The sequence below is a fragment of the Stenotrophomonas sp. SPM genome, assembly GCF_003105135.1.
GTDB lineage: Bacteria > Pseudomonadota > Gammaproteobacteria > Xanthomonadales > Xanthomonadaceae > Stenotrophomonas.
Map to the genome: position 1 here is coordinate 1 of NZ_QETL01000009.1, position 53,356 is coordinate 53,356.

The following is a 53,356-nucleotide window of genomic DNA, read 5'->3' on the forward strand; positions in this document are numbered from 1 at the left end:
GACACAATAGCGCTCCTTCGACGCAGGTCGAACGGAATCTGCGGGAATAGCTCAGTTGGTAGAGCGCAACCTTGCCAAGGTTGAGGTCGCGAGTTCGAGTCTCGTTTCCCGCTCCAGATTGCAGAAAAACGCTCCCGGAAGGGGGCGTTTTTCGTTTGCGTCAGTCCTTTTCGCCGATGGTCGTGCGAGGGGCGCCCCTTTGCACGTTGCACCACGTCCGTATGTCCGCCCGGTCGAAATTCCGGCAGGCATTCTTCTGCGCGGTGTACAGGTACTGAGCATCGGCCTGGTAGGTGAAGTGGTAGTAGTACCTCAGGTCCTTGCCGTACTGCCAGTCGTTCGAGGAACCATCGCTGATCACGTAGGGTTCGAAGAAGAGGATCGACGACTGCTCGGGAATGAAGTTGCTCCTGTCCACCAGCAGCATCATCGCGTTCGATACCAGGTGGGTCGACAGGCAGAGTGCGAGCGTGCACGCTGCGAGCATCAGGCCCGTGGCGGTGGCGGCATAGCGTAGTGCTGCGCTCACGATGAAGGGTATCTGCGTGCGGCGGAAGCGCGGCGGCGAAACGCCTTCCACGCACTGATGACGGACACCGCGCACAGGGCCAGGAACAGGCTCAGATCCAGCAACAGCAACCACAGCAGGTGTGTACCGTAGACCGGCGATTGGTGCATCGCGCCCATCGCGAACGGTACCGACCACGTCAGCAGCAGCGCGAAGGCGATCAGCAGGCGCAGCCAGAGCCGACGCCATCGCCATGGGCGCACGATCAGCACGGCAACCGCGATTTCGACCGTGCTCATCAAAGCGAACGTAACAACCTTGCCGGTGGCATAGGGCTGGGGCGTGTCTGGATCGAGACTGCGCTGCAGCCAGTAGTCATGCTGCGCGCCGGCATGAATCAGCGCGGCCATCACCGCCAGCCAGACAATGGTGGCGGCCAGGCAGTACCAGCGAATGGTGCGATCACTCATGCGCGGGCTCCTTGCGCGTGCTGCAGGTGGTGGTGAGCGCAGCTAAGTGCATGCTTGCGGCGATTGCGGCCAGCGCAAGCACGCCCGGGCCGGCGGTGAAGTACAACATGCGCAACGGGTTGTTGTGCATCAGCGTCCAGGTCGCGAACGCGAGCGGGATGGCCAGCAGCAGCAATTTCGCTGCCAACGGCCGCAGTACGGCGATCAACGGCTGTGCGCCGAGGAACAGCACGAACGCGTAGTACTGAGCGAGGCCAAGGCCGATGTTGCCGTGCGAGCTGAAACCGACATGGTCGCGATACCAGTTCATGCCCAGCGGCATCAGCGTCCAATAGAGTGCGCCCACCAGCAGGTGCAGCAGCAGGGAGATCAGCAGGGATTTGCCGTGCAGGAACATGGGCCGAGGCGTCCGGGCGGGGCAGGGTACCCCACCGCGCAGGGCCCGGATCGCCGTGCGTGAAGACTGTTGACGGCGTGAAGGAATTTGGACACAATAGCGCTCCTTCGACGCAGGTCGAACGGAATCTGCGGGAATAGCTCAGTTGGTAGAGCGCAACCTTGCCAAGGTTGAGGTCGCGAGTTCGAGTCTCGTTTCCCGCTCCAGATTCTACAGGGCCCCGGTAGGGGCCTTGTTTTTCTCCCGCCTCGGCAAGGCGGGGCACGTTGAGCCACAAGGCTTTGCGCGCAGTCAGAAAGGTGAAATCGCTGGTGTGTGTCCCGGATTTCCGGTACCATGGCGGCTTACGCGGGAATAGCTCAGTTGGTAGAGCGCAACCTTGCCAAGGTTGAGGTCGCGAGTTCGAGTCTCGTTTCCCGCTCCAGTTTCGACAGGCCCCATCGCGGGGTTTTGTCATGTCAGGGGCATCGTTCCTGGCCGCAGTACGTTTGGCCTCATGGCAGAGTGGCTATGCACCGGATTGCAAATCCGTTTACAGCGGTTCGATTCCGCTTGAGGCCTCCAAATAAGCCCCTGATTTATCAGGGGTTTTTCTTTGTCCGCGGTTTGGCGATGGTCTGCAAAATCCCCTGATTCGGCCATGAAATCATCGCTCTGACACCCGTTTCCGGGTGGCAAACTCGCGTTAACATGTGTCGAGTGCGTTTACGTGAGTAAGCGAGGGGGGGGGTAGGAGATGAGTCGCCTCTAGATGGACGACGCGGTTCCTCGGACACGTCAATTCAGTCAGCTGGGCTCCCCTCGTTGATCTATCGGCAGTTGCTTGGTGAGCAACCCGCCCACTCGCGGGTATCCGTACACCTGGTTGTTTAATTTTTGTACAGGGAGGTCCTGTGGCGCTTAGTTCAAACAGCCTCATACATTTCACGTCATCGATCGACAGTCTTCTCGGCATCCTTGAGGGCGGCTTCAAGCTCAAGTACTGCAGGGAAGAGTTCTCCCTAATCGGCAGCGATGAAGTCCTGCATGTGCCGATGGTCTCATTCTGTGACATTCCATTCTCACAAGTGGTAAACCACATCGAGAGGTATGGCTGTTATGGCATCGGATTGAGCAAGGAATGGGCGGTGAGGAACCGTCTCAACCCGGTTCTATACGTACAAGATAACTCTCTTCTTGCAAACAGCTATTACTCTTTGATGACGTTTCTGCACGATAAGGAAACGAAGGGTGAGATTGATGAGGAGCCGCGCCGTCTCGGTGTTGACATCGTGCGTTATATCAAGAATTACGAGGGTATGCTTAAAAGGCGCGACTTAGAGCCGGAGCTTTACCGTTTTTCCGATGAGAGAGAGTGGCGATATGTTCCTCCATACTCAGATAGCTACAATTCCGTCTATTTAACTGAGGCCTTCGAGAAGGAGACTGCGGCTCGAGCAAACAGAAGACTCAACGGTTTGCGGCTCAAGTTTGATGCTAATGATATTAATTACATCGTGATCGATAACGACACGGAGATTGCGATGGTGGCTGATCACATGAACAAGACAAAGTCGGATAAGTACACCCTGTCTCAGGCGCAAAGGATCATGACGCGAATCATTACATACGATCAAATTTGCGGAGATTTTTAGTTCCGTAAAAGACGTGCAGTGCTGGCGAGAGATTCAGATTGCTGGGGCTGGTTCCTCTCAATGGTGGCGGACTACTATGGCGACTAAGCGACGCCGGGGCGACTCCTGGCAATACACGATCAAGCGCGCGGGGCTGCTGCCTCAGCCCGTGTACCTGAGTTTCACCTCGGAGGCAGAGGGCGACGAATACGTCAGGCGTCTGGAGGCGATTCTTGACCGCGGCATCGTGCCAGAGGAGTTGGCCAACACCAAGGCGGCGGCAAAGGATCTGCGTAGCCAGGTGAGCGAGTATCGCGGCGCGCAGCACATCTCTGTGGATGATGAGCAGCTGCTGCCGGTCCTGCTGTCGCGGTTGCCCATCGGCATCACGCTTCCGCAGCTCACCTTTACCTGGGCGACCGAATGGGTCACCACGATGAAGCGCGAGCAGAACCTCGCGCCTTCCACCATCCGGCACTACGTCGGGGCATTGTCGCGGGCGCTCGACTGGCTCGCCGCTCACGGCGCGCTGCCCATGAATCCGCTGCGTCTTCTGCCCCGCGGCTATTCGACGTACACGCCCGACGACAAGGTGGCTGTGGCGAAAATAGAAGGGCACGCGAAGACCGACCAGGAGCGCGATCGCCGGCTGGAAGATGGCGAGGAAGCTCGCATACGCGAGATCCTGGCTGGGGCGAAGCCCGCAGGCCGCCAACGGCCGCTGGACCTTCCGCAGCGGGAAGCGCTCGTGCTGATGTTCGAGATGGCGCTGGAGACGGCCATGCGTATGCGGGAGATCTACACGCTGGAGCACAGCCAGATAGATGTTGCGCGCCGTACGATCTTCCTGGACAAGACAAAGAACGGGAGCAAGCGCCAGGTGCCGATGACGTCGGTGCTGCTAGCCAAGCTCGCGGCTTACCAGGGTGACTTCGGCGGGCGCTTGTTCCCCTTTTGGGAGGGCGAGCGGAGCCCGCTGGCCCTGCGCCGTGTGTCGAGCAAGCTCTCGCGCCAGTTCGAGCGCATCTTCGTTGCGGCGGGCTGCGCGGATCTCGGCTTCCACGATCTGCGCCACGAAGCGACCAGCCGCCTGTATGAGAAGACCACGCTGACGGACATTAAGATCGCGAGTATCACTGGACATCGCGATCCGCGGCAGTTGAAGCGGTACGCCAACCTGCGGGCCTCGGACCTCGCCGATCAGCTCTGGTGATCGGCCTGCTCGTAGGCACGTAGGTCAGGCGGCGTGATGCGGCGCGCCTTGCCTTTGCGCGCGGGGGTAGCGCCCACGGGGGCGTTGGAGGCGGGCCGGGTGCCGATCGCTGATTTCTTCCGCTCTGCTGCCTGCCGGCGCCCTTCCGAACGCAGGAAGTCGATGAGATCCTCGCGCAGCATGACGGTGTGTTTCTGATTCAGGCGCACGGCGGGTACCTTGCCCTTGTCCACAAGCTCCTTCATGGCCTCGAGGCCCAGGCGCAGCATCCGAGCGGCTCCCTCAAGGCCTAGCGTCTCGTCCAGGACCTCGGCGTGACCCTCAGTGCCTTGTTTCAGTCGGCGAGGCTCGCGATACAGATGGTGATGATTCATCGGCGCTCCTTATGCCGCACGGCAGGGTCGATGCCGTAGGTGTCGGCAAGTGCGCTGGTAAGCCGGTATGCAGTCGCGCGGCTTACGTGGAAACGGGCGATGACCTCATCCGCAGTCGGGAATTCGTCCTGCTCATACGCCCATTTCATGAAAATCATGATGGAGCGCATGTAGCCGTAGCCAGAGAGATCGTTCCTGGCCCGGCGTAGCTTGACCACGGGCGGCATTGAGGGGTCGGCAGAGAAGTCACGTGCGCCTAAACCGATAGTCGGTGAGAGGTTCATGCGGCGCTCCTTTCGCACAGGCCAAGATCGGACGTGCAGCCGCCGCCGGCCTGCCGCTGGAAGAACAGATCGAACTGCCGGCCGCCCCGGCTGGTTCGACTCCACTCCACCAGGGTGTCGATCCTGGAATAGGTGCCAGGCCGGTCAACGTCGGTCGGATCGGTCACCGCGGGGAAGAACGTGGCGCTTCGGCGCTTGTTGGCCGAGGCGACCATTTCCTCCCATTCGCGGATCCGCTGGATGTGGTCGGGGAACAGGTCTGCGATGTTCCGTAGCTCGCTCTTGCGGCAGTTGATGCAGGGCATGCAGCCAACGCGGCCCATGCCCAGGGCATAGAGCGGGTTGGGCTTGATCCCGTGCTTACGGTGCTGCTCCCAAACCTGCTGGACAGTCCAGTCGAAGATCGGACGCCAGACGTGGCAGCCAGATTCATGCCGGTTGAAACGGGGCTGCTTGGAGCGGTTGGCGGATTCCTCCGCCCGGATTCCGAGCCACTGCAGCACCGCCCCGGCCCTGAGCATGGGTGCAACAATCTGGGTAGTTATGGGGATTGTCTTCAATTCCTCGGTACAGAACTGCGCCATGCGTGAGGGGAAGCGACCCTTGCTGATGCATAGATCCAAGAAGGGATTTCCCGTTGGCTCATGCAGCGCTGCGGCCTGGCGCACGATTTCCTCGGGAATGCCCTGACCCGGCCACTTCTGCAGGATGTACTCGCGATGCTGGGCAAGCTGCCGGGTGAAGTCTGCGCGTACAGTCTCGACCTCGGGGCCGCCAGTCTTGTTTGCCAGCTCCGCCACGTAGTCGTAGACGCGCTGATCCTCGTTGCCTGTATCCGCGAACACTGCACGGAACGGCCGTCCCAGCTCGATGGCACGCAGGTACACCGCCGTGCTGTCCTTACCGCCGGAGACGTTCACCAAGTGCTGGATGGTAGTCATGGGAACTGGTCCGGTTGGCGCGTCAGGGCAGGCAGGGCCGGCAGCGATGCAGGTGCGGAGAAGCGCATGCAAGCGTGCTGTGCAGCTTTGGAGGCGAACCAAAGACTGTCGTTACGCCGGCGTGTGCGGCATTCCAGTAGCGCGTCTCCATCGGGCAAAGGAATTCGGCCATTAACTTTCCCTGCGGCTCGACCGAGGTCGTGGCAGAATGCCGAAACTCTAGGGGGGGTAGGCGCTTGAGCTGGATTGACGGAGTTTTTCGCTGCGGTTCTCTTGGTGAAGACGACTGTGTTGTGTGGTGGGACGCTTTGGCGGCGGGTGGAACTTGGGCCGCAGTTGCAGTGGCTCTGGTTGCTCTGTGGATAGCGTGGATCGGCATCGGGGCTGCTGTAGGATCTGCTTACGCTGTCTGGCGCTTGGGGCGGGAGGCAAATCGACTCGCTGCAGCTCCCTTTGAAGTTGCAAAACGGCAGGAGATTCAGGAGCGGGTTGTGCTTCTTTCCGCGCTGTATGGTGAGATGCTGTCGATTTCTGGAAGCGCAGGCGCCTTGCACAATTTGATGGGCCACAAGTACGGCGTAGAGCACATGTTGGACAACGAGGTGAGCAGGCAGAATGGTGCCAAGATGCTGCGGGAGCTGACCATGCCGCTCACCATGCAGATTATGGGAAGGTTGCATGTACTGCCCGCTGCAGAGTCCAGTGCTATTGCCCAATGCCTGGGAATCGTCTCCATTCTGCAAACCTCTGCGAACTCCTTTGAGTCCTCTAGTCGGGGCATTGACCAGGCTGAGGGAGTAGTACGCCGTGTTATCAGCGACCTGGGGCGACTGGAGCGACTGGCTGATAAGCTTTCTGATCTGTGCGAAGAGCAGATTTACAAGAGTCAGCATTGAGATGGGAGCCAAGTAGTTAAACATCGCGCGCTCTCTGGATATCGATCAATGCATCGATAGCTTCGTTCACGTTGGCGTATGGCTCACGCGCGCGGGTGGGAACGATCAGGGTAACGTCCTTGAGGTCAATCCATGTCCAGCACTTGAGGAATTCGTCCTCGTCCCATGCGACCTGCAGGTGGGGAGCAATAACGCGCCAGCGAGCGGCGGCCTTTTGTATGTCCGCGTCAACGGCTCGATCGATCAGCTGAATAGTCCCGTTATTCGACTCACCTTCGCCGGAACGCATGCCTTGCACCCTCTCTGCTAACTCCATCAGATTTAGCCCCGGCTGCCCGAACAGGGCCTCGCCGATCTGCGCGACGAGGCGCTGGGCCGCGCCATCGGCCATCGTGGTGTTCATGCGCGGGCCCCTATCGTTTCGAGAGCAGCGATAGCCAAGGGCCGCACGAACCACGCGGCGAGGCCATCCTCCGTTTCGCCCAGCCAAACCAAACGCCAGTCAGCGCTAGGGGCTTCCGGGTTCCAGTCGATCATCTGCTGGATGTTGGCGTACACACCGGTCCCGACCGATTCCTCCTCGAATTCGGCCTCGACCACGACCAGGTCGAAACCCTGGGCGTAGAACAGCGGCAGGAGGGTCGATTCGCGGCCGTCAGGCCACGCAGGCACGTCCGGGTGGCACAGCACTTCGCCGTAGCTGTCGCGTGACGGCAGTCGGGCGGGGTCATACAGCCCGCGCCAGGGATCTGCCGGATCAATGCCGGTGCCATCCTGGCCGCGCACCAGTTGCAGCAGCTGCGCGGCGTGCGCCAGCCGGGCCTTGGTGGTATCGCAGAGGGGAGTGTCGCCTTCCTGGAAGCTGCTGCGGAGCGAGGCGTACCACGCGGAAACAGGTGCCTCGAACACGCGCAGATCCTGCGTGCGGGGCAGGCGGGCATACAGGTCGAGAAGCGCGGTCGAGGCTTGAGCCAGAGGAACCGCCTTTGCGGCATTGGGAATCCACACCGCCTCAACGGCGATTGCCTCCAGCGTGCGGACGGCCTCGCGCAGCACAGGGCACGCGTAGGCGATGGGGAGCTGTTTGGTCTGTTGGGTCGCGGTCATGGGTTTACCTGCTAGAAGTCGACGTCGGTGTTGACGAACGCGCCGCCCAGCGGCGCGGGGGTGGTGTCTGCTGCAGCGCCAGCCGGGCGAGGGGGATCGGCCCCGCACGGCGGTACCGGCGGTGCGGATCGGCGGCGTACCTGCCATCGTTCAAGCGGATCACCTGGTACTGCGGAAACGCGTCCGCCGGCAGGTAGGTCCTGGCTTCCGCAATGAGGCTGACGTAGCGCTCCTGCCACTCCGCTGGCATCGACTGCAGGGTGCGCCGGGGCACTACGAAGTACGCCGCGCGGGACTGCCCGAACGCCTGGTGTGCCGGGCCGGTGGCGTACAGCACTTTCCTGGCCGTTGCAGCGTCGGTGGAGTGATCTGTGGAAGGGGCGCTCATCGAAGTCATTCCGGGCTTTGGACGGGCAGGCGATCCATGTAGCCGCCATGGTTGGCCGCATGGCGGCTCAGCGTGGGACGCAGCGGCGTGGTACCCAGCTGCTCGATAACGCCGCCCTTTGCGCAGAAAGCGGCGAGATCCTCGGCCAGCTGGTCGCGCTCGTAATCCTTGTGCCGAACGGTGGTTGATGCGTCACTCGCGCGGCCGTTCTCGGGGAGTGCTGTGACCAAGGCGCGGAATGTCCGGCGTTCGCGGGGCTCGGCCGCGCGCAGCGGTGCAATCGCGTGCTGGACGTGGCCCGCGAGGCGCCAGATGCCGATGCGGCCGGAGCGCGCGCACGTGGCCTGGCCGCTGCGTGCCAGCCCGGTCAGCGTGTGGCTGATGACGTGGCTCGACTCGTTGATGCGCCCGATGGTCCTCAGCTGCTCAATCGTTGCGCCCTGCGGGAACTGCGCGAGGGCTTTGCGCACCAGGTCGGCGCGGCCGGTGTGCTGCGCGGAAGTACTCATGCGCGCGCCCCGGCAACCATCTGGCGCATCGCGCTGCCCAGGTGCAGCACGCGCGACGATTGATGCGCGACTGCGTCGGCGTTGTTGGTCAGCACCAGCGTGTCGTCCAGCGGGTAGGCGGTGTGCCCATCCCAGTCGTCCAGCACGTCCTTCATGCCAAAGTGCTCGCGCAGCTCCTGCGCGTTGGCGGTTTTGCCGCAGCGTTGCGGCCCATAGATCACGACAGAGCGGCTCATGCGTGGACTCCTTTCGTGGCGCGCGTAGCGCGGTTGTTAGGGGAGATCGGCCGGACGCGCACGCCCTGCCGGTCGAGCCAGCGGTGTGCGGCCTGAGCGGCCAGGCGGTTGAGGGGGAAGGTCGTGCCGCCCAGGCGCAGCGAGTTGCGCGATACCCCCGCGCTTCGGCTGGCGCTGGCGGCGAGCTGCATGAGCGATTCGCGGGGCGCGGCGGTGTACAGCCCGGCCCAAATCCAGCCCTGGCACACCATCAGCACCAGCGACTCGCCCTGGTGACCGGTGGCGAACTGCTGCTCAACCGGAAGAGTTGCTGCAGCGCTCATGCGGACAGCGCCAGGTCGGGGGCCTTGGCAATTTCGGCCTCGGCAGCAGCGAGGCCGGCGGCGGTCAAGGTCGCGGTGCGCGGCAGCTCCGGGTCGTCGAAGCGCACCAGGACTCGCTCATCCAGCCAGTTCATGACTCGGCGGGTGAACACCTTCTCCGGTCGGTTGTTGGGCGCGAAGCCCGCACGGGTGCGGTGCAGTGCGTGGTCCGAAGCGGCATGCGCTGCCAGCAGAGCGGCGCGTTCTTTCGGCTTGAGTGCGGCGGCCATGGCTTGTCTCCTGGTCAGGCTGCGATGGAGGTGGAAGGGGCGGTTGAAGCGAGTTCGGCCAGCACTTCGCCGCGGTGGCGGGCGAGGTGGGAGATCGGAATGCGGTAGTGCGCCAAGGTGCTGTCGGTCCAGCGCAGCTCGGCCAACGCGGCGCGGTCGTAGGGAACCGGCCGGGTGGCGATGCCGCAGCGGTGGCACTCGATGTGCACCAGGTCGGGGCAGGCCGTGCATAGGCGATGCCCGGTCGGCGCACCGCTGGTGGTGACGATCTGCGGCCGGTGGCCATGGCCACAGGAGGGAACCGATGCAGGCAGTGGGCGGGAGGTCTGTCGCACGGTCAGCCCCTCACCGAACTGCTGGCTGCCCAGCGGGCTTTCGCGGCCTCGTGGTGCGCATGGGCGCTGAGGAGCTCGACGATGCGCAGTGGCACGACGACGGCGGCCAGAAGCGCAATTGCCAGCCAGCTGATGCGAAGGTGGCGGTTCACGCTGCACCTCCTGCCACGTGCTTATCGAGGAAGGCCTGGAGCCTCGGCACCAGAGTGCTGGGCACCTGGATTGCGCCATTGCCGAGCCAGAGCCGCGTAACGGCGGTTTTGCCGTCTGTTTTAATTTCTGGGCGCTGGGCGTGCTCGCCAACGATCACCGCGATCGAGCGGTACTCCCTCTGCTTGCCCTCGAGGGTGAAAACGTTGGCTACCCAGCGCCCTTGGCTGTTGCGATTAACGGCCAGCTTTTCCGTGAAGCACTTGGCTTCGAATTCAACGAATCCGCTCATGCCTGTACCTCAGCCGGCGCTTCGCCGCTCGGGACAACGACGAGGGCTCCATCGACGGTCAGTCCAGGGTGCCCGCCCGTTGCTTGGCAGAGAACCTGCTGCAGGTTCATCGCGTCCTCTTGCCAGGCGCATGCGGCATCCTCCGCCAGCCACAGCTGCTGCCGGAGCTCCTCATTTTCGACAGCCAGGCGAGCAACTTCAGCGCAGAGCTGACTCAACGCCTCGCGGTCAAGGCGGCGAAAAACCGCGTTTCCGATGAGCGCGCTCATGCCCGCACCTCAGCTGACATATCCCGCGAGCAGGCTTCCAGGCGAAGGCTTGCCACGCCCATGCGGCGCGAGCGGCGCAGCTGGTTGCGGCTGTGCTCGCCCTTGCTGCGGGTCCACAGGGTCCGGGCGGTGCTGTGATCGCGGGCCGCCAGCGCCAGCAGGGCCTTGACGGCCAGCAGCGGCAGTAGGGTTGGGCTCGGATCGGCGTGGAGATGAGACATGGCGCGCTCCTGGTAAGAGAGGGCGCCGGCGGGTCATCTGCCGCGGGGAGCGGCTGCGGCAGGGAGGGGAGGCCCGGTCCGCTTGGCGACCCGCCGGTCGCCCGCCGGTGGGATGCCGGCGGAGCAATTTATCCCACAGCTAAATTTCTATTGCAATAGCTGCCAGCTAAATTTGTTGGCGGGGGATGGAAATGGGCGGGACACAACGGATAATTCCCAGGCGTATCAGGGCCAGGGAGGCTGCAATGTTCAGCAGGGTGTTGGTGTTAGGGGTTGCGCTGGTGGTTTCGCCGTGGTCTTCAGCTGAGGTGTTCAAGTGCAAGGGAGCGAGCGGGGAGACGGTCTACTCGCAAGACCCGTGTTCCGCAGGTGCTGCACCAATGAGGCTCCGTTCTAACCGGGCTTCAACAGAGAGTGCGGGCGAGGCTGCCAATCGCGCTGCGGTTTACCAGACGACAGAGCTGGCGGATGCAGGCATCGCTGAGCGGAACTGCCTGTCTTCGGAACAAAGCAGGATCTACAGTCCGGTCAACGCGCGCGGGCAGGACGTGTCACGCCAGATCGCCGCGCTTAACCGTGACCTGGCTAGGGCGAGCAACAATCTCGCTGGTGCTACCTATGAGGCTGGAATCCGTTCTCAGATAGCAAGCCTGCAGCAATCACACACGGCGGATAGAGCGTCCGCCGACACCCAGATGATGGAGGCCAGAAGACGTTGTGGCGATGCTCGCAGTGAGCGTGAGCGCGCCACGCGGGACAAGTACTCCGCTGGCGGCAACTGATAGAAGTGGGCGCCAGGCGCGCCCACTGACCACGGCTATAGGTCAGACGTCTTGGATGGAGACGTCTCTGATGAAACCAGCTTCATCCAACGGGACGCCTTCCATGCAGCATTCTCTGGCAGCCTCCATTTCCCGATGCAGCTGGACCAGCGCATCGTTTTCCAGGCAGTCGATGCCTGGCGTGTTGAAAGTTGCCTGGTCGATCAAGCATCCCAGGTTGTAGTGATCGCGCAGCCAGCGGATGCGGCGGAGGATGCTGTCCCGCGTCACGTTGTCGATGGTTGATGGCTTCGGCGCTGCGACCACGCGCAGCTTGGGCTTCTGCCCATCACGCCTTGCGACGCGCTGGGCGATCACCTGCGCCAATGCCTCGAGTGTCCCCGCGGCTGGGGGCTCCTTCTTCTGGTTCTCCATCCTTCTCCCTGAGCCTTTGCGCAAGCGCCTTGCTGAAATCAATCAGGTTGTCAGGGGTAACCGTCGCCTCGCCTCGGTGATAGAGGTACTCGTAGGCATAAGCCAGTGGCGTACCGTCGTCCTCATTGCTGAAGTCATCGATTCCAAGGTTGGCGAAGGTGAGCCTGACGAGCCTGATCGCGGAGGCGATAATCTCAGGGTCGATTCGCAAATCCTGAGAACCAGCAGCAGCGGCATCGACAGCAGCATCTTCAGACCTAGGTTGATCCAACCAACCATGTGACAGCCCCGCTGCCCGTTCGATCTTGCGCGCGGCATCATCGCCCAGCTTCTTCCCGCTCAACAGCTGGTTGAGGTAGGAGGGGGCCATGTCCAGGTGGATGGCGATAGCCTTCTGAGTTCCCAGCTGGGGTTTCAGCGTGGCAACCAGCGCTTGGAGGTTGAGGTGTCTGGCGGTGATGGCATCCATGCGGGAAGCGTAGCTAGTAGCTAAACAGCGTTGTTTCGCCATCAGCTTGACAATGGGATTTAGCTGATGGCTAAATACTAGCCCTATGGACCTACTCACCTTCATTTCGGACCCCGAACGTAAGCGGCGCCTCGCTGCCCTCACCGGCAGTTCTGAGGGATACCTGTGGCAGTGCGCGACCGGATGGAGGAACAAGAAGCCCAGCCCGATCCTGGCACGAAGGATTCAGGAGGCATCAGTAGAGATCGGTGGCGAGCTCGGGTGCGAGCCGTTGGCCCTGGCTGCAATCCGCCCTGACATCTGGCCGGCTGAGACGGCATGAAGTGCTCTGCCTACATAGGCCTGACGCGCCGGGGCGAACAGGACCCCGACCACGCCACCGATGCCGGATGCGGCGTCGTAGGTGCGAAGTGCGATGAAGTGCATGCGCTGCGGGAAGCTGATGATCTCTGCCATGGCGCCAATGTTGCGCCGGTCGCTGGCAGCCTTCCCACGATGATCGATCACGCGTTTCAGGGGGAAGCATGACCTGCCAGCGCTCTGACCTGTACTGGCGGGATGCGCTGCATAACGCAGTGGCCCGCGCCCCGGGTGGCCTGCAGGATGCCGCCGCACACATCAGCAAGCGACGGGGCAAGTCGATCTCGGCCGAGACACTGCGCAAGAAACTGCGGGGCGTTGATGGTGAGTCTATCTCCATGGAGATGGCCGAGATCCTGACCGACTACCTGCAGCAGTTTGTGGTCACGCAGGAGAGTGCCACCGACTGGGTGTGTTCTCTCGCGGGCCAGTACGACCTGATGGTGGACTACGTCCCGCCGCCGCCCGAGGGTGGCTGGCCCAATGAGCTGGCCGCGATCCAGGGGAAGTTGCTGGAGCTGCACAAGCTGACAGGCGCGCTGGCCGGTGCAGGCATCGACGCGCTGGCTGACCAGCGCCTCACTGTTCCCGAGGCGGATCGAATCCAGGACCTGTCGCGCGATGTGCGCAGGCTCTGCTACCGCCTTGAGCGAAACGCCTGCCGTGCTGCTGGGCAGCAGGGGATGGAGGACTGACGTGGCAATCCACCACGCCCATCGATCTCGGTATCGACGGCGTGGCATAGCCAGTGCGTCTGCACGACAGGCGATGGAACTGGCGGCCTTGGCGCTGACTGATGCGGTGCCTGGGTTGATTGGAGAAGAAGCATTGGCAGAGCGTGAGCGCATCCGCCAGCGACAAGATCAGCTAGACAACCGGCAGCACAGCCTGCCTTTGGGGAACCCTGATGTACCACGCAAGCATTGATTCTGCCCCATCCCCCCGGGTGGCTTGTGAAAGGCCGCGTGCTGCCCGCGCTACTGAATCCGCCTTGGCATTGCGAGCCATTCGCGATACCAGCGATGGGTCCTCCCTGGCTTTGGCGGACGCGGGTAATCAGACGCGCATTTCCTGGGTAGATAGCGGCTCGGGAAACTACTGAATGTCTGAGAACTATGGGGATGTGCTGCAGCAGCTGCAGTCCGCCGGCCTTCTGGTCACCGAACTGGACACCACCGGGCGCATGGTCCGCTGCCGGGTCGAGGGCTCACGCGAGCGACGCGGCTGGTACGCGCTCCACGAACTAAACACCTCGGCCGGCGAAGTGCTGGTCGTCGGCACATACGGCGTATGGCACGGCAACGAGAACGGCGCGACGAAGGTTGATCTGCGCAAGCGGGACAAGACGTTCTCCGATGAACAGCGCGAAGCGCTGCGCAATCGGCTGGCCGAGGATCGGCGCAGGGCGGAGGCCGCCCGGCAGACCCAAGCGAAGCGTGCGGCAGAGCGGGCATCGTCAGCCTGGGCCAAGGCCAACGCCGTTGGCGAGGCCGATTACCTGGTCAGCAAGGGCGTGCAGGGTTTCGGACTGCGCTATGGCACCACGGGTGCCGCACTTGTTCCGCTGCTGGACGTCAACGGCCAGGTGCATGGCCTGCAGGTGCTGCGCAGCGCAAAGCTGGCGGCCGCAGGGCGCAAGCCTGCGAAGGAATATTGGCCGGCCGGGATGGTCAAGAAGGGCCACTTCCATCTGATCGGCGGAAGCCCGCAGTGGATCCTGCTGGTGGCCGAGGGCTATGCCACCGCGGCGACGCTGCACATGGCGACGGGCTACCCGGTGGCCGTGGCGTTCGATGCTGGCAACATGCTGGCCGTCGCCTCGGCCCTGGCGAAGCGCTATCGCGGCATCAGGATGCTGCTCTGCGCCGATGACGACGTGTTGCAGAAGTGCCGACACTGCAAGAGCCGCCTGGTGCTGGCCGACCATCCGCAGTTCTGCCCATCGTGCGCGCAGCCGCATGGCGCGTCGAATGCCGGCCTGCTCGGTGCCGAGGCCGCAGCGCTGGACGTGGGCGGCGCGGTGCTGCACCCGGTATTCGCCGATGAGCCTGCCAGGCGCGAGCGCTTCATCGAAACCGGCCGCAAGATCAGCGACTTCAACGATCTGCACGCCCAGGAGGGCCTGCACGTCGTGCGCGCGCAGGTCGAGGCCCGTCTCACGGAGCTCTCCTGGCGGGTGTCTGCAGAAAAGCGCGCGCCTTCCATCACCAACGACGGGGGCGAGGGGACTGATCGCCTTACCCCTATCCACTCGCTGACCGAGCTGCTCGAGCGCTTCGCGCTGGTCTATGGGCAGGGCGGCACGGTGTTCGACCACAAAGAGCACATGCTCGTGGCGCTGGGCGACATGCGCGATGCCTGCGTGCGCAAGGAACTGCACCGCGCGTGGATGGAGCATTCGGATCGGTCCATCGTGCGTGTCCGCGAGGTCGATTTCGACCCCTCGGGCGAGAAGCCGGGCGTGACCTGCAATCTCTTCGCAGGCTGGCCGACGGTGCCGCAGGAGGGTAACTGCGACCGGCTGCTGCAGCTGCTCTGGCACATGTGCGGGAACGAGGCCAACCAGAAAGCCCTGTACGACTGGGTGGTCAAGTGGCTTGCTTACCCGCTGCAGAATCCGGGCGCCAAGATGAAATCGACCATCGTCATCCATGGTCCGCAGGGCACCGGCAAGAACATGTTCTTCGATGAGTACATGAAGCTCTATGGCGAGTACGGCCGGGTGCTTGACCAGGCCGCCCTGGAGGACAAGTTCAACGACTGGGCAAGCCGCAAACTGTTCCTGCTGGCCGACGAAGTGGTTGCACGCACCGAGGTCTACCACCTCAAGAACAAGCTCAAGGCGTTGATCACGGGTGACCGCATCCGCATCAACCCGAAGAACATCCAGGCCTACGAGGAAGACAACCACGCCAACCTGGTGTTCCTCTCAAACGAGGCGATGCCGGTCGTGCTGGAAGAGGATGACCGCCGCCATGCGGTGATCTGGACCCCGGACAAGCTGAGCCTGGAGTTCTACACCGAGGTGCTGGCCGATATCCGCAACGGCGCGACGGCGGCGCTGCATCACTACCTGCTGCAGGTTGACCTGACCGGCTTCACCAACGGCACCAACCCGCCGATGACGCAGGCGAAGGAAGAGCTGATCGGCCTGAGCCAGGACAGCCCGCAGCGGTTCCTGGACGAGCTCTACGGCGATGACATTCCCGGGCTGAAACCAATGCCGGCGCTGTCGAAGGAGTGGTACGAGGTCTACAAGGCCTGGTGCGCACGCGAAGGCATGCCACGCCCAGCGCCGTCACCAAAGTTCATCAACGCGCTGGTGCGCAAGCGCCAGATCCTCCACCCCGACCGGGCGCGGAAGCGCTACCAGATCGAGCAGACCGTGAACGGGCCGCATGGCTTCCTGATGCTGGGCGATTGCACGGTGCCTGACGGCAAGACAGAGGCGGCATGGCTGGGCGACCAGGTCGTGTCATTCCGCCGCATGTACTCCGACTACAAGGGGCGTGCGTGATCACTATGCCCATCAATGTGCGGCGTGTGCGGGATGTGCGGGCAGATGTGCGGGCATTGAATTGCCGCGCATCGCTTGCGGTAGTAGGCGTGTGCGGGACGTGCGGGCATCGGCCTACATGGGCGGGCGCGGGCGAGAACGGGTATCGCGCTGCCACGCCGCAATGCACCTCGCGTGCGTATGTGGGTGACCGCACATCCCGCACACGCCGCACACGCGTTGTGCCGCGTGGATTCAGCGGCTATCGCATTCCGCACACACCGCCGCACAGCCCGCACATGCTCACGCGCGCGCGTTTTTCCGCTTTAACGATCTTCGAAGGAAATGGAGAAGGGGGTAGCAATGGCTGAGGAAGACGTGACCATCACTGGCAAGGAGCTGGCCTCGCTGATCGGCTGCAAGCCGTCCTACGTGGTCGAGCTGAGGAAGAAGGGCAGGGTGGTGGTGGGCGAGGGCGGCAAGGGATTCCTGAAGGCCGCCTCCCTGGAGCTCTACGCTCGCACCGCAGACCCGGTCTATGCCGGTGTGGCCCAGCGCCACGCAGATGAGCGCGGCAGCGCGCTGGTGGGGAGCGGGGAGGCGGCCAGCGCTGGCGACGTCGACATCGATGACGATGAAGACGACGGTGACGACGACGATGCCAGGCCCTCACGCGCCGGCCGCCCGCAGACCCCGGATTCCGCGCGCAAGGCCAAGGCGCTGGCCGACAAGGCCGAGACCGACGCGCACATGGCGCACATCGCGCTGCAGAAGGAGCTGGGGCTGCTGCTCCCGCGCGCTGACGTGGAGGCATTCCTCGCTGAGCATGCAACGACGTTCCGGGGCGCGATGGAACGCCTGGCCGACACGCTGGCGCCGCAGCTCGCGGCAACGTTGGATGAGGCCGGGTGCCGGCGGCTGGTCTGGGATGAGGTGAGCCACGCCCTGGAAGAACTGAGCCAAGGCTTCCGCACGCTGGCGGCCAAGGCAGCGGAGGCTGCGGAATGATGGAGGCACAAAGCTGCCTGGCGTCGGTGCTGGCGCGCTCGCTGCAGCCGCGGCGGCCCATGAGCGTTTCGCAGTGGTGCGATGAACACATGCGTCTGTCCACCAAGAGCGGCAACAAGCCTGGGCGCTGGGTGACAGACCGCAACCCTCCACTGCGTGAGCCGATGGACAACATGTCCGCCCGCAGCCCGGTGCATGACCAGGTCTGCATGTTCCCGATCCAGTTCGGCAAGAGCCAGCTGGCGACCAATGCCATGGCGTACTGGATGGACTATGCGCCGGGCCCGATGATGTACGCGCTGCCGGGTGAGGTGTCCATGAACAAGTGGATCGCCCAGAAGCTCAACCCGATGATCGAGGTGTGCGCAGCAGTCAAGAAGGCGCTGACCAGCACGGCCAGCCGGGATAGCGCGAACCAGCGCACGTTCAAGGACTTCGCTGGCGGGCAGCTGTTCGTGGAGCACATGGGCAGCCCGCAGCGCCTCAAGTCCTCGACGGTGAAGTACCTGCAGGTGGATGAGATCGATGAGGCGCCGCAGCAGCTCTCCACCGGCGACGACCCGGTGAAGATGCTGGACGGACGCACGTCGTCCTTCCCGACGACCTACAAGCGCCAGTACATCAGCACCCCTGGCATCGCCGGACTCAGCAGGATTGCGAAGCTGTACGACAAGAGCGACCAGCGCCGCTATCACGTCCCGTGCCCCCACTGCGGCCATTACCAGGCGCTGCAGTGGAGTGGCTTGGTGTGGTCGCCCGACAAGAGCCACGCGTGGTACGCCTGTTGCGAATGTGGGGTCGCCATCGAGGAACACTTCAAGACCGACATGATTGCCAACGGGCGCTGGGTGGCGGCCAACCCCGACTCGCCGATTCGCGGCTACACCATCAACTGCCTCTACTACCAGTTCGGGCTGGGGCCGCGCTGGTTGGACCTGGTGAAGGAGTGGCTGGAAGCGCAGGGTGATCCTGCCTCCCTCAAGACCTTCGTGAATGACCGGCTGGCCGAGACGTGGGAAGACCCGTCGATGCGGGCGGTCAAGCACAACGTGATCAAGGATCGCGCCGAGCCCTACGCCCTGCGCTTGGCTCCTCTCGGGGTGCTGGCGGTGACAGTGGGTGTCGATACCCAGGATGGGCGCTTGGCGGTGCACACCATTGGCTGGGGGCGTGGTATGACCGCCTGGACCCTCGACTATGTGGAACTGCAAGGCGATCCCGCAGAGGATGCAGTGTGGGTTGCGCTGACGGATCTGCTGAACCGCGCCATCGAGCGAGCGGACGGCGCTCTTCTGCGGCCGATGGCAGTCGCTATCGATGCCGGTGGCCACCGCACGGAGGCGGTAAAGAACTTCGTGCGCCAGCGTCGTGTCACCCGACCAATGTGCATTTTCGGCGCCGTTCCGAACAACGCGCCGGTGCTGTCGAAGGGAAAGCTGGCTGACGTGACCTGGAACGGCAAAACGGACAAGCGTGGCATCACCATCCACCACGTCGGCACCGTGGCCGCGAAGCACTATCTGTATAGCCGCCTCTCCGCCGATGCAGAGCGCGCTGTCGAGTCGCGCCTGGTGCATTTCAGCGATGAGCTGCCGGATGAGTACTTCCCCGGTTTGGTGTCGGAGGTCTACAACCCGGTGAAGAACCGATTCGAGAAGAGGGTTACGCGTAACGAGCCGCTGGACACTTGGGTCTACGCCTATGCTGCCGCGCACCACCCGGAGGTCCGCCTGCATCGCTACACGCGTGCAGACTGGGACGTGTTGGAAGCCCGCTTGCTGCTGACCGTGAACAGTACGGATTCCCGTGAAACAGAGGCGACGCCTGTGGAAGTCGATGCGAAGACTGTTTCGCGTGGAACCCAACAGGTCCGGCCGCGTAGCAGCGGACTGGCGCGTGATGGGTGGGCGCTGTAATGGCAAAACGTACCGAGTCGGCCGAAGAGCTGAGGGAGCGGATCTTGGCGGCCATGCGAGCAGACATTGGCATCAGTGAGCGCATGGCGCTGCCGTTCGTTGAATCGGTGATGCAGTGCTTTGCCGGCGAGCAGCCCTATTTCCCTGCAGCAGTTCGAACCTACCCGCTGACGGAGATTCGTCGTTCTCTGGAGGCTGGGATTCCCGTGAAACAGGTCATGCGGGACTTTGACGTGTCCAGATCAAAGCTGCACGAGCTGTTCCCTGGTGGGCTTCCGAGGAAGGGAAAACGGGGGTCGTCCACGATTTCAATGAAAGTGGAGACAAATTAGTTTTCTGCTTCTTTTGAATCAGTTAGTTAGGCGGGCCACTGTCCACGATTTTGTTGAGTTCGTGGACAGCGCTATCCGTAGCCTATGTAGTCATGAAGACTGCTCAGGAAATGCTGGATTTCTACATCGATGCGGAGGTCGCAGTCCTTTCGGGCCAGACCGTTCGCATCGGTGATCGCCAGTTGACCCGAGCGGACCTGGCTGAGATTCGTTCCGGTCGGAAAGAGTGGCAGGCGGCGGTCCTGCGTGCAGGTTCTGTTGCCGGTCGGCGTGCGCGCTGGGCCAATGCCGATTTCGGCGGGGTGACCTGATGTCATCCGCGCAGATCGCCAAGGCACGATTGGACGCCGCACTCGGCGCGGATCGCGCCATTCAATCGGCGCGGGCTCAGATGGCTCCAGTCATCGCGCGTGCGCACGAAGTCACGCGGCCGTCGCGAAACCGGAAGCTGGCGAGGGACTGGGGCAGTGGCAATGCCATCGCAGGCATGGATGCGCGTCAGCTCCGCGACCAGGCCCGCCATCTGGAGCGTGACCTCGATCTGGCAGACAACGCGTTGAACGTTCTGGTTCAGAACACGGTCGGCGCAGGCATCGATGTGCTTTCTGCTCCTCGGCTTCCAGGGCAGCCGATCAACCGCGAGCTGGCACTGCAGCTGGACGACCTCTGGGACGCCTGGTGGGACGCGCCCGAGGCCACTCGCACGCACGATTACGGTATGTGCCAGCAGCTGCTGGCACGTAGCTGGTTCCGCGATGGTGATGCGTTCTACCAGGATCTGATCGGCACCGTGCCGTACTTTGAGCACGGAACCACTGTGCCGTACAGCTTTGAGATGTTGGAGGCCGACCTGGTGCCGTTGGACTTCAACGATCCGGCTCGCAACATCCTGCAAGGTGTCGAGCGTAACGCCTGGGGCCGGCCTATCGCGTTCCACGTCTACAAGAGTCATCCGGGCGATCCGATGTGCACGCGGCTGGAAACCAAGCGGGTCTCGGCTGAGTTCATGCACTGCATCGCGCTGATGAAGCGCCTGCACCAGGTGCGGGGGCTCAGCGTGTTCGCGAGCGCCATGTCCCGCTTTGAGGACGTGAAGGACTACGAAGAATCCGAGCGCATTGCTGCCAAGGTGGCGGCGTCGATGACGTTTCAGATCAAGAAGGGCAGCGGCGAACAATACGGCGCGGATTTTGGCGGCCAGGCCATCCTGCAGGACGGTGTTCCGATTCGTGAGCTGCGACTCGCACCCGGTGCGATCTTCGATGATCTGTTGCCTGGCGAGTCGATTGAGAGCCTGGGCACCGACCGGCCGAATCCCAATGCCGCCACCTGGCGCAAGGAACAGTTGCGCGCAGCTGCCGGTGGCATCGGCGTGAGCTATTCGAGTCTGTCGCTGGACTACAACGGCACCTATTCGGCGCAGCGTCAGGAGCTGGTCGAGAAGTGGGGCAGTTACCTGATGCTGGCCGAACGCTTCATTGCGTTGTGCGTGCGACCGCAGCGTATGCGTTTCGTAGAGGCATGCGTGCTTTCTGGCCGCGTGCGCCTGCCCCGTGGCTGGATGCTGCGGGACTTGGCCGCCTCAACGTACGTCCGCCCGGTGATGCCGTGGATTGATCCGTTGAAGGAGGCCTACGCGCGCGGAGAGGCGGAGGACCGCGGCTGGGTGTCGCCGCAGCAGAACACGCTTCAGTACGGCAACAACCCCGCTGAGGTCCTGCGTCAGCGCCAGGACTGGCAGGAGCAGACCCAGACCCTTGCGCCGCTGGCGCCCAACACCAGTGCAGAAGCGCGTGCCCAAGTCTTGGGCCAGCTGACGCGCGATCTCTCCAGGAGCGAATGACATGCGTGCATGCCTGTTGGCCAGCGCGATCCAGAACACCATCCGTGCGGAAGCAGCAACCGAAGCCGAGCTTGGCCCGGCCTTGTACCAGGTCCGGGCAGAGGCCGATGTCGCCGACGTGATGATCTATGGCGCCATCGGTGGCTATCTGTTCGAAGAGTCAGTGTCCGCTGCCGACTTGGTCGAGCGGATCGGCCAGATCACAGTGGGCACTATTCACGTGCGGCTGAACAGTGTCGGTGGTGTCGTCGCCGATGGCATGGCAATCCACAATGCGCTGCAGGCCCATCCGGCGCACAAGATCATTACCGTGGAAGGGCAGGCCGCTTCCATCGCCTCGCTGATCCTGCAGGCCGGCGATGAGCGCCGGGTCTATGCCAGCTCCTTGGTCATGGTTCATGCGCCGCGCACTGTTGCTGCCGGCAGCGCTACGGCATTCCGTCAGAACGCGGAGGCGCTGGACGCGCACGCGTCGGCCATGTTGGAGGCCTATGCGGCCCGCTCTGGTCAGCGTGAAGAGATGGAGCGACTGCTTACCGACGATGCCGACCACTGGTTCTCCGGTCCGCAGGCCGTCGATGCCGGTCTGGCCGACCTGGTGGTGGACGCCGACCCCGGGGCCACGGCCATGTGGTCGTCGGCATCTACCGTCGCGATCCGCGGCTATCTGCAGTCCATTGAGGGTGCTGGCGCGCCCGTGTTGTCCCAGCTGCGTCGAAGCATCGTCGCCAGCCTCTCTCCGCAAGTATTCGCCTCGCTTCCCGAGGTCAGCCAGTCGGCCGTGATCGGCCATATCGAGGATCCAACCATGAAGAAGCAGTACAGCGCCATCCTCGCGAACGCCGGTCGACAGAGCCCGGCAGTCGCAACCACCGCTACCGCGCCGGTCACCCCGGTCGTCGCCGCGGCTCCCGTTCCCGCCCCGACGCCGGCCGATCCGGTCCAGGCCGCTCTGGGTGCGTTGCGTGAGCGCAACACCCAGATCCAGGCCATTGCGCTCCCACACATGGGCAACGCACAGGTCCGTGAGTACGTGGATGGCGTGATGGCGCAGGCAGACTCCAACATCACCGCCGACGCGGTGGGTCGCCACATCCTGGCACTGCTGGGCAGCAACGCTGCACCGCTCAATGGCGGTGCGGCCGTCACCGCTGGTACTGACCAGCGCGATCTGACCCGCTCGGCCATGTCCAATGCGATCCAGGCCCGTGCCGGTCTGGTCCAGGCGACGGACGGCAATGCCTTCCGTGGCATGTCGCTCACCGAGATCGCTCGCGCGTGCGTGCAGCAGGCCGGTGTTGACACCCGTGGGATGGAGCGCCTGGAAGTGGTGGGCATGGCGTTCACCCACAGCAGTTCGGATTTCCCGCAGCTGCTGGGTGACGCCTCGCGCCGGGCCCTGCAGCAGGGCTACCAGGAAGTGGAGGAAACCTTCGACCAGTACACCCGCCCGGTGAATGTGAGCGACTTCAAGCCAACCAACCTGGTGGGTCTGGGCGCCTTCTCGGATCTGGATGTCGTCCCGGAAGGCGGCGAATACAAGCAGGGCTCGTTCTCCGAGCAGTCGCAGGCCATGAAGATCGTGACCTACGGCAAGCTGTTCACCATTACCCGCCAGGCCATCATCAACGACGAACTGGGCGTGTTTGGCGACGTGCCGCGCAAGATGGGCCAGGCGGCACGCCGTACGCTCGCCAAGGCCGTGTTCGACCTGATCAACAGCAACCCGATCCTGGCTGACGGCAAGCGCCTGTTCCACGCTGACCACAAGAACCTGCTGCCGGCTGCACTGATCAGCACCGCCAGCGTAGGCGCGATGCAGGCTGCCATGCGCCTGCAGAAGGATGCGGACGGCAATCTCATCCAGGTGCCGATGCGCGGTCTGCTGACGCCGGTGGCGCTGAGCGGCCTGGCAAAGACCGTGCGCACCGCCCAGTTCGCCGTGGGCGCGGGCGTTGGCAGCAACGACCCCAACATCGTGCGCGAGACCTTCGAAGTCTGGGATGACGGTCGTCTGGACGCCAAGGATGCACAGGCCTGGTACGGCATTTCCAACCCCGCCTACGTGGACGGGATCGTGGTGGGCTACCTCGACGGCAACCAGACGCCCTACCTGGAGCAGCACCAGGGCTTCACCGTCGACGGCGTGGCGTGGAAGGTTCGCCTGGATGCGGCACCGGCCATTGCCGACTACCGCGGCATCTACAAGAACCCCGGCAACCCGGCACCTGCCCAGGGCTGATCGCCCGCCATGGAGATCGCCACGAAAGCGGCGGTCTCCTGAACCCTTTCACGCATCCGGAGAGAATTTATGAAGAACGCACATCAGGACGGTCGCGTGCTCGACGTGACCCTGACCGCTGACACCAAGAGTGGCGAGCTGGTGGTACAGGGCAAGCTGGTTGCCGTCGCCGTTACCGATGGTAAGGCCGGCGAGACCATCGCTACGCATGTCGAAGGCGTGTTCGAGCTGCCCAAGCTGCCGGCCGCCGTGTTTGCTGTCGGTACCACCGTCAACTGGGACACCGATGCTGGGCACGCGATCGCCGGTGCAGCCGGTGCCGACCAGGTGGCCGACATCGGCTTCGCTGTCTACGCGGCTGAGGTTGGCGCGCTGACCGTGTTCGTCCGGCTGACCCCGGGCTCCGCCGCAGCGGGCGCATAACCGAACAGGCCGGTACCGCTCACAGACGCCCGGGTGGCGTGAGCGGTGCCGGTTCTTCCACAGCGACAACGGGGGATCGCATGAGCACCACCAGCGCGCCGCGCGGCGTACGCAATAACAATCCTGGCAACATCGACCGCACCAGCACGCCGTGGCGGGGTGAGGATCGATCCGCCGCGGCCATCGCTCGCGAGCAGCGCTTCTGCGTGTTCCTGACCCCGCAGGCCGGGTTCCGCGCTCTGGCAAAGACCCTGCTCACCTACCAGCGCAAGCACGGCCTGCGCACGGTGAAGGAGATCATCGGGCGCTGGGCGCCGCCGGTGGAGAACAACACGGGTGCTTACGTGCAGCAGGTTGCTGCGGCGGTGGGCGTTGCGCCTTCTGAAATCATCCGCCTGGACAACGCGGTCACCCTGAGCCGGCTGGCCACGGCCATCGCCAAGCACGAGAACGGTGGCATGTACTGGCGGCCCGATGTGATCGAAGCGGGTGTTGCAGAGGCGCTGCGCTGATGGTCGGCGGCGGCGTCACTGCCTCGGCACCCTGGTGGGCTGCGGGCAGCGTGGTAGCGCTGTGGGTGCTACGCGAGACGTGGACGGCTTTCCTCGCGCACAGGAAGGAGCGCACGGAAACCGACGCCAACGTGGATCTCATCAAGGGCCTTTCCGAGCGCATCGGGTTCCTGGAGCAGCGTGTCACTGCTCAGGACGAGCGGCTGCAGGCCGAGATGCAGATGCGCCTCAAGGCGCAGGAAGACGCGAGCGCGCTGCGTATTCGCGTCCGCCAGCTTGAATCCACGCTGCGCGGCCTTGGTGCAGTCATCCCGCCCGAAGATCCGGTGGTGTCCGCATGATCCGCGCCCTCATCGCCGCCATCCTGGTGCTGCTGGGCGTCATCGTCTGGCAGCGCGGCTCGGTCTCCATCGCGCACCGTGCGGCCGACCAGGCCGCGTCGAGCCGTGACGCCATGGAAGGTGAGCGGGACGCAGCCCGAGCTGAGGCCAACGCCGCGACCGAAACCCTGAAGGCAGAGCGCAGCAGTGCCGCCGCCGCGAACGCCCTGGCCTCCCAGTACGAAAAGGAAAAGAACGATGCACAGAAAGCATCTGATCGCCTCGTCGCTGATCTTCGCGCTGGCAACCAGCGCCTGCACCAGCGTTGGCAAGCGTCCATCGCCACCGCAGAGCTGTCCGCGGCCGCCACTGCCGGCAGCCAGCCTGATGGTCGAGCCGACGACCGAATTGAAAGTGCGGGCCGAGCTGTTGGCGCCGCCGCCCAGTGCGACGCCCAGGTGAGGGCGCTGCAGGCGTATGCGCTCCTGTGCTCGGGAGGTGCCCGGTGAGCGAGCGCGACTTCCTGCGTCAGATGGACGCAACCATTCATCGTGCACTGGCAATCGCCGGCACGGTCTCTACCGCCAAGGTCACGTCGGAGAAGACCGGCGTCGTGACTGAGGACGTACGTGTCTACGTCGACCGCGATGTGGAGACCATCGGGGAGCTGCAGCAATTCGTTGCTGGACGGATCGAAATCGCCTACCTGCGAGCCGATGTTGACCCGGAGCAGGGTGACCGCGTCGAGGTCGATGGCGAGGCCTTCGTGAACGTGAAGAAGCTCAGTGACGACGGCTCACGCAGCCGCTGGCTGGTGCGCCGTGGCTGAGCTGGCTGAACCCCTCTCCTGGCAGCTGGTCGAGTTCCTGCGTGATCGCGTGAAGCTGATCCGCACGTCGGCCGGATTCCGCACCGATATCGGGAGCGGGCTGATCGTGGTGGACGATGATGAGGTGAGTGAGGACCAATCCGAGCCCGCCACCGTCATCTCGGTCCAGCAGCTCTCGCGGAGTGGCGGCGGTAGCGCCCAGGCCAGTTCCGACGCCGCTATCACCATCGAGTTTGAAGTTCCTCGCGGGAGCGGTCGGGAGAACCCACGGTTGCTGGTTCACCGTGCCAGGCACGACCTGATCCGCGCCCTGACGCTGAACGCCAAGATGCTGCCGATAGGCGTCACCGCCTTCGAGCTGCTGACAACCCAGATGGCAACCCTGGAAGACGACGCAGGGAGTTCCGCCGTCGTCGCTCAGATCACCGCGCGGGCTGGTCTGACCGAGACCTTCGAGCCCGTCCCCAACCCGAACCCGTAGGAGCAACACCATGGCACAGCCCAAAGTCCGCAAGTTCGCAGGCGATCTGCGTTTCTGGGAGCACGGCGCGAACGGCGCCCGCATTCCCGTCATTCCCGAGCCGGCCGACAAGTTCGGCAACCAGCCGCTGGAACAGTCGTCGCTGACGTTCAGCTATGAGGCTGGCGACTCAGTGGAGGTCAAGAGCAAGCGTCGTGATGCGCGTTACGGCCAGATCGTCCACAAGGACACGAACCCTGGCGTCACCAGCGTCTCCATCACCGCGCTGGAAGTGCCGACTGCCATCCTGGCCCGCATGCTGTACGGCACTCTGGTGGCCACCCAGGTCGCCGCCGGTACCGCCACCGACGTGTCTGTGACCGTGGGTAGCGTGGACACGCCGGTCAAGCTGCCGCACAACTTCCTGCTGGCCGACACCGCGCCGGTCTTCAAGAAGGGTGCCGTCGACCTGGTTGAAGGGACCGACTATACCCTCGATCCGGTGCACGGCCTTCTGATTCCGAAGGCCGGCGGCGCTCTGCAGGCCGGCAACACCGTGGTGGCCACCTACACCTACGACGCCTACCTCGAAACCGCCATCAGCGGCGGCACCACGCCCAGCAAGTCCTTCCAGATCCTGGGCGACATGCAGGACCGCATCAGCGGCGACGAAGGCCTGCTGACGATCCCGAACGTCGACCTGACCGTGGATGGTGACGTGGACTGGTTCAGCGATGAGCCGATCCAGGTGACCCTGACCGGCCCGGTGATCTTCCAGTCCGGCGAGGCCGATCTCTACACGTTCAAGATCGCGGCGCAGTCGGCGGACTGAGCGGGCTTGTGACCTCGGCGAGGGGAGGGCGCCCGAGCGGCGCCCTCCCGGCATGAATCAGGAAGGGCTTCGTGGCATCCAATCGCGCCAACAACCTGCTCAAGTACTACGTCAGTGGCCGTCGCGCGAAGGGCTTCCATGGCCTGACCGACCTGGCCGGCGAGGTGCTGAATCGCTATGACCTGTCGGTGCAGCGGGCGTTCATTGGGCTGCAGCGGCGCGCTGGGCCGGCCACCACGCAGGAAGTCCGGGCGTCCTACAACATCCGCGCCTCGGCGCTTCGCGGGAGGTACCGCGTGGAGACCGGCGAACGCGGCTACAGCACCGGCAAGCGCGGCAGGGATGACTTCCTGGCGATCTGGGCCAGCACCCGGCAGATCTCGCTGATCGAGTTCGGTGGTCGCTGGGCGGGCCGGAAGTCCAAAGGCGCGACGGCCAGCATCGATCTGGGCGAATCGAAGACATACGAGGGCGCCTTCATCGCCACGATCAAGGGCCGCAAGGCCATCCGGGTGCGCAGCTGGGATCGGGCGCAGCAGAAGCGGCATGGCCGTGGGCCGGTTCGTATCCTGCGCGGGCCCAGCCCGTTCGAGATGCTCTCCGGTGCTGACGGTAACAGCCGTGCGCTCACTGCGCGGCGCCGGCTCATGGATCGCTTGCATACCACCTACGTGACTGAACTGCGCCGCCAGTGGCGCATCAACGGAAGCTCCAATGGCTGATCGGCTGGAAGAAGCAATTCGGGTTGTCATCGAGACCCAAGGTCGCGAGGGCGTGGATGAACTGCGCGCGGCGTTCGGCGACCTGGGCGATGTATCGGTCGAGACCGCCAGCAAGGCCACCAAGCTGCTGGACTCGCTGACCGGGCTGAATGAGGCCGCATCCAAGGCGGACGCCTACGACGGCATGCTGACCGACCTTGCCGAGCTGGAAAAGCAGTTCGGAGCCAACCAGCAGGCTGCGCTGTCCCTCAGCCTCAGCATCGGCGAGATGGAGAAGCCGTCGCGCGAGGTGCTGGCTGCCCAGCGCGAGCTGCGCAAAGAGGGGGAGCGCCTGCAGAAGGCGCTCACCGAGCAGTGGGACGCGGTTGCCAAGGCAGATACCGAACTGTCCTCGCTCGGCGTCAACACGGCCAACCTGGCCGACCACCAGCAGCGGCTGCGTATCGAAGCCACTCGCAGTGCGGCCGCGCTGACCGAGCAGGCCCGTGCCGCAGCCGCCGAGGCCGAGGCCGGCCGCCGCCGCAAGCAGCAGATCGAGGAAGGCGAGGCCGCCTTCCGCAAGCAGGCCACCACCAGCAAGGCCGCCGCGAAGTCGCTGGCCGAGTACCGCGAGCGCGCCGCTGATGCTGCCGCCGGCAGCGGCGATCTGGCCTCGGCCACCGAGAGCACTGTCAGCTGGTTCGACAAGCTGAAAGCGGTCGCGGCGGGTGCGATCGCGTTTGTCGGCCTGAACCGGGTTGTCGATGGCATCAAGGCCATCGTGAAGGAAGGCAGCGACGCCGAGCAGGAGCTGGCGCAGCTGGAAGCCGCTCTGCATGCCACGGGCCGCACCAGCGAGTTCACCGCCCAGAGCTTGGCTGCGATGCGCCAGCAGCTGCAGAGCGGCCTCTTTGATGATGGGCAGATCAGCGCGGCGCAGGTGCGCCTGCTGTCCTACACCAACATCGTGGGCGAACAGTTTCCGGCTGCGATGCAGATCACCATCGACCAGGCCCAGCGGCTGGGCATGTCGCTGGAGCAGTCGGCCGAGACTGTGGGCAAGGCGCTGCAGACGCCTTCCAAGGCGATGGAGAGCCTGAGCAAGCAGGGCTTCACGCTGGATGACAGCCAGAAGGCGTTGATCAAGAGCCTGGAGGCGACCGGGCAGGTTGCGCAGGCGCAGTCCATCATTCTGGACATGCTCACCGAGTCCTACGGTGGTGCTGCTGCCGCCGCCAAGGTGGGCACCATCGCGGGCCTGTGGAAGACCGCCACCGACCGCTTCAAGGACTGGAAACAGGAAGTCGCCGACCAAGGCGTGCTGACCTACTTCAAGGAACAGCTGACCACCCTGCTGACCACGCTGGATCGACTGGCCGCCGATGGCAGCCTATCGCGATGGGCCAAGCAGACGGCCCAGGCCATCATCACCATGGCCGAGGCGGTGAAGGGCACCACGCAGTGGGTGGTCGACCACGCTCGCGTGATCGGGCTGATGGCTGCCGCATATGCCCAGTTCAAGATCGTGGGTGCCCTGATTCAGCTGAACGCGTGGCGTGCTGGACTGATCGCGGCCACGAATGCCCAGATCGCCAACAACGCCGCCGTCGCAAGTGGCGGGCGGGGGATTACCCGCTTCGGTGCCTTGTTGCGAGGCCTGCCGAAGGCCGTGCCCATCACCGTCGCCGTGCTGGGGCTGGAAGCGGCCATGGGTGGCCTGGATGCGCTCAAGACCGTCGCCCAGGACATCTGGAAGCACCACGACCCGGCTCTGAAGCGCGCTGGCGAGGCGCAGCGGGCCTACATCAATCAGGTGCGGGACTCGGCGACCGAGCTGCGGCGGCAGTCGCTGGAGTTCATTGCCTATCGTGACGTGGTCATCAAGTCGGCCGAGGAAGTTTCCAGGCTGGGAGAGGCCGAGCGGCTTGCCTACGAAAAGCGCATATCTGGGCTTGAGCAGTACCTGACCGCGCAGGAAGGCTACCTGCTGATGCAGCAGAAGTCCGGCATGGCGACGGCTGAGCAGCTGCAGCAGCTGGGCCAGGTGACGCAGCAGCTGCTGGACGTGTCGACCGGATTCGCGGCGCTGCGCACCGGCGTCCAGACTGCGGCCGATGCGATGAAGAACGGCATCGGCGGCGCGGCGCAGCAGGTTGTGACGCAGCTCGAAGGCATCGACAGCAATGCCAAGCTGGCGAACGAGTCCATCCGCAAGATGTTCTCCGGTCTCAACTTCGCCGATACCGCCACGCTTGCCTCCGTAGGCGAGGCATTGGGCTTCATCGCCACCCAAGGTGGCGCTGCCGAGCGCAACGTGCGTGACGGGCTGCTGGCGACGCTGCAACAACTGTCGGGTGAAGAGCTGGCCCGCTTCCAGGGCGCTGCCCAGGCAGCGTTCGACTCATTGCCGCAGGCCGCGGTGAATGCCGCGGCGGTGCTGGAGACGACGCTGCTGGCCGCGATGACCAAGCTCGGCGTGGCCTCGGGCCAGCTGGGGGTCAGCTTCACCCAGGCGGGGCGGGATGCCATTGCAGCCTTCGGCGCCGTCACTGAGAACGCGGTGGCCACAGGTACCCAGATCGAGGCGGCCTTCAAGGCCGCGCTGGGCAACGTCGCCACGCTGGATGAGGCGCGCACGCTGGGCAACCTGCTGCAGGCCGCCGGCGAGCAGGGGCGGGTGGGCTTCGATTCCGCAGCCCGCGCGGCCTCGGCGCTGCGTGCCAGGCTGCGCGAGATCGAGGCGGGCCTGAATCCGCTGACCGATGAGTTCCAGCGCCTGGGCATCCAGTCGCAGCAGTCGCTCAACGCTGCACGCGATTCTGCCTGGGAAGCTTTCGAGACTATCCGCAAAGGTGCAGCCAACGGCAAGGCATCGGTCGAGGATGTGCGCCGTGCATTTCGCGCCTATGCCGACACCGCCAAGGCCGCGGTGGCGGACAGCGATGCCTGGCGGCGTGCCCAGGTGCAATCCCAGCTGGATGTGCAGGGCGCCGTCTATGACACTGCAGGCTCGCTGGAAGACCTTGGTGCCAAGGGCGAAACGGCCATGGGCCGCGTCGAGCAGGGTGCGCAGAAGGTCTCTGGCGCCCTGCGGGAGGTCAAGCAGGCATCGGATGAGGCGGGTAGCGGGGTCGAGCGGGTGGCCGAGGGCGCAGCGGCAGCCGGAAACAGCTTCTCCAGCGCATCGTCAGCTGCTGGCGGCTTCTCTCTCAACATGGGTGAAGTCTCCGAACGAACCCGTGAGCTGCTTTCCCAGATGAGCGGACCAAACGGCCTGCAGCAGTTCGCCAACGTCTGGAACGCGTTGTTCGAGCAGCGGCAGGACCTGGCGAAGTACACCGAGAAACAGAAGAAGCTGCTGGACGGCATGGAAGAGATCTCCGGCAAGCGAAAGGAACTGGCCGAGCGCTTCGACCTGGTCGGCTCCAGCGAGCTCGACGCCATCGTCCAGCTGGAAAGCCAGATCGAGTCCAAGCGCCTGGAGAAAGAGCGGGCTGCAAAGCAGGCAGCGGAAGAGCGCCGCCGCGCCGCCCTGGCTGAGGCTGAGGCCCAAGCCAAGGCGGACGCCGCCCGCATCCAGGCCGGCGATAACAAGGAACAGGTCCTGACTATTGACTGGAAGGCTCCAAGCAAGGAAGTGGTGGCCGGCGCCACGGCGGCCGAGATGCAGCAGGCCGAGCGCATTGCGGGCCTCGTCGCTCCCATCGTGCTGCGCAGGATCGAGCGCAGCCGCGCGGTCTCGGTAAGGGGCGCGCGATGAGCCGGGTTGTGCTTGCCGGGATCGAACTGCCGGCGGATCTGCAGTGGGCCGATGAGTTCACCGCGTGGCGCATTGGGCAGCAGGTCCGCACCAGCCTGAGCGGGGCGCTGATCGTGCAGGAGTCGGCGCGGCAGTCCGGTCGGCCGATCACCCTGCAGACCACCCGCGACGGCCAGGCGTACGTCGGCCCGGTGCAGCTGGATGTGCTGCGCCAGCTGCAGGAGCTGAGCGGCCAGCTGCAGGTTGCCCCTTTGACGCTCACCCTGCCGGCGCACAACGGCGGCGACCGCACATTCCAGGTCCGGTGGCGCCGGACTGAAGGGGCTGCCGTCGAGGCTGATCCCTGCCGGTTCGCGGTGCCGGCGCTCGACGCCGACTACTTCTCCATCACTCTTCGCCTCATGACGGTCTGACCAATGACGATCCTTGCAACCGATATCAAGATGCGCCAGTCGCAGCGCCTCACCGACAACCCTGATGGCGGCGGCCGTATGGTCCAGACCGAGATCGTCGATGGCGCCATGAACAACCTGTTCCCCGACATCGGTGATGAAGAGCGGACCACTGGCCGTTCCACGCTGCGCAAGATGTTCGTGCACGTGGACACCCCGGGCCCGGACGTGCTGAAGGATGCGATCGCGGTGCTGATCGATCCGCCCTCCGACCCGCGTGTCACCGTGACCATGTTCGCCACCGGTTCCTACAGCGACGTGCGTCTGGACGCCAAGAACCGTGTGGAGAGCTACATCACCCGCGGCACCGAATCGCGGTTCATCCTGCTGGGCGACCACTTCATCGGCCAGATGACGATCCAGGTCTACACCACGAAGGATGCGCCGAGCCCTGACATCAACGACAACCTGAGCCTGCTGACGGCGGCTGCCTCGGGCCGCGACCCGGGCGAGCAGTACGTGCGGGTGAAGAACGTGCTGTCCCGGACCACGCGCACGTTCACGGATGACCAGGGCGCCTTCGAGCGCGACGTGCTGGTGATCGAGCTGGTCAACGCACTGCTGCTCAACTTCTACGGCCAGGAAGTCATCCGCTACTCGGCCACGAAGCCCGGCACCCGTGTCTATGAGACCAACGTGGTCGACGCCACCAGCTACCACAGCGTGAAGCGGCTCACTGCCGCAGGGAAGCCCGGCGACCTGTCGGTTCAGATCGACTCGCCCTATGTGCCGATTGTCCCCACCTCTACGGCAGAGACGGCGGTGAGCGACGTGCTGGCCGGCATGGGCACGCTGAGTCACGTTCCTTCGGGGCCGGCCAACAGCCTAGCGCTAAACTTCAGCAGCGACTTCGTGGCGGGTGTGGCGGTGACCCGCTTCCTGGGCACGGGCATGGCCGTAGGAAGCGTTAAGGTGCTGGTTGGCAGCATCGAACTGACGGACGATGGCACAGGTGGTCTGGCCTCTTCCGCTGTCACGCCTTGGGCAGGCTCCGTCGACTATCAGTCCGGAGCTGTCTCGTTGGTTCACTCAACCGGTGTGGGCAGCACCAGCGTCAGCATCACCGCGACCCCGGCCGGCACCATACCCATGCAGGGCTTCACCGATGAGATCGCGGTGACGCAGAACAACCAAGGCATGGTGTGGCTCGCCCAGCTGGAGCCGCTGCCGGCACCGGGTACTGTCGTGGTGGACTACCGTGCGCTCGGCCGCTGGTACCGCCTGACCGACAACGGCCGCGGGCAGCTTGTTGGCAAGCCGGGCCAGGGCAGCGGCACCATCAACTATATGACCGGCTCCCTGGTGCTGACCACCGGAGCGCTGCCCGACCTGGACAGCAGCATCATCAGCGCTTGGGGCACCTCGATCATTGCCGAGGCCCGCACTGGCGACGCCAACATCAAGGCGCCATCGCTGCGGTTCCTGCTGGGGCACGAGGGTGCAATTCCCGGCACTGTGCGGCTTACCGTGCGGGTGGGCGGCGCGGATGTGAGCGTGACCGACAACGGTGTCGGTGGCCTGCTGATCGCCGGGCAGGTTCGCGGGTCAATCGCCTATGCAACGGGTGAGTGCCTGCTGCAACTGGATACGCTGCCTGACGCCAACACCCAGCTGGCGGTCAACTACGATTGGGCGGAGTCGCTCCACGCCGCGCCGCAGCCGGTGCCAGACGGTAACGGTCTGGTGTCCTTCGCGCTGCCGCAGGGGCCGGTCAAGCCGGGCTCCGTGATGCTGGACTGGGTCATTACCGTGATGCGGGACGCCTACGATCTGGCCTCCGCGCCGCAGCCCATGCGCGTCATCGCCAAGGACGATGGCAACGGCAACCTGGTGGCGGTCTCGGTAGGCGACACCGCCGCGACCACCGCGCTGGGAGCCATCAATTACAGCACCGGTGCGGTGACTCTGCAGGCCGGCAAGTTCATGGTCCGCCAAGTGTCCTACCCGCAGTATGAGCTGCGCTCGGGGCGGCTGAAGCTCGTCGGCTACGGCCGCACGGACGTACTGGCACAGTTCTCGGCCGGCACGCTGGTCTCAGCCGGCTGGACGCTCGCGGGTGCTGGGGCTGAATCGGCTGAAGAATCGCTGCCGCTTCCGCCGGTGTCCCTGCAGCTGACGCCGACCATCAGCGACAGCATCGTGCCCGGCAGCGTGAGGTTCACGTTCCGTGGCCGCACCTACGTGGACCGCAGTGGCGGCCTCTACCACACCGTCGATCCGCTGACCGGGGCGGGCGTCTACGCCGGCACCATCGACTACACCGCCGGCGTGGTCAGCCTGACCCAGTGGCTGGCCGGCGGCGCCAACGCCGTGCAGATCCAGTCCCTTCTGACGCGCATCGGCGACCCGGGCGTTGCCAACAGCTTCTTCCGCGCGCCGGGTTCGCCGCTGCGGCCGGGCATGTTCACGCTGCGGTCCAACCGGCTGGACGGTGAGCTGCTCACAGCGACGGCCGACATCAACGGGGTGATCTCCGGTGCCCAGATCCGCGGCTCGGTGGATTGGGAGAGCGGTGTCGCCAAGGTGCAGTTCGGTCAGTTGGTGCCAGTGGCTGGCAACGAGGGCCAGCCCTGGTTCGATCCCGACCTGGTGGAGGGTGACCAGATCTGGCGGCCGGCGTTGGTCCAGGCAGGTTCCATCTACATGGGCGCGGTGGTCTATCGCTCGATCCCGCTGTCGGAGGTCGTCATCGGCCTGTCGTCTGTTCGCTTGCCAAGCGACGGCCGCGCCCCGGCCTTCAAGCCTGGGCAGACGGTGCTGATTCACCACACGGCCAAGCACGTGGTGGCCTTGCCGCAGGCGAACCAGACGGTGTCCTTCGGTCGCGGCCGGGTGGCGGCCATCGAGGTGCGTGACGCCCTCGGCGCTCCCGTGGATGCGGCATGGTTCGTGGCTGACCTGGACGTGGGCACGCTCAAGTTCAGCGATCCGTTGAACCTCTCTGCCTACACGCTGCCAATTACGATCAGCGAGCGCGTGGAGGATCGGCGGCTGGTGGTTCAGCCGCAGATCACGGGTGAGATCGAGATCAACACCGGCCTGACCCACGACTACCCGGTGGGCGAGGCGATGATCAGCACCGCGCTGCGCTTGGGCGAGGCGAATGGCTCGCTGGATCTGCAGGCGCGGGTGGTGAGCCTGTTCGATCAGGCGACCTGGTCGAATGTGTGGGCGGATCTGCCGTCTGGCAGCGTGGCCCCGGGCACTTACAACGACACCGACTATCCGCTGGTGGTGACCAATGCGGATGCAATTACCGAGCGCTGGGCGTTGAGATTCACGTCATCCACGCAATACGAAGTCATTGGCGAAACGGTCGGTACGATCGCGGCAGGTGATACCAGCTCCGATCTAGCTCCGATCAATCCACGAACAAGCGAACCTTACTTCCTGATGCGGCGAGAGGGGTGGGGCGCTGGCTGGTCGGTAAACAACGTGGTGCGATTCAACACGATTGGCGGCCTTGCTCCCGTTTGGATGATACGAACCACGCTTCCCGGTACCCCGGAGGGTGCTAAGGATGCAACCCGAATTTTGGTTGTTGGCAACACGACTGGAGAAGGACGATGAGCGCTACTGCTTTGGTATACCGGAGCACAGATCCAGGCGCACCCCAGCTCGCCGGCCTGCCTGGAAGTCTTACGTCTTTGCTCGATGCTGTGCTGGTGAATGGCTACGGAGTGGGGGCGACAGCAAAGGCTGGGGCTGGCTGGAAGATTGCCTTCAGTGGATCTGGGCGGCGCGTGTATAGAAACGACACATCGTCCGGCTCTGGGACCTATCTTCAGGTGGATGACTCTGGCAGTGATTCGAGAATCGCTCGGGTGCGGGCCTACGAGACTATGTCTGCGATGGATGTTGGTACTGGGCCGTGCCCAACGTTGGCTCAATCGAGCGAGGGCCGCATATGGGTGAAGTCAGGTTCTACTGATTCTGAGGTGAGAAACTGGCTGGCGATCGCGACTCGCACATCCATCTACTTCTTCACCTCAGCCAATGGAGTCAGCGAGGAGGGCTATGAGCGCGTAGCCTTGATGCCGCATTTCGCCGGCGACATTAGTTCGCACAAGGAAGGCGACCCTAGCAGATTCATGTTGATGGATAATGCCTACGCTTTCTATGAGACTGGGTTTGTCAATGGATTCACGGTTCCCGCAGGACATTGGGGCAATCCCGACGTCATGCCTGGAGTCGGTGTCGGAAACCTCATTCGGTCGTTCACCTTGAAGGACGGCGCCGTACCGGCGGCGATTGCGAAGTCTGGAATAGGGACATACTCGTCAGACAGGTTGGCGCTCGGGGGCGTGGGGGCTCCCTTCCCGGATCCCGTCACCGATGGCTTGCTGCTTGAACGCGCACTTGTGTGTGAAGGTCCGGGCGTCGTTCGCGGGTACCTTCCTGGTGTTTATGTGCCTTTGCATGTCCGGCCATTCGCTGATTGTGAGATCGTCAATGACGTTGCAGGTGTTGATGGCGCGGTACTGATGGCGAAAGCAACATACGGTGCATCGGGCTCCAGGCCGGTGGGAAATCAGGGCTACTTCGGACAGTTCCTCTTCGATCTGTCCACGCCATGGTGAGCCGATGAGAACTCTTCATTTCGGGATGAGCGTAAGTCCGCGATTCAGTGATCGCGGGTCGTACTATCTTGGGGGTGATCCTCCAAAGACTAATGACGAGCTTGGCGATGTTGATGGGCGGACTAAAGTTCTCAATCAGCCGAGAAGCGTTCGGGTTCGAGTCCTGGATAGGAGGCTGATGCGTGTCGTTGCTGACATCGAGTCGGCTATGGACGGGACTTGGCGAGTCGAGTTCATTGCGGATAAGGAATATCTGGTGATCGGCCTCGATGAAGACGGAAAAGTAAACGCTGCTATCCAAGATAGAGTGAGGCCAAGTCCGATGGTGCATGACTAATGTCTGGAGTCGACGCGGGGCTGAACTTGGGCCCTATCTCTCCTTCACCAGGCTCACATATCAGTTTGAATTTGGGCTGGGAGTGGACTGATGAACCTGTTGAACCCGTGCGTCGAGATCTCACGCGGGGCGCCGGATTGGTCTGGGCGGCTGGCAAGAGAGTTCGTTTGCACCAGCTATGTACTTGGGTGTCCTCCCGGCCCTTGGCGCTCTCTGCTGCCATTGGTTGGAGTACATCACAATCGCTGGGTTTGAGTGCTGGTTTAGCTTGGCAGGCATCCTCGGTTGTCAAGCGTAGCCTGATCTCAGGCTGGCATACTGAAATGGCTGGTCGGGCGATGGTTCGAGACATGGCTTGGACGGCCATGCGTGCGTGCGACAGAGAGGTGTCCGCTCCCTGGATTTCTAAGTTGCCCAGTCACCGTTCCGCACGGCTGCTGGCGTGGCGTCATCAAGGATTCGAGCGCCGCGGCGTCGGCCTGTGTTGGGGCTCAGATCGCCCAACCGTGGGCGCCTTCGCCGCAGCCAGTTGGCGTCATCTTGGTTTATCGAGAGTTGCTGCGACGCTGAGGTGGGGCATAGGGCGGGGATTGCCTTGGGGGGTGAGGCCTAAACCGTCCCCGATACCCGAACCGGAGCCCTCGCCATTTGCGTCTGGAGGCCGTGTCCCCTTGGCTCTCGGCTGTGACCCTGTCGCAGCTTTCGCTGGCGTGCCGCTCAATTTGGGCGTAAGCGCGTGTTACCTGGTTCGCCCCCATCGCAGGACCTATGTCGTGATAAATACCGTCTCTCTTGTCCGCCTCCCTGATCGCACTCGCATCGAGGTGACCCGTGTCTCACTCGGCGCCAGTCGGGGAACCTGGGGCTGGACGTTCGACATCGAGCTGGCCGATCCGCAGCAGCTCGCGCTGCTGAAGCCCACCGCAACCGGGCCCAGGCAGTTCGAGGTTGCCCTCAACGGCTACGTCTGGACCGGCATCATCGAGAGCTTCCAGAGGCAGCGGGAGTTCAGTGGCGGTGGCGTGCGCCTCAGCGGCCGCTCCCGTACCGCGCTGCTCGCCGCGCCCTATGCGCCGGCTCGGGTCAAGGCGACAACAGAAGAGCGCAGCATGGCGCAGCTCGTGGCCGAGGAGCTGGCCGACACGGGCTTCACCAGTGAATACGACACCGTCGACTGGAACGTGCCGGCCGGTGCCTGGTTCTATGACGCCAGCACGCCGCTGGATGCCATCAGCGCGCTCGCGGAGGCGAGCGGGGGCGTCGTGCAGTCGGACCCCGCCGCGCTCGCCATGCGCGTGCGGGCGGCCTATCCGGCGAGCCCCTGGGATTGGCGCACCACGCCGCCCGACCACGTACTGCAGGAGGACATCGTGCTGACCGAGAGCCTGCAGATGCGCAGCGCGCCGCTGTACGACGCCGTCGTGGTGACGGGCGAGGTGGCCGGCAAGGGCGTCACCTGCAAGGTGCGCAGGTCGGGTGAAGAGGGGCGGCTCTATGCCCAGCAGGTCAGCAGCCCGTTGATCAGCGTGCCGGCTGCCGGCGCGGAGCGTGGCAGGAACATCCTGTGTGATCGCGGCGAGCAGGCTGCCGTCGACCTGACGGTGCCGCTGTTCGCTCAGCCGCTCAAGCCTGGCGAAGTCGGGCTGGTGCTGCCGCTGGATCTGGTCGAGGTGGTTGGTGCTGATGGCACCTGGCACGGGCAGTGCGAGTCGCTGCGGATCGAGGTCTCGGCAGACGACCAGGCCGTGGTGATTGAGCAGACGGCAACCCTGGAGAGGCACTACACCGATGCGGACTGACCTGTGGGACCAATTCGGCGACCTGGTTGGCGGCAGCCCGAGGCTGATCGCCACCGTCACCGCGCACAACTCTGATGGCACGAGCAGCTTGACCACCTACGACGGTGTACAGATGCGGGCCTTCGGGCAGCTTCCGCTGGCGCTGCCCTACAACGTGTGGGTGCGTGGCGGCCGGCTGGTCGAGGCTGCGCCCAACCTCCCGCTCTACGAACTGACTGTCTAACGAAACAGGGCACTGCCCGGGTGCCGGCAAGCACCCGGGCAGTGCCGCAACACAGGTGATCTCAGCACCTGGCATTGGCCGCGTCCCTGTCGCCCTCGAGAGCGGCTGGGATTGTCGGCCCTACCCATCGCAAATCCTGAGAACCCATGACCAAGCCCATCATTTCCTGGCCGGGCGGCAAGCGCCGCCTGCTGAAGCACCTCTATCCACACTTCCCTGAGCACGACTGTTACGTGGAGGCATTCGCAGGCGGCGCCGCCTCCCTCCTGATGCGCCCGTACCCGGCAGCGACGGAAGTGCTCAACGACATCAACGGCGAGCTGGTCGGACTGTATCGCTGCGTCCGGCATCACCTGGATGAATTCGTGCGCATGTTCCGCTGGTCGCTGGTGTCGCGGCAGATGTTCGAGTGGGCGCAGATGGAGCGCCCCGAAACCCTGACCGACATACAGCGGGCGGCCCGCTTCTACTATCTGCAGAAGCTGGCATTCGGCGGAAAGGTGCAGGGGCAGACGTTCGGCGTGGTCACCACGGGAGGTCCGCGGCTCAACCTGCTGCGGATCGAGGAAGAGCTCAGTGCGGTGCATCTGCGCCTGGCCAACACCATCATCGAGTGCCTGCCGTGGCAGGAGTGCGTGCGCCGTTATGACCGGCCCGGCACGCTGTTCTATCTGGACCCGCCGTATTGGGAGACTGAGGGCTACGGCGTCGACTTCCCCTTCAGCGAGTACGAGGCGATGGCAGAGCTGATGCGCAGTGCTGCTGGCCGGTTCGTCGTGTCGATCAACGACCACCCGCAGATCCGCGAGGTGTTCGCTGGGTTTGACCTGGTGCCGCTGCAGCTCGACTACTCGATTGGCGGAGGGCAGGGCCGGGGGCGTAAGTTCGGTGAGCTGATTATCAAGAGCTGGGACGATAGGCAGGCGGCCCTGCTGTAGAGCTCAGGCGACAGGTTCCAGCAGCCCCTCGGTGTTGTTGCGGGGGGTGTTGACCGCTCGGCTCACGCGGTAGGCCTCCATGGCAGGGGTTTGGCTGGCCAGCAGCAGCGCCATGGCGTCGTCGGTGCTGGCTGCCATCCAGTCATCGATCTGGCCAGCCTGAAGCCATACCGGCATGCGGTCGTGGATGTCGGCCGACACGCCGCTGCTGTCGCCAGTGATGATCGTGAACGTGCCCAGGTTGCCGTCGGGCAGCAACGGGCTGGTGTCCTCCCAGAGGCCGGCCGCCAGCAGCGGGCCGGCGGCATGGATGAACCACGGGTCCTTCTTCCCGTCCTCGGGGCTCACCGACCATTCGTAGTACCCAGCCATGGGGATGACGCAGCGGCGCTTCTTGAAGGCAGTCCTGAAGGCGTTCTTCTCGGCCACCGTCTCGATGCGGGCGTTGATGGTCTTACCCTGCAGGCCCTTGGCCTTGGCCCAGAACGGCAGAAGGCCCCAGGCCATCCGGGTGACCTGCCGCCCTTCGCCGCGGTCGAGGATGATCGAGGCCCGCTGGGTCGGGGCCAGGTTGTAGCTCGGTTCGATGCTGGCCAAGCCGGGGGCGAGATCAGCCAGGCCGGGCTGGCCAAAGTCGACAACGGGGAGCTGGACGAATCTTCCGCACATGGCCGGAGGGTAGCCCTGCCGTCCGTGCCCGGCGCGTGTAGGGGCATGCCGACCCTGTGTCGCGCGGTTGCCCGATGGCGGCCAACGGCGGGCCGGCGCACTCTGGCCATGCCGGACCCGGGGCCACTGGCAGCTCAGCCTGGGGCCGCCTGAGCAGCGCCGAGCCGGCACCAAGTCAACCAAGCTCGAGTCGACTCGACTCTCCGCAGTTCAATGGTTCAGGCAAGTGCCTGCCGCGTTCGCAGGATCTGCGACGGCCGTGCGTATGCTCCTCGCCATGCTTCCCTCGCTCGGCTACCAAGGCTTCCGCACCGCCCCTATCCCGTCCGGATGGGTCCAAATGGGCGAGCGCTGGGCGCTGTGGTGGAACGGGCGCGAGGTGGCCAGCGTCACCCCGACGCGCGAGGGTGGCTACCGCCTGCACATGAACGCCCTGAAGATGTGGCAGACCAAAAACGCCCCGGTCGCCAGCATCCGGCAGGGCAAGCGATTCGCCGAGCGCTGGTGCGGCGCCAGGCTGTTTCCGGACCTACCCCTGCGAGAGGCGGTCGTCTGCTTGACCGACAACACACCCATCATTCCGGCGCAGCCGCTGCCCGGCCTGCCTCCGACGCGCGAACAGCAGCTGCAGGCCCAGCGCCTGGACGAGGCTGCCGCTGCGGCAGCTGCTCGGATCAGGGAGGCCCTCGATCCTGTCCGGCCGCCGGCGCAGACCAAGCCCAGGGCGAAGGATCCGAGGAAGGGGCGACTGAGTGCGAGTGGGCGTCAGTATCCTCGGGTTTGATGGCCCGGCTTCCAGAAAACTCCGCCTGTTCCTCTTGTGCGGCAAGGGCTGTGGCGGTCTAATTCCAGAAATGAATTTAAGTTTAGCCATTGGATTTGTTGCAGCATAAGGCAGACTTTTGATCTTTTCGCCACTGCTCCGCGACATCTCGAGCTGCGTGTCTTGGCAACGGGAGTCATGAGCGGAACTATTGCTAAGTCTGGAGGATTTCAGTAAAAGCGTGGTCTAACCATAAAGGTGATGGAGCACGCATGCTGCAAAATGTCCAGATCTCAGGATCCCAGGCTCGCCGATACGGCCTCGTAGATCACAAGATGAGCGGTTTGGATCGCTATGTCGTTCTGGCAGGAAAGAACGGTAGTGGCAAGTCAAGGATACTCAATTTCGTTAATGATTGTCTCAATAGCTATCACCGAAGATCGGGTGATTCCGACGATGCTCTGGAACGTAACGCCGCCGCATTCCATACAAGTTTTGCCGCTGGGCAAATAGAGGACGATCACACTCTTGCTGATTACGCGGCCGCGCTCCATGTTCGGCGGAATTTCATTTTCGAGGGTGCGCCAGGCGTGCCGCTAAAGTTTACTCCATCGGCAGCAGATTTCGTCGATCCGGGTGAAATGACCGACAATGCTGTTTGGCAAAGTGCATTGCAGTTGGCGAAGTCGCATGCTCCGGACTGGAATCGCCAGGTCTTGCCCTATATTAAAGCGATTTTTGATCGTCACTTTAATTCCTCACACGGAACAATTCGGTCAGAAGGTGTGAGTTCCGAGGATGCGGAAAAGTCTTTCTCAGCTCTGGATGGTGCGATTTTCTCCTTCCTTGGGCAGAACCTAAAACGGGATGAGCGTGGCCGTCCTATGTTGTTTGGGAGGCCTGTTGCTAAAGCGAGGCTGTCTTCTGGTCAGATGGTAATTCTGCAGCTTATCGCTGCCTTGCATGCAAAGGAGGCGGGAATAGGTGGCGCGATATTGTTTATGGACGAGCCGGAGAATCATCTTCACCCATCCGTTCTGGTCGACTTGCTGCGTCATATCGAGACTTCCGCCCCGCAGGTTCAGGTATGGATTGCGACGCACTCAATACCTCTTCTCTCATTTATAAACTCCCGGAATTCAAGAAGCATCTGGTCTGTTGTGGATGGAAAAGCTACTCGGGCGGGTAGAAATCCAATGATCGTCATATCTGATCTATTGGGAGATGCCGAAAATATCGCTCGCCTCGGGTCTTTCTTGTCATTGCCTGCGCAGATTGCGGTTAATAATTTTTCTTATCAATGTTTGATGCCTCCTGCTGCTGTATTGACTGGGCCTGACGATCCACAGCTGAGGCAGATTCGTGAGGCATTAGGTAAAATTTCCGCGAGCGGTGATCTTAAGATCGTCGATTACGGTGCTGGAAAAGGACGCCTGGTTGACGCGCTGAAGGAGGGTGGATCAAGAATTTCATACCATGCATATGATTTCTATGTGGAGGATGGCAATGAATGCAAGGCGGCCATCGATCTTTACCATGGAAGCCATGATGGGCGTTATTTCAATAGCGATCATTCAATGCTTGGCAAGCTTGGCGCGGGTACTGTTGATTGCATAATTCTGACAAACGTACTTCATGAAATTCATCCTGATAAATGGCCATATCTCTTTGGGCAAGGCTCGGTGGTTTTCAGGTTGCTTAAAGATGATGGCTTCATCCTCATCGTGGAGGATCAGCGTCTACCTATTGGGGAGCGCGCTCACAGCGAAGGATTTTTGATACTCGATACTGCTGATCTTCGCGAGCTGTTCTGCATCTCTGGCGATGACGTGTCAGATGATGGTTTCTACGCTGCCAGTGAGCGCGATGATAGGCTGACGGCGCATCTTATTTCGAAAAAGAGGTTGGCTTTCCTGACTCCGGCGTCTCGTAATGCCGCTGTGAGGAGCGTCACTGAACATGCGCGCAGCAAAATTGAAGAGCTGCGCGGCTCTCAGCATGATTTCGTGAAGGGCCTTGAGTTAGCGCTTTGGACCCATCAGTTTGCCAACGGGATGTTGATGCTGAAAAAGTGGGAGTAGTGGTTGATTCCCGACGGCCGTCCACCGGTCCTGTTCGGTTGTACACGAAGGTGGTCACGACGGGTGGCTGGAAGGAGCAAGTTGTTGAATAGTATGTATTTACGTCGGATTGCAAATCCGTTTACAGCGGTTCGATTCCGCTTGAGGCCTCCAATTGAAAAGCCCTGACTCCGGTCAGGGCTTTTTCTTTGGGCCGCCCCCTGCCAAACCGCACTCCTCGCCAATAAGCGCCCCTGCTAACGTCCGCGGTCACACTCAGGAAGAGGGCAGGCAGTGCGCGCGTTGGCAATCCGGCAGGCAATCTACCTTCCCCTCGGCGCGATGTTCGCCGCAATCGCGTTCGGCTTCACCGTGCCCGGCTACAGCTCGCTCTCGCAGCACCTCAGCGAGATGGGCCTGATGCCGGGCCTGTCGGCAAATATGTTGACGGCCTGCATCGCGGTCAATGGCGCGGCCATCCTCCTCTTCAGTCTTGCGCTGCTGGGCTGGGGCCACCGCTTCGCACTCACCGCGCTCACCTCCACACTGTTCGGCGTGGCCATGCTCAGCAACGGGGTGTTCACCACCGGCAGCCCGCTGCACGGCATGTACTCCATCGGCATCTTTTCCATCCTGACGCCGCTGTTGTTCCTGGTAGAGCTCGGTGCCGATGCCTCCAGGCGCATCGCCTGGGTGGCGCGCGCCACGTCGCTGCTGGGCATGGCTTATCTGTGGTTGATGCTGTCCGGTTTCGATCCGCAGCCCTGGCATGGGCTGACCCAGCGCATCGCGCTGCTGCCGGCATTTGGCTGGTATACGTTTGCCGCTCTCGAACTGAGACGGGTGTCCGGGAACGCCTGATGCCGTGTCTGGTTACACTCGGGGCATGAACCAGATCGACAACTTCCGCGGCGCATTGCTCGGACTGGCCTGCGGCGATGCCGTCGGCACCACGGTGGAGTTCAAGCCGCGCGGCAGTTTCACGCCGCTCACCGACATGGTCGGCGGTGGCCCGTTCAATCTGAAGCGGGGGCAGTGGACCGACGACACCTCGATGGCGATGTGCCTGGCCGAAAGCCTGGTGCGTTGCGGTGAATTCGACCCACGCGACCAGATGACCCGCTATGCCAACTGGTATCGCAACGGTTACTGGAGCGCGACCGGTGAGTGCTTCGACATCGGCATGGCCACGCGCGCGGCCATCGACCAGTTCCTGCTCAGCGGGCAGCCGCTGTCGGGCAATGAAGACCCGCGCAGTGCCGGCAATGGTTCGATCATGCGCCTGGCGCCAGTGGTGCTGCGCTATGCCGGAACGCCGGAACTGCCGGCGATGGCCGAGCTGAGTTCGCGTACCACTCATGCCGCGCGTGAATGCCTGGACGCATGCCGTGTGCTGGCGGCTGCGATCGAGCGTGCGCTGGACGGGCAATCGAAGCAGGCTGTGCTGGATCTGCGCGACATCCCTGTGCACGGCGAACGCCTGCAGCAGATCGCCGCCGGGCAGTACCAGCAGGCAAGCCGTGAGCAGATCCGCGGCAGTGGCTATGTCGTGGACAGCCTGGAGGCGGCGTTCTGGTGCTTCCACCGGCACGACACCTTCGCCGCTGCGGTGCTGGAAGCGGCCAACCTGGGCGACGATGCCGATACCACCGCAGCGGTGCTCGGCCAGTTGGCCGGTGCCTTCTACGGTGCGGCCGGCATCCCCGGGGACTGGCTGCAGGTGCTGGCCATGCGTGCGGAAATCCAGATGCTGGCAGACGCGTTGTGTGAACGGAATCGCGTTGCACGGGCTGGCGGGGGCTTTGCCGTTGCCAGAGAGCCGTCGTAGCGTACGAGTCAGCGGGCCACCACGGCCACGGACAGGAGGTCTGGATGAACGCGAATTTCGGTATGGTCCTGGTGCTGTTGCTGCTGGCACCGGGGGCGTCGGCGCAGGTTTACAAGTGCAAGGGCGCATCGGGTGAGACGGTCTATTCGCAGGACCCGTGCGGTGCCGGCAGCGAGCCGATGAAGCTGCGTTCGAACCGCGCCGCATCCGAGAGCGCTGGCGAGGCGTCCAATCGCGCGGCGGTGTATCCCACCGCCGGCATGAGCGACGCGGGCATCGCCGAGCGGAACAGCCTGCAGGGGGAGCAGGCGCGCATCTACGGCCCGCTCGAAGCGCGGACGCAGGCCGTCAACCGGCAGGTCGCCGAGCTGGATCGATAGTTGGCAGACGCCCGCAGTGCACCTGCTGAGGCCAGCAGCCCACTGTCCACTGCCACGCTCGAATCGGGCATCCGTGCGCAGCTATCCAGCCTGCAGCAGTCGCTGAGTTCTGAACGCGTTGCCGCCGATGCGCAGATGTCCGCGGCGCGCGAGCGCTGTGCGTCCGCACGCCGGGAGCAGGAAGACCGTGTCAATCAGCAGTACGCCACGCCAGCCGGGTCCTCGTCCTGAGGCGGCGCTGACCGGGCCGGGTGGGCGCCAGGTCGTGACGCAATCAGTCTCAAACCGTCACGACATGGCAAAGGGGTATGGTCAAGGTCCACGTCTTCGGGGGCAGCAATGGCAAGCAGGGACATGCAGGACCGCATGCGCGGCAGGCCAGCGATGAGCAGATCCACTGCGGAGGTGCGCTGGCTGACATTCCGGCTCAAGAACGGTCAGTCGATCGGGCCGGATCAATTGAAGGACGGCTGGGTGATCGCGGCCGAAACGCGCCATTGCGGCGTGCGCCGTGAGAGCGTCGAAGGCTCGGGCCTGGTCTATGCCCTGTATGGCCCCTCCGATCTGCCATCACCGCGCCGCGCTGAACTGCGCATGCGCGATTTCCTGATGCGCTCGGGTTACACCTTCACCATGGGCACGCTGGGCGGCTGACGCCGCTCGCTGCATCTGCGCGGCTGCGCTCAGGGGCGAACGGTCAGCACTTGGCCGATGCTGCCGATCGGGCCACGCTCGTCGTGCAGCACCGTGCTGGTCAGGCCGATGCCTTCGCTGCCGAACGAGACCGAGGTGTCGAAGCCCAGCCAGTCGCCCTGCGGCGTGCCGAACAGGTGCACGGTCAGGTCCAGGTTGGGGAACGCGATGTCCTTCGGATCGGCGCGCACGGCCATGCCGTTGGACAGGTCGAACAGGGTGGCGGCGCGTGCCAGCGGGCTCACCGTCTCGCCGTCCAGCAGCGCCCGCTTCGCGCGTGCCCAGTAGGTCGCACGGCCGGGGCCGTGGTCATCGCGGCGGATCTCCACGTTCTCGATGAAGCCGCCCGGCCACACCGTCGCCGGGTCCCATTCGGGCATCGTGTCGGCAGCCGCGATGCGCGTCAGCGGGGTGCCGGCAATCGCTGCGGTATCGTTCGGGCGCATCAGCCACGCACGCACGCGCAGGGCGGCGCGATCCTGGTGGCTGAGGGTGGCTTCCACCAGTTCGATGGTGCGGCCGCCGCGCAGTACCTGCACGTGTGCGTCCATCGCTTCGATTGGAATGGTGCCGAGGATGTCGTAGGACAGGCGGCCGATCAGGAAGCCGTGGCCGCGCGCGGCGGCGTCGCGTTGCAGGTGATGCGCGAGCAATCCCATCGCTGGGGCGATGTGCTGCTCGTTGGTGTTCCAGGCGCCGCCCACATGTGCGGTCGGCAGGTAGCGGGTGTCGCTCAGTCGTTCGAAGAAGGCCATGGGCTCACAGGGCAATGGAATGAGGTACGCGACGCGCGCTGCGCCGTGCCTCCATCGTAGCCTCAGTGCGCGGAAGCCGCCTTCAGTGCGTCCACCACCTGTGCGCCGGAGAAGCCGCAATGGCCTTCGCCGGCGGGAGGCAGTACATGCAGTTTCGAGGCGCTGCCTGCACGCGCTGCCAGCTGCGGATACACCGTCTGCATGCGCGGAACGATGCTCGGATCGCCATGGTTGAACTGGATCACCAGTGGCCGTTGCAACGCGCCGTTGAGTGCCAGACGGTCGCGCACGTACGCATGCCCAGCGGCACTGGCCTGCACGCGTTGCACGCCCGCGTTGAAGGCTGCGTCGTCACCGAAGCCGCTGTAGACGATGCCGATGTTGCCGGCGGGCATGCCACCGGCGCGCTGTGCCAGTTCGTGCAGGACCAGCGCATGCAGGCTGATCGCACCGGCCAGTGCATCGGGTGCGACCTGCAGGCGCGTAGCGAACTGTGCGGACTCTGCCGGACGAGTCGCCAATGCGGCAGCGATGCCCTGGTACAGCGCCATCTGCGGCAGCGCGCCGGCCTCGCTCGACAGCAGGCCGCCGGCCGGCAGGCCTTCGGCCTTGGGGAAGAAGTAATCAAAGGCCGCCAGGGTGGTGAGCAGGTCCCGGGCCAGCACGTCGCCTGGCAGGTTGGCGCCGCACAGTGAAATGCCACCGGCATAGCTCTGCGGATGGCGCTCCAGGCTGGCCACGGCGACCGCGCCGCCCATCGAGAAGCCGAGCATCCAGGTGTGGCGCACGTGCGTGAGTTCGTCCAGCGCGTGCTGGCGCAGGCGCTCCATGTCGGCCACCGCATCGGCCACTGCCCAGCCCTGGCTGGAGTAAGCACTCTGGGCGACGGCGTAACCGGCATCGAGCAGTGCCTGGGTGCTGTCTGCAGCCGCCATCGGCGTCTCGCGCGGCACGCCCACCGGCTCATAGCCATGGGCCAGCATCACCAGCTCGCCATTCCACCGTGCGGGCACATCCAGCCGCCAAGGTGCGCCCTGCAGTTCACCGCTGAGCGTGCGCGGCGCTGGCGGCGCGGCCGCGTGCAGGGTGCTGGTCGGAAGCAGACCGATCGCCAGGATCAGGGAGAGCATGGCGTGCATCGCAGTCATCCGTGCAGGGGTGCGCCGAGCATAGGGCCTGGGGGGGGGGGCACGCGCGCTGCGCTGCCGCAGTGTTGGGCAGCATCGCGGTTCTCGCCGGCGTACCGACGAATTCGATACGATGGGTCGCATCAACCATCACCTGTTTGATCCGGAGTCCTGCCATGGTCGACCGCCTTGCCATTCTGCTGGAACGTTTCGCGGTCAGCGCCTCGGTGTTCCATGCCGGCGCGCTGTGCGGCATCAACAGCCTGCCGGGCGAGGATGAGGCCGGCCACCTGCACCTGGTGCGGCGCGGACCGGTGCAGGTCACGCATGGCCAGCACACCGTGCAGGTGGATGTGCCCAGCCTGCTGCTGTACCCGCGGCCGATGCCGCACCGCTTCAGTACCGACCCGCAACACGGGGCCGACATGGCCTGCGCCAACCTGCATTTCGAAGGCGGCCGGCTCAATCCGATCAGCCCGGCGTTGCCCGATTTCATCTGCATGCCGCTGACGGATCTGTATGGCGGCAGCGCCGCGCTGGATCTGCTGTTCGAGGAAGCCTTCGAGCAGCGTTGCGGGCGCACGGTGATGGTCAACCGACTGTTCGAGGTGGTGATGATCCAGGTACTGCGCCAGTTGATGGAAGGTGGGCAGATGCGCGGCGGCCTGTTTGCCGGGCTCGGCCACCCGCGCCTGCGCCTGGCCCTGGTGGCCATGCACGAGGCGCCGGCGCAGGCCTGGACGCTGGAGGACCTGGCCGAAACCGCCGGCATGTCGCGCAGCGTGTTCGCCGCCAGTTTCCGCGAGGCGATGGGGACCACGCCGGGCCAGTACCTGCAGGGCTGGCGTGTCGGCCTCGCCCAGCAGGCGCTGCGCCAGGGGCGGCCGTTGAAGCGGATTGCCGACGACGTCGGTTACGGCAGCGAAGCCGCGCTGTCGCGTGCGTTCAAGGCGCACACCGGGCAGTCGCCACGGCAGTGGCGCGAACAGGATCGCGCCAGCGCCGCCTGAGTGCTCAGCCCAGTGCGAGCCGGGCCAGCTTCATGCCGCCAAACAGGCCGGCCAGGCCAAGTGCGACCGAGCCGCCGGCATACAATGCCGCCAGCCCATGCTGGCCGCGCTGCAGCAGCAGGCCGATTTCCAGCGAATAGGTGGAGAAGGTGGTGTAGCCGCCGAGGATGCCGGTGGTCAGCAGCAGCCGCAGTTGCGGCGAGGCGCCATTACGCAGGGCGAAGGCCTCCACCACCACGCCCATCAACAGTGCGCCGCTGATGTTGATGAGGAAGGTCGACCAGGGCCACGGGCTGCCCACGGCGACGCGCGCGCCGAGCAGGTTGCAGGCATGGCGCAGGCACGCGCCTGCGCCGCCTCCCAGGAAGACCAGGACATAGTTGTTCAATGCTTGCATCGCTTGCCTCGAGTGCTGGTTCGCAGGATCGACGGCGTACGCAATGGCGGGCACGGCCTGCCATCGACGAACGCCGGGTTCGTCAACAACAGGAGCCATCAGCCATCTCAGGCGGTTATCGGGGGAGCCCCATCCCCATCAACGCCCATGCTACCAGCGCGACGCGGCGCTGGGCAGGATCTGTCAGGGCAGGGCGGTGGCCACCACGCGGGCGACCTTGCTGCGGCTGATGCCTTCGCGCAGCAGGTCGTTGGCCATCAATCCCAGCGATGCCTGCCGGCGGAGGCCGACATCAAGCCCGCGTCGGTCCAGGATGTTGGCCACCAGTTCATAGGCGGTTTCCCAGACATCCAGGTAGGCCTCGCTGGGCAGGTACATGTAGGCCGTGCCGCGCTCGCCCACTGCGCCATCGACCGGGCCGAACAGCAGTTCGCGCGGGTCCATCTTCACCGCATCGGCGATTCGGAAGAGTTGTTCGGCTTTTACGTGGTCGGCTTTGACGTTGTCGTTGAGCCAGTTGCTGATGGTGGCCGTAGTGCTGTCGGAGGCGCGGGCAAGGTCGGCCGGACGTGGGTGCCCGGCGTCTTTCATTGCGGCGGCGAGTCGTTGTCCAAGAGTATTCATCTATGCAAGCCAGCTTAACGCGTGGATTCAAAAGAATCCTTGCCACCAGAATAAGTCTGATGACGAAAGAGATCGAAAATGGACGAAATCTGGTGCAAGCGTCAGGTGCGCATCCGGCTGGGCCTGGAGACCGACGCCGAGCTGGCCAGGCTCTTTGGAATCAGCCGATCCGCTGTCTCGCAATGGCCTTGCGACTTTCCGATCCCGCCGCTGCGGCGCTACATGCTGCAGCAGCGCTATCCCGGTCTGTTTCCTGCCGAAAAGAGCGATCAGGTGAAAACCATCTAAGTAACGACAGAAATTGTCGCTGTCAGCGTGCTTATTCCGATTTGTTAAGCACGCTTATCGCCATAGTTGAATTCGATTGAAACAGGCGCGGCAGGGGCGAGGTGGAATGCGTATCTGGCGAGGATGTCGGCTTTGGCGCGACGGCGGGGCAGGGTAGTCCGATCGCTCAGATCATGAATGATTAATAATTTCAATCACGAAAGTCGCGCCATGTCATTGACCTGTCGTGAAAATTATGACTAATTGGCATCAGCCGGTTGTGAAGACCGGGAGTCATTCAGTATCACGCACGTCGATCGGTTGACCTTGAACGATGCAGGACAAGTCCAACGGAGGTCGTATGGAATACGGCATGCATGGCTTGGCTGAACGGGTACGCCGCGAACTGGAAGCCAGTTATCACAAACACGGATGCGGTCCGGCATTCTGGGATACCTACCAGCAGGTGCTTGATCGTCTGGTTCCGCAGGGAACCGAGCGTACCGAAGTGACCAACGATCTGGCGCTGATCATCGAGCAGCTCGGCATCGTCCGCCGTGCCCAGCTGGTGCCGCCGGACGGCAGCAGCCGCCCGCGTTGAGTCAGCACAGGCGCCAAGCGCCGCACGCCAGCAGGGCGGCCAGCAGGGATGCCAGCATGGTGGTGCGTGTGCGCCACCGGCGTGGCGCCTGCCCGGCCATCACCTGCGGGCTGCAGTAGCGCACCAGTCCGGGGCCGAAGCCGGCGCGGTGCTGCTGCTGCGCGCACGCTTCCAGGCAGGCACCGCAGGCCAGGCAATCGGCCTGGGGCCCATGGCGGATGTCCAGCTGCATCGGACAGGCCGTCACGCAGGCCGCGCAGTCGGTGCAATCCCCCAGCCGGTCCGCACTGAAGGTGGGCATCGGCCCCGCCAGCAGCGGATGCGCGGCACGGAACACGTAGTCCTGCGCAGTGACCGGGTCGAGCAGGCCACGGCCGCGCGCCTGCACGCCGCCCAGTGCGGCGGGTCGTGCGCCACGGGGTTCGCCGCGGGGAGCGTCGTACAGCATGCGCGGGGTATGCGGATCGGTAAGCAGCGGCTGCAGGCGCGCGAACGGGCACAGCGAGCGGCATACCTGTTCGCGCAGGAAGCCGGCATTGCCGTAGGTGGCCCCGGCATAGAACAGCACCCAGAACACTTTCCACCCGCTCCAGCCGCTTGCGGCGGGCAGGCCGAGCAGGCCGTGGATCGGGCTGAACAGGCCGACGAAGGTGATGCCGGTGCACAGCGAGAGCAGCACCCAGCACAGTCGGGTCGAGACCGTGGCCGCGCGCGGGGGCAGCCTTTGCGCCAGCACGCGGGCGATGCCGTCAAAGGCGCGCATCCACAGCGTCTGCGGACAGGCGTGGCCGCACCAGACCCGGCCGGCCAGGTGGGTCAGCAGGGCCAGGCCCACGGCAAGCACCGCCAGCAGGCCCAGCAGCATGCCGAGGTCATCTGGCCATAGCGTCCAGCCGAACAGATCGAAGCGGCGTGCCGCGAGGTCGAGCAGGAGCGCCTGGCGTCCATCCCAGCGCAGCCAGGGCAGCACGTAGAACAACGCCAGCAGCGTGGCACTGAGGGCGCCACGCCAGCGCCAGGGGCGTGGCAGGGAGGGCGCGGCGCAGCTCATCCCAGTGGCAGCTCATCGTCGTCGCCGTCGTCGATCGGGCGCAGCAGGTAGCCGGTCACCGCACTGGACAGCGCAGTGACTGCCCAGAACATGAAGAAGCCTGCGGTGTAGCCCAGCTCACGGCTGATCGCGCTGCCCGGGAAACTGATCGCCTGCAGCCGCAGGGGATCGACGAAGGCGAAGAACACCACGCAGGCCAGGCCGGCGGCGATGAAACTGGGCCAGAGGACTGCGCCCCAGTGCTGGATCAGCCGCTGGCGGCGGCCGGAAGACGATGTGTTCATGCTGTCCCAGGGCTGAGGAAGAGGGCGGCGCGTATACTTCGCGGTGGTCGGCGCAGCATCCGCAGGGCATGCGTCGTGCAAGCGCGTCAGCCTAGGCGGGCCTGTCCGCGCCGACATTGATCTGGATCAACAGCGGCCGCCGCCGCCTTCGGCACACTGCCGATCCGTACTGGGTAACCCGATGAACGCACCATCCCCGACCGAACTTCCCGTCGCCTCGCTGGCGCTGTGCAGCGAAGAGGAAGTGACCCGCCTGGTCCACGATTTCTATGCGCGGGTGCGCGAGGAAGAGCGGCTGGGGCCGGTGTTCAACGGGCACGTCCATGAGTGGCCCTCGCACCTGGCCCAGCTGGTCGATTTCTGGTCGGCCATGCTGCGCGGTACCCGCCGCTTCAGTGGTTCGCCGATGTCCAAGCACATGGCCATCGACCTGGACAAGGATCTGTTCGACCGCTGGCTGGTGCTGTTCCACAGGACCACCGCCGAGTGCGGCAACCCGCCGATGCAGGCGCTGGCCGACGACGTGGCCAAGCGCATCGCTGAAACCTTCTGGCGCCGCTACCAGATGCTGCGCTGGCCGCAGGTGGGCCTGCCGGTGCTGGGCGTCTGCGGCCAGGATTGATCCAGGTCAAGGCGGGGGCGCCGCGCCGGCGCGATGCTGGCGCCATGGACACGTTCTCTCCCGCTGCTGGTGGCCTGGCCTGGACCTTCGACCCTGATCTGCTGCGCCGGCATGACCGGCCGGGGCCGCGCTACACCTCCTATCCGACCGCGCCGCATTTCCACGATGGCTTCGACGCGCCGGCCCTGCGCCAGGCGATCGCCGACAGCAACCAGACGGCGCGCGCGCTGTCGCTGTACGTGCACGTGCCGTTCTGCTCCAGCCCGTGCTTCTATTGCGGCTGCAACCGGGTAATCACCCGCGATCGTGGCCGTGGCCACAGCTACGTTGCGCGGGTGCTGGCCGAGGCCGACCTGCTGGCACCGCAGTTCGATGACGGGCGCGAAGTGATCCAGCTGCACC

General features: G+C 64.2%; 67 protein-coding genes, 4 tRNA genes and 1 riboswitch (1 of these 72 cut by a window edge). Of the genes, 43 read left to right on the forward strand and 28 right to left on the reverse strand.

Annotated features, from left to right (window positions below):
• Nucleotides 1-40: 40 nt before the first annotated feature.
• Nucleotides 41-116, forward strand: a tRNA-Gly gene (locus DCO49_RS03885).
• Between the two features lie 44 nt (nt 117-160).
• Here the strand turns inward: DCO49_RS03885 and DCO49_RS03890 are convergent.
• Genes DCO49_RS03890 through DCO49_RS03900 form a run of 3 tightly spaced genes read right to left on the reverse strand, consistent with a single transcriptional unit; the run spans nt 161 to nt 1,375 of the window.
• Nucleotides 161-529, reverse strand: coding sequence for a hypothetical protein (locus DCO49_RS03890; protein ID WP_243402650.1), 369 nt, complete (start codon nt 527-529; stop codon nt 161-163).
• A complete protein-coding gene (locus DCO49_RS03895) occupies nt 526-978 on the reverse strand; it encodes a hypothetical protein (RefSeq protein WP_116862899.1) in 453 nt (150 codons plus the stop codon). The genes DCO49_RS03890 and DCO49_RS03895 overlap by 4 nt, the downstream gene beginning before the upstream one ends.
• A complete protein-coding gene (locus DCO49_RS03900) occupies nt 971-1,375 on the reverse strand; it encodes a hypothetical protein (RefSeq protein ID WP_116862900.1) in 405 nt (134 codons plus the stop codon). Before DCO49_RS03900 ends, DCO49_RS03895 begins: the two co-directional genes overlap by 8 nt.
• A gap of 130 nt (nt 1,376-1,505) precedes the next feature.
• Here DCO49_RS03900 and DCO49_RS03905 point away from each other — a divergent pair.
• From DCO49_RS03905 to DCO49_RS03925, 5 genes are all read left to right on the forward strand, one after another.
• Nucleotides 1,506-1,581: transfer RNA gene (locus tag DCO49_RS03905), tRNA-Gly, on the forward strand.
• A 142-nt stretch (nt 1,582-1,723) separates the two neighbouring features.
• Nucleotides 1,724-1,799: transfer RNA gene (locus DCO49_RS03910), tRNA-Gly, on the forward strand.
• Nucleotides 1,800-1,865: 66 nt separating this feature from the next.
• Nucleotides 1,866-1,939: transfer RNA gene (locus tag DCO49_RS03915), tRNA-Cys, on the forward strand.
• A gap of 329 nt (nt 1,940-2,268) precedes the next feature.
• Nucleotides 2,269-3,009, forward strand: a complete 741-nt coding sequence (locus DCO49_RS03920; RefSeq protein ID WP_165835670.1) for an abortive infection system antitoxin AbiGi family protein — start codon at nt 2,269-2,271, stop codon at nt 3,007-3,009.
• Between the two features lie 76 nt (nt 3,010-3,085).
• Nucleotides 3,086-4,201, forward strand: coding sequence for a site-specific integrase (locus tag DCO49_RS03925; RefSeq protein WP_116862902.1), 1,116 nt, complete (start codon nt 3,086-3,088; stop codon nt 4,199-4,201).
• Here DCO49_RS03925 and DCO49_RS03930 read toward each other — a convergent pair.
• From DCO49_RS03930 to DCO49_RS03940, 3 genes are read right to left on the reverse strand one after another with little or no spacing between them, the layout of a single operon-like run.
• A complete protein-coding gene (locus tag DCO49_RS03930; protein WP_116862903.1) occupies nt 4,189-4,575 on the reverse strand; it encodes a hypothetical protein in 387 nt (128 codons plus the stop codon). The two genes, DCO49_RS03925 and DCO49_RS03930, sit on opposite strands and share 13 nt — an antisense overlap.
• Nucleotides 4,572-4,859, reverse strand: coding sequence for a hypothetical protein (locus DCO49_RS03935; protein WP_116862904.1), 288 nt, complete (start codon nt 4,857-4,859; stop codon nt 4,572-4,574). The genes DCO49_RS03930 and DCO49_RS03935 overlap by 4 nt, the downstream gene beginning before the upstream one ends.
• Entirely contained in the window at nt 4,856-5,800 is a 945-nt protein-coding gene (locus DCO49_RS03940; protein WP_116862905.1) for a phosphoadenosine phosphosulfate reductase family protein, read from the reverse strand. Before DCO49_RS03940 ends, DCO49_RS03935 begins: the two co-directional genes overlap by 4 nt.
• 236 nt (nt 5,801-6,036) lie before the next feature.
• On the opposite strand from DCO49_RS03940, the gene DCO49_RS20100 reads away from it, so the two are divergent.
• Complete coding sequence (locus tag DCO49_RS20100) at nt 6,037-6,696, forward strand: hypothetical protein (RefSeq protein WP_133249383.1); 660 nt, start codon at nt 6,037-6,039, stop codon at nt 6,694-6,696.
• 16 nt (nt 6,697-6,712) lie between these two features.
• Here DCO49_RS20100 and DCO49_RS03950 read toward each other — a convergent pair whose 3' ends face one another.
• From DCO49_RS03950 to DCO49_RS04000, 12 genes are read right to left on the reverse strand one after another with little or no spacing between them, the layout of a single operon-like run.
• Entirely contained in the window at nt 6,713-7,099 is a 387-nt protein-coding gene (locus DCO49_RS03950) for a hypothetical protein (RefSeq protein WP_133249384.1), read from the reverse strand.
• On the reverse strand, nt 7,096-7,803 hold the full coding sequence (locus tag DCO49_RS03955; RefSeq protein WP_116862908.1) for a hypothetical protein: 708 nt from the start codon (nt 7,801-7,803) through the stop codon (nt 7,096-7,098). The genes DCO49_RS03950 and DCO49_RS03955 overlap by 4 nt, the downstream gene beginning before the upstream one ends.
• Before the next feature lie 4 nt (nt 7,804-7,807).
• Nucleotides 7,808-8,191: a hypothetical protein gene (locus DCO49_RS03960; protein ID WP_243402651.1), complete on the reverse strand. Its 384-nt coding sequence runs from the start codon at nt 8,189-8,191 to the stop codon at nt 7,808-7,810.
• A 5-nt stretch (nt 8,192-8,196) separates the two neighbouring features.
• Complete coding sequence (locus DCO49_RS03965; RefSeq protein WP_116862909.1) at nt 8,197-8,700, reverse strand: hypothetical protein; 504 nt, start codon at nt 8,698-8,700, stop codon at nt 8,197-8,199.
• A complete protein-coding gene (locus DCO49_RS03970; RefSeq protein WP_116862910.1) occupies nt 8,697-8,936 on the reverse strand; it encodes a hypothetical protein in 240 nt (79 codons plus the stop codon). The genes DCO49_RS03965 and DCO49_RS03970 overlap by 4 nt, the downstream gene beginning before the upstream one ends.
• Complete coding sequence (locus tag DCO49_RS03975) at nt 8,933-9,259, reverse strand: hypothetical protein (protein ID WP_116862911.1); 327 nt, start codon at nt 9,257-9,259, stop codon at nt 8,933-8,935. Before DCO49_RS03975 ends, DCO49_RS03970 begins: the two co-directional genes overlap by 4 nt.
• Nucleotides 9,256-9,528: a hypothetical protein gene (locus DCO49_RS03980; protein ID WP_116862912.1), complete on the reverse strand. Its 273-nt coding sequence runs from the start codon at nt 9,526-9,528 to the stop codon at nt 9,256-9,258. The genes DCO49_RS03975 and DCO49_RS03980 overlap by 4 nt, the downstream gene beginning before the upstream one ends.
• A 14-nt stretch (nt 9,529-9,542) precedes the next feature.
• Nucleotides 9,543-9,863: a hypothetical protein gene (locus DCO49_RS03985; RefSeq protein WP_243402652.1), complete on the reverse strand. Its 321-nt coding sequence runs from the start codon at nt 9,861-9,863 to the stop codon at nt 9,543-9,545.
• A 2-nt stretch (nt 9,864-9,865) separates the two neighbouring features.
• Complete coding sequence (locus DCO49_RS20265; protein ID WP_165835671.1) at nt 9,866-10,015, reverse strand: hypothetical protein; 150 nt, start codon at nt 10,013-10,015, stop codon at nt 9,866-9,868.
• The gene (locus tag DCO49_RS03990) at nt 10,012-10,305 is read right to left on the reverse strand and encodes a hypothetical protein (protein WP_116862913.1); all 294 of its coding nucleotides are present in this window, start codon (nt 10,303-10,305) and stop codon (nt 10,012-10,014) included. Before DCO49_RS03990 ends, DCO49_RS20265 begins: the two co-directional genes overlap by 4 nt.
• Complete coding sequence (locus tag DCO49_RS03995) at nt 10,302-10,574, reverse strand: hypothetical protein (RefSeq protein ID WP_116862914.1); 273 nt, start codon at nt 10,572-10,574, stop codon at nt 10,302-10,304. Before DCO49_RS03995 ends, DCO49_RS03990 begins: the two co-directional genes overlap by 4 nt.
• A complete protein-coding gene (locus DCO49_RS04000; protein ID WP_116862915.1) occupies nt 10,571-10,795 on the reverse strand; it encodes a hypothetical protein in 225 nt (74 codons plus the stop codon). The genes DCO49_RS03995 and DCO49_RS04000 overlap by 4 nt, the downstream gene beginning before the upstream one ends.
• A gap of 245 nt (nt 10,796-11,040) precedes the next feature.
• Between DCO49_RS04000 and DCO49_RS04005 the strand changes: the two genes are divergently transcribed.
• Nucleotides 11,041-11,577, forward strand: a complete 537-nt coding sequence (locus DCO49_RS04005) for a DUF4124 domain-containing protein (RefSeq protein WP_116862963.1) — start codon at nt 11,041-11,043, stop codon at nt 11,575-11,577.
• A 42-nt stretch (nt 11,578-11,619) separates the two neighbouring features.
• Here the strand turns inward: DCO49_RS04005 and DCO49_RS04010 are convergent, their stop codons facing one another.
• From DCO49_RS04010 to DCO49_RS20270, 3 genes are all read right to left on the reverse strand, one after another.
• A complete protein-coding gene (locus DCO49_RS04010) occupies nt 11,620-11,934 on the reverse strand; it encodes a hypothetical protein (RefSeq protein WP_243402653.1) in 315 nt (104 codons plus the stop codon).
• A complete protein-coding gene (locus tag DCO49_RS04015) occupies nt 11,906-12,460 on the reverse strand; it encodes a hypothetical protein (protein WP_243402654.1) in 555 nt (184 codons plus the stop codon). The genes DCO49_RS04010 and DCO49_RS04015 overlap by 29 nt, the downstream gene beginning before the upstream one ends.
• 225 nt (nt 12,461-12,685) lie before the next feature.
• Entirely contained in the window at nt 12,686-12,916 is a 231-nt protein-coding gene (locus tag DCO49_RS20270) for a hypothetical protein (RefSeq protein ID WP_165835672.1), read from the reverse strand.
• Between the two features lie 68 nt (nt 12,917-12,984).
• Between DCO49_RS20270 and DCO49_RS04025 the strand changes: the two genes are divergently transcribed.
• From DCO49_RS04025 to DCO49_RS04140, 24 genes are all read left to right on the forward strand, one after another.
• The gene (locus DCO49_RS04025; protein WP_116862918.1) at nt 12,985-13,515 is read left to right on the forward strand and encodes a hypothetical protein; all 531 of its coding nucleotides are present in this window, start codon (nt 12,985-12,987) and stop codon (nt 13,513-13,515) included.
• Between the two features lie 73 nt (nt 13,516-13,588).
• Nucleotides 13,589-13,747, forward strand: coding sequence for a hypothetical protein (locus tag DCO49_RS04030; RefSeq protein WP_207776458.1), 159 nt, complete (start codon nt 13,589-13,591; stop codon nt 13,745-13,747).
• 175 nt (nt 13,748-13,922) lie between these two features.
• Nucleotides 13,923-16,337, forward strand: coding sequence for a DUF5906 domain-containing protein (locus DCO49_RS04035; RefSeq protein ID WP_116862920.1), 2,415 nt, complete (start codon nt 13,923-13,925; stop codon nt 16,335-16,337).
• Between the two features lie 342 nt (nt 16,338-16,679).
• Entirely contained in the window at nt 16,680-17,324 is a 645-nt protein-coding gene (locus DCO49_RS04045) for a hypothetical protein (RefSeq protein ID WP_116862921.1), read from the forward strand.
• Nucleotides 17,321-19,240, forward strand: a complete 1,920-nt coding sequence (locus DCO49_RS04050) for a phage terminase large subunit family protein (RefSeq protein WP_116862922.1) — start codon at nt 17,321-17,323, stop codon at nt 19,238-19,240. The genes DCO49_RS04045 and DCO49_RS04050 overlap by 4 nt, the downstream gene beginning before the upstream one ends.
• Nucleotides 19,240-19,572, forward strand: a complete 333-nt coding sequence (locus DCO49_RS04055; RefSeq protein WP_116862923.1) for a hypothetical protein — start codon at nt 19,240-19,242, stop codon at nt 19,570-19,572. The genes DCO49_RS04050 and DCO49_RS04055 overlap by 1 nt, the downstream gene beginning before the upstream one ends.
• A gap of 92 nt (nt 19,573-19,664) precedes the next feature.
• Nucleotides 19,665-19,883, forward strand: a complete 219-nt coding sequence (locus DCO49_RS04060; RefSeq protein ID WP_116862924.1) for a DUF6148 family protein — start codon at nt 19,665-19,667, stop codon at nt 19,881-19,883.
• Nucleotides 19,883-21,415 (forward strand): phage portal protein, encoded by a 1,533-nt coding sequence (locus DCO49_RS04065; protein ID WP_116862925.1) that lies wholly within the window; start codon nt 19,883-19,885, stop codon nt 21,413-21,415. Before DCO49_RS04060 ends, DCO49_RS04065 begins: the two co-directional genes overlap by 1 nt.
• A gap of 1 nt (nt 21,416) precedes the next feature.
• Nucleotides 21,417-23,657, forward strand: coding sequence for a ClpP-like prohead protease/major capsid protein fusion protein (locus DCO49_RS04070; protein ID WP_116862926.1), 2,241 nt, complete (start codon nt 21,417-21,419; stop codon nt 23,655-23,657).
• Nucleotides 23,658-23,726: 69 nt separating this feature from the next.
• Nucleotides 23,727-24,080: a capsid cement protein gene (locus DCO49_RS04075; protein ID WP_116862927.1), complete on the forward strand. Its 354-nt coding sequence runs from the start codon at nt 23,727-23,729 to the stop codon at nt 24,078-24,080.
• An 80-nt stretch (nt 24,081-24,160) separates the two neighbouring features.
• Nucleotides 24,161-24,592: a structural protein P5 gene (locus DCO49_RS04080; RefSeq protein WP_116862928.1), complete on the forward strand. Its 432-nt coding sequence runs from the start codon at nt 24,161-24,163 to the stop codon at nt 24,590-24,592.
• Nucleotides 24,592-24,933, forward strand: a complete 342-nt coding sequence (locus DCO49_RS04085; protein ID WP_116862929.1) for a hypothetical protein — start codon at nt 24,592-24,594, stop codon at nt 24,931-24,933. The genes DCO49_RS04080 and DCO49_RS04085 overlap by 1 nt, the downstream gene beginning before the upstream one ends.
• Nucleotides 24,930-25,421 (forward strand): endopeptidase, encoded by a 492-nt coding sequence (locus tag DCO49_RS04090; protein ID WP_116862930.1) that lies wholly within the window; start codon nt 24,930-24,932, stop codon nt 25,419-25,421. The genes DCO49_RS04085 and DCO49_RS04090 overlap by 4 nt, the downstream gene beginning before the upstream one ends.
• Nucleotides 25,418-25,741 (forward strand): hypothetical protein, encoded by a 324-nt coding sequence (locus tag DCO49_RS04095; protein WP_116862931.1) that lies wholly within the window; start codon nt 25,418-25,420, stop codon nt 25,739-25,741. The genes DCO49_RS04090 and DCO49_RS04095 overlap by 4 nt, the downstream gene beginning before the upstream one ends.
• The gene (locus DCO49_RS04100; RefSeq protein ID WP_165835673.1) at nt 25,734-26,222 is read left to right on the forward strand and encodes a hypothetical protein; all 489 of its coding nucleotides are present in this window, start codon (nt 25,734-25,736) and stop codon (nt 26,220-26,222) included. The genes DCO49_RS04095 and DCO49_RS04100 overlap by 8 nt, the downstream gene beginning before the upstream one ends.
• Before the next feature lie 10 nt (nt 26,223-26,232).
• Entirely contained in the window at nt 26,233-27,033 is an 801-nt protein-coding gene (locus DCO49_RS04105; protein WP_116862932.1) for a hypothetical protein, read from the forward strand.
• Nucleotides 27,034-27,104: 71 nt separating this feature from the next.
• Nucleotides 27,105-27,755: a hypothetical protein gene (locus tag DCO49_RS04110; RefSeq protein ID WP_116862933.1), complete on the forward strand. Its 651-nt coding sequence runs from the start codon at nt 27,105-27,107 to the stop codon at nt 27,753-27,755.
• On the forward strand, nt 27,748-31,494 hold the full coding sequence (locus DCO49_RS04115; RefSeq protein ID WP_116862934.1) for a phage tail length tape measure family protein: 3,747 nt from the start codon (nt 27,748-27,750) through the stop codon (nt 31,492-31,494). Before DCO49_RS04110 ends, DCO49_RS04115 begins: the two co-directional genes overlap by 8 nt.
• Nucleotides 31,491-31,907, forward strand: coding sequence for a hypothetical protein (locus DCO49_RS04120; RefSeq protein ID WP_116862935.1), 417 nt, complete (start codon nt 31,491-31,493; stop codon nt 31,905-31,907). Before DCO49_RS04115 ends, DCO49_RS04120 begins: the two co-directional genes overlap by 4 nt.
• A gap of 3 nt (nt 31,908-31,910) precedes the next feature.
• Complete coding sequence (locus DCO49_RS04125; protein WP_116862936.1) at nt 31,911-35,516, forward strand: hypothetical protein; 3,606 nt, start codon at nt 31,911-31,913, stop codon at nt 35,514-35,516.
• Nucleotides 35,517-35,884: 368 nt separating this feature from the next.
• Nucleotides 35,885-36,526, forward strand: coding sequence for a hypothetical protein (locus DCO49_RS20105; protein ID WP_133249385.1), 642 nt, complete (start codon nt 35,885-35,887; stop codon nt 36,524-36,526).
• Nucleotides 36,527-37,636: 1,110 nt separating this feature from the next.
• A complete protein-coding gene (locus DCO49_RS20475; RefSeq protein WP_243402655.1) occupies nt 37,637-38,662 on the forward strand; it encodes a hypothetical protein in 1,026 nt (341 codons plus the stop codon).
• On the forward strand, nt 38,652-38,885 hold the full coding sequence (locus DCO49_RS04135) for a hypothetical protein (protein WP_116862938.1): 234 nt from the start codon (nt 38,652-38,654) through the stop codon (nt 38,883-38,885). The genes DCO49_RS20475 and DCO49_RS04135 overlap by 11 nt, the downstream gene beginning before the upstream one ends.
• Nucleotides 38,886-39,031: 146 nt before the next feature.
• Nucleotides 39,032-39,823, forward strand: a complete 792-nt coding sequence (locus DCO49_RS04140; protein ID WP_116862939.1) for a DNA adenine methylase — start codon at nt 39,032-39,034, stop codon at nt 39,821-39,823.
• Nucleotides 39,824-39,826: 3 nt separating this feature from the next.
• Here DCO49_RS04140 and DCO49_RS04145 read toward each other — a convergent pair whose 3' ends face one another.
• On the reverse strand, nt 39,827-40,492 hold the full coding sequence (locus tag DCO49_RS04145; protein WP_116862940.1) for an SOS response-associated peptidase: 666 nt from the start codon (nt 40,490-40,492) through the stop codon (nt 39,827-39,829).
• Between the two features lie 265 nt (nt 40,493-40,757).
• Between DCO49_RS04145 and DCO49_RS04150 the strand changes: the two genes are divergently transcribed.
• The 6 genes from DCO49_RS04150 to DCO49_RS04175 all read left to right on the forward strand — a co-directional run bounded on the left by DCO49_RS04150 (nt 40,758) and on the right by DCO49_RS04175 (nt 46,177).
• The gene (locus DCO49_RS04150) at nt 40,758-41,276 is read left to right on the forward strand and encodes a hypothetical protein (RefSeq protein ID WP_243402658.1); all 519 of its coding nucleotides are present in this window, start codon (nt 40,758-40,760) and stop codon (nt 41,274-41,276) included.
• A 251-nt stretch (nt 41,277-41,527) separates the two neighbouring features.
• Nucleotides 41,528-43,336: an AAA family ATPase gene (locus tag DCO49_RS04155; RefSeq protein ID WP_116862941.1), complete on the forward strand. Its 1,809-nt coding sequence runs from the start codon at nt 41,528-41,530 to the stop codon at nt 43,334-43,336.
• 273 nt (nt 43,337-43,609) lie between these two features.
• Nucleotides 43,610-44,176, forward strand: a complete 567-nt coding sequence (locus tag DCO49_RS04160) for a DUF998 domain-containing protein (RefSeq protein ID WP_133249386.1) — start codon at nt 43,610-43,612, stop codon at nt 44,174-44,176.
• Between the two features lie 25 nt (nt 44,177-44,201).
• Nucleotides 44,202-45,143, forward strand: a complete 942-nt coding sequence (locus DCO49_RS04165) for an ADP-ribosylglycohydrolase family protein (protein WP_116862943.1) — start codon at nt 44,202-44,204, stop codon at nt 45,141-45,143.
• A 44-nt stretch (nt 45,144-45,187) separates the two neighbouring features.
• Nucleotides 45,188-45,523: a DUF4124 domain-containing protein gene (locus tag DCO49_RS20480; RefSeq protein WP_243402656.1), complete on the forward strand. Its 336-nt coding sequence runs from the start codon at nt 45,188-45,190 to the stop codon at nt 45,521-45,523.
• A gap of 384 nt (nt 45,524-45,907) precedes the next feature.
• Nucleotides 45,908-46,177, forward strand: a complete 270-nt coding sequence (locus DCO49_RS04175; RefSeq protein ID WP_116862944.1) for a hypothetical protein — start codon at nt 45,908-45,910, stop codon at nt 46,175-46,177.
• A gap of 29 nt (nt 46,178-46,206) precedes the next feature.
• Here DCO49_RS04175 and DCO49_RS04180 read toward each other — a convergent pair whose 3' ends face one another.
• The gene (locus tag DCO49_RS04180; protein ID WP_116862945.1) at nt 46,207-46,971 is read right to left on the reverse strand and encodes a thioesterase family protein; all 765 of its coding nucleotides are present in this window, start codon (nt 46,969-46,971) and stop codon (nt 46,207-46,209) included.
• 62 nt (nt 46,972-47,033) lie between these two features.
• Entirely contained in the window at nt 47,034-48,101 is a 1,068-nt protein-coding gene (locus tag DCO49_RS04185; protein ID WP_243402657.1) for an alpha/beta fold hydrolase, read from the reverse strand.
• A 173-nt stretch (nt 48,102-48,274) separates the two neighbouring features.
• Here DCO49_RS04185 and DCO49_RS04190 point away from each other — a divergent pair, with 173 nt between their 5' ends.
• A complete protein-coding gene (locus tag DCO49_RS04190; protein WP_116862947.1) occupies nt 48,275-49,108 on the forward strand; it encodes an AraC family transcriptional regulator in 834 nt (277 codons plus the stop codon).
• A gap of 4 nt (nt 49,109-49,112) precedes the next feature.
• Here the strand turns inward: DCO49_RS04190 and crcB are convergent, their stop codons facing one another.
• Both crcB and DCO49_RS04200 read right to left on the reverse strand, forming a co-directional pair.
• Nucleotides 49,113-49,505, reverse strand: a complete 393-nt coding sequence (gene crcB / locus DCO49_RS04195; RefSeq protein WP_116862948.1) for a fluoride efflux transporter CrcB — start codon at nt 49,503-49,505, stop codon at nt 49,113-49,115.
• An 82-nt stretch (nt 49,506-49,587) separates the two neighbouring features.
• Nucleotides 49,588-49,651, reverse strand: a riboswitch (Fluoride riboswitch).
• Nucleotides 49,652-49,688: 37 nt separating this feature from the next.
• Entirely contained in the window at nt 49,689-50,096 is a 408-nt protein-coding gene (locus DCO49_RS04200) for a helix-turn-helix domain-containing protein (protein ID WP_116862949.1), read from the reverse strand.
• 111 nt (nt 50,097-50,207) lie between these two features.
• Here DCO49_RS04200 and DCO49_RS04205 point away from each other — a divergent pair, with 111 nt between their 5' ends.
• Entirely contained in the window at nt 50,208-50,417 is a 210-nt protein-coding gene (locus DCO49_RS04205) for a hypothetical protein (RefSeq protein WP_116862950.1), read from the forward strand.
• 340 nt (nt 50,418-50,757) lie between these two features.
• Nucleotides 50,758-50,997, forward strand: a complete 240-nt coding sequence (locus DCO49_RS04210; protein ID WP_116862951.1) for a hypothetical protein — start codon at nt 50,758-50,760, stop codon at nt 50,995-50,997.
• A 1-nt stretch (nt 50,998) separates the two neighbouring features.
• Here the strand turns inward: DCO49_RS04210 and DCO49_RS04215 are convergent, their stop codons facing one another.
• Together DCO49_RS04215 and DCO49_RS04220 are read right to left on the reverse strand one after the other, a co-directional pair.
• A complete protein-coding gene (locus tag DCO49_RS04215) occupies nt 50,999-52,048 on the reverse strand; it encodes a 4Fe-4S dicluster domain-containing protein (RefSeq protein WP_116862952.1) in 1,050 nt (349 codons plus the stop codon).
• The gene (locus DCO49_RS04220) at nt 52,045-52,332 is read right to left on the reverse strand and encodes a hypothetical protein (protein WP_116862953.1); all 288 of its coding nucleotides are present in this window, start codon (nt 52,330-52,332) and stop codon (nt 52,045-52,047) included. The genes DCO49_RS04215 and DCO49_RS04220 overlap by 4 nt, the downstream gene beginning before the upstream one ends.
• A gap of 181 nt (nt 52,333-52,513) precedes the next feature.
• On the opposite strand from DCO49_RS04220, the gene DCO49_RS04225 reads away from it, so the two are divergent.
• Nucleotides 52,514-52,954: a group III truncated hemoglobin gene (locus DCO49_RS04225; protein ID WP_116862954.1), complete on the forward strand. Its 441-nt coding sequence runs from the start codon at nt 52,514-52,516 to the stop codon at nt 52,952-52,954.
• A 44-nt stretch (nt 52,955-52,998) separates the two neighbouring features.
• Nucleotides 52,999-53,356: the start of an oxygen-independent coproporphyrinogen III oxidase gene (gene hemN, locus DCO49_RS04230; RefSeq protein WP_116862967.1), read on the forward strand. The gene runs 1,052 nt beyond the window's last position; the window shows 358 of its 1,410 coding nt (coding positions 1-358); the start codon lies at nt 52,999-53,001; its stop codon lies beyond the right edge, outside the window.

Coding starts and splice junctions, on each gene's coding strand:
- DCO49_RS04060 (WP_116862924.1), top strand. CDS start 19,665: ATGAAGACTGCTCAGGAAATGCTGGATTTCTACATCGATGCGGAGGTC.
- DCO49_RS03895 (WP_116862899.1), bottom strand. CDS start 978: ATGAGTGATCGCACCATTCGCTGGTACTGCCTGGCCGCCACCATTGTC.
- DCO49_RS04205 (WP_116862950.1), top strand. CDS start 50,208: ATGGACGAAATCTGGTGCAAGCGTCAGGTGCGCATCCGGCTGGGCCTG.
- DCO49_RS04070 (WP_116862926.1), top strand. CDS start 21,417: ATGCGTGCATGCCTGTTGGCCAGCGCGATCCAGAACACCATCCGTGCG.
- DCO49_RS04030 (WP_207776458.1), top strand. CDS start 13,589: ATGGAACTGGCGGCCTTGGCGCTGACTGATGCGGTGCCTGGGTTGATT.
- DCO49_RS04075 (WP_116862927.1), top strand. CDS start 23,727: ATGAAGAACGCACATCAGGACGGTCGCGTGCTCGACGTGACCCTGACC.
- DCO49_RS04155 (WP_116862941.1), top strand. CDS start 41,528: ATGCTGCAAAATGTCCAGATCTCAGGATCCCAGGCTCGCCGATACGGC.
- DCO49_RS03925 (WP_116862902.1), top strand. CDS start 3,086: ATGGCGACTAAGCGACGCCGGGGCGACTCCTGGCAATACACGATCAAG.
- DCO49_RS04150 (WP_243402658.1), top strand. CDS start 40,758: ATGCTCCTCGCCATGCTTCCCTCGCTCGGCTACCAAGGCTTCCGCACC.
- DCO49_RS04115 (WP_116862934.1), top strand. CDS start 27,748: ATGGCTGATCGGCTGGAAGAAGCAATTCGGGTTGTCATCGAGACCCAA.
- DCO49_RS04005 (WP_116862963.1), top strand. CDS start 11,041: ATGTTCAGCAGGGTGTTGGTGTTAGGGGTTGCGCTGGTGGTTTCGCCG.
- DCO49_RS03900 (WP_116862900.1), bottom strand. CDS start 1,375: ATGTTCCTGCACGGCAAATCCCTGCTGATCTCCCTGCTGCTGCACCTG.
- DCO49_RS03935 (WP_116862904.1), bottom strand. CDS start 4,859: ATGAACCTCTCACCGACTATCGGTTTAGGCGCACGTGACTTCTCTGCC.
- crcB (WP_116862948.1), bottom strand. CDS start 49,505: ATGCAAGCATTGAACAACTATGTCCTGGTCTTCCTGGGAGGCGGCGCA.
- DCO49_RS04190 (WP_116862947.1), top strand. CDS start 48,275: ATGGTCGACCGCCTTGCCATTCTGCTGGAACGTTTCGCGGTCAGCGCC.
- DCO49_RS20270 (WP_165835672.1), bottom strand. CDS start 12,916: ATGGCAGAGATCATCAGCTTCCCGCAGCGCATGCACTTCATCGCACTT.
- DCO49_RS04045 (WP_116862921.1), top strand. CDS start 16,680: ATGGCTGAGGAAGACGTGACCATCACTGGCAAGGAGCTGGCCTCGCTG.
- DCO49_RS04055 (WP_116862923.1), top strand. CDS start 19,240: ATGGCAAAACGTACCGAGTCGGCCGAAGAGCTGAGGGAGCGGATCTTG.
- DCO49_RS04180 (WP_116862945.1), bottom strand. CDS start 46,971: ATGGCCTTCTTCGAACGACTGAGCGACACCCGCTACCTGCCGACCGCA.
- DCO49_RS20480 (WP_243402656.1), top strand. CDS start 45,188: ATGAACGCGAATTTCGGTATGGTCCTGGTGCTGTTGCTGCTGGCACCG.
- DCO49_RS04185 (WP_243402657.1), bottom strand. CDS start 48,101: ATGCTCTCCCTGATCCTGGCGATCGGTCTGCTTCCGACCAGCACCCTG.
- DCO49_RS04175 (WP_116862944.1), top strand. CDS start 45,908: ATGAGCAGATCCACTGCGGAGGTGCGCTGGCTGACATTCCGGCTCAAG.
- DCO49_RS03960 (WP_243402651.1), bottom strand. CDS start 8,191: ATGAGCGCCCCTTCCACAGATCACTCCACCGACGCTGCAACGGCCAGG.
- DCO49_RS04025 (WP_116862918.1), top strand. CDS start 12,985: ATGACCTGCCAGCGCTCTGACCTGTACTGGCGGGATGCGCTGCATAAC.
- DCO49_RS04125 (WP_116862936.1), top strand. CDS start 31,911: ATGACGATCCTTGCAACCGATATCAAGATGCGCCAGTCGCAGCGCCTC.
- DCO49_RS04105 (WP_116862932.1), top strand. CDS start 26,233: ATGGCACAGCCCAAAGTCCGCAAGTTCGCAGGCGATCTGCGTTTCTGG.
- DCO49_RS03970 (WP_116862910.1), bottom strand. CDS start 8,936: ATGAGCCGCTCTGTCGTGATCTATGGGCCGCAACGCTGCGGCAAAACC.
- DCO49_RS03990 (WP_116862913.1), bottom strand. CDS start 10,305: ATGAGCGGATTCGTTGAATTCGAAGCCAAGTGCTTCACGGAAAAGCTG.
- DCO49_RS03965 (WP_116862909.1), bottom strand. CDS start 8,700: ATGAGTACTTCCGCGCAGCACACCGGCCGCGCCGACCTGGTGCGCAAA.
- DCO49_RS04165 (WP_116862943.1), top strand. CDS start 44,202: ATGAACCAGATCGACAACTTCCGCGGCGCATTGCTCGGACTGGCCTGC.
- DCO49_RS04225 (WP_116862954.1), top strand. CDS start 52,514: ATGAACGCACCATCCCCGACCGAACTTCCCGTCGCCTCGCTGGCGCTG.
- DCO49_RS03940 (WP_116862905.1), bottom strand. CDS start 5,800: ATGACTACCATCCAGCACTTGGTGAACGTCTCCGGCGGTAAGGACAGC.
- DCO49_RS04120 (WP_116862935.1), top strand. CDS start 31,491: ATGAGCCGGGTTGTGCTTGCCGGGATCGAACTGCCGGCGGATCTGCAG.
- DCO49_RS03975 (WP_116862911.1), bottom strand. CDS start 9,259: ATGAGCGCTGCAGCAACTCTTCCGGTTGAGCAGCAGTTCGCCACCGGT.
- DCO49_RS04200 (WP_116862949.1), bottom strand. CDS start 50,096: ATGAAAGACGCCGGGCACCCACGTCCGGCCGACCTTGCCCGCGCCTCC.
- DCO49_RS03980 (WP_116862912.1), bottom strand. CDS start 9,528: ATGGCCGCCGCACTCAAGCCGAAAGAACGCGCCGCTCTGCTGGCAGCG.
- DCO49_RS04090 (WP_116862930.1), top strand. CDS start 24,930: ATGATCCGCGCCCTCATCGCCGCCATCCTGGTGCTGCTGGGCGTCATC.
- DCO49_RS04080 (WP_116862928.1), top strand. CDS start 24,161: ATGAGCACCACCAGCGCGCCGCGCGGCGTACGCAATAACAATCCTGGC.
- DCO49_RS04135 (WP_116862938.1), top strand. CDS start 38,652: ATGCGGACTGACCTGTGGGACCAATTCGGCGACCTGGTTGGCGGCAGC.
- DCO49_RS04000 (WP_116862915.1), bottom strand. CDS start 10,795: ATGTCTCATCTCCACGCCGATCCGAGCCCAACCCTACTGCCGCTGCTG.
- DCO49_RS04085 (WP_116862929.1), top strand. CDS start 24,592: ATGGTCGGCGGCGGCGTCACTGCCTCGGCACCCTGGTGGGCTGCGGGC.
- DCO49_RS04065 (WP_116862925.1), top strand. CDS start 19,883: ATGTCATCCGCGCAGATCGCCAAGGCACGATTGGACGCCGCACTCGGC.
- DCO49_RS04220 (WP_116862953.1), bottom strand. CDS start 52,332: ATGAACACATCGTCTTCCGGCCGCCGCCAGCGGCTGATCCAGCACTGG.
- DCO49_RS04215 (WP_116862952.1), bottom strand. CDS start 52,048: ATGAGCTGCGCCGCGCCCTCCCTGCCACGCCCCTGGCGCTGGCGTGGC.
- DCO49_RS03950 (WP_133249384.1), bottom strand. CDS start 7,099: ATGAACACCACGATGGCCGATGGCGCGGCCCAGCGCCTCGTCGCGCAG.
- DCO49_RS03930 (WP_116862903.1), bottom strand. CDS start 4,575: ATGAATCATCACCATCTGTATCGCGAGCCTCGCCGACTGAAACAAGGC.
- DCO49_RS04050 (WP_116862922.1), top strand. CDS start 17,321: ATGATGGAGGCACAAAGCTGCCTGGCGTCGGTGCTGGCGCGCTCGCTG.
- DCO49_RS03995 (WP_116862914.1), bottom strand. CDS start 10,574: ATGAGCGCGCTCATCGGAAACGCGGTTTTTCGCCGCCTTGACCGCGAG.
- DCO49_RS04035 (WP_116862920.1), top strand. CDS start 13,923: ATGTCTGAGAACTATGGGGATGTGCTGCAGCAGCTGCAGTCCGCCGGC.
- DCO49_RS04210 (WP_116862951.1), top strand. CDS start 50,758: ATGGAATACGGCATGCATGGCTTGGCTGAACGGGTACGCCGCGAACTG.
- DCO49_RS04015 (WP_243402654.1), bottom strand. CDS start 12,460: ATGGATGCCATCACCGCCAGACACCTCAACCTCCAAGCGCTGGTTGCC.
- DCO49_RS04140 (WP_116862939.1), top strand. CDS start 39,032: ATGACCAAGCCCATCATTTCCTGGCCGGGCGGCAAGCGCCGCCTGCTG.
- DCO49_RS03955 (WP_116862908.1), bottom strand. CDS start 7,803: ATGACCGCGACCCAACAGACCAAACAGCTCCCCATCGCCTACGCGTGC.
- DCO49_RS04145 (WP_116862940.1), bottom strand. CDS start 40,492: ATGTGCGGAAGATTCGTCCAGCTCCCCGTTGTCGACTTTGGCCAGCCC.